The following is a 57,671-nucleotide window of genomic DNA, read 5'->3' on the forward strand; positions in this document are numbered from 1 at the left end:
CAGAATGCATTGCTCCTTCTAGAGAAGCTAATCGGTATGTATCCTCGCCGACCGGCCATGCTTGACGAGCTTACGAAACTAAAGAAAAAACTTGCCTAAGAAAATAGCTAGTTGAACGGAAAAAGGAGGAGAACTGTAACTTTACACAGCTACGATTCGCCTCCGTATTGTAAATCAGAAACTGCTGGATTCATTTATTTAAATTCGTATATATCTTATTCTGTTAAATGTGCGATGAAGGTGTAGAAAGCATGACCCAATTGTGCTTACTATCCCACTTGAGATCAAATCCGAACGTTTCTGTAATGAACCGAATAGGAACCATCGTATATCCATCTTCAATATAAGGTTCAGTATCAATTAATTGTTCTTTGCCATTTACGATGACCTTATTAGAATTAAGCGTAAGAATAACCTCTGATCCTTCATACTTTAACGTGACTTGTCTTGTTTTCCCATCCCATTTAAAATCAGCGCCTATCCATTCCAGTAACCCGCGAAGAGGAACGATGATTCTTCCCTTATTCTGAACAGGTCGAACGGGAAAGCTTTGTACCTCATCATTAATAAAAATTTTTGGTGCAGAGTATGTTTCACTACTAGATACAAAATGCTCTTTATTTGCTTTAAATTGCTGCATAAAAGCTTGTGAACGTTTGTCTAATGCGGACTCTTTTAAATAAATGACCTTCAGAGTGTTCATCTTTTCTATAGGAGACAGATCAGTAATCTCTGTATTAACTATTTCAAGCGCGTAAAGGTTTATTTGATGAACGGGCTTTAGATCATTTACTTTATTATTCGAAATATTAAGAGAGAATAGGGATTTTAAATTCATTAATGGAGATAAATCAGTGATCAGATTTCCGCTAACATTTAATGAATCGAGCTTGGATAGCTCTTCTACTCCTATTAGATCGGAAATAAAGTTATCATTCAGTTCCAGACGTTCCAGCAGATGCATATTTTTGAGCGGCTTGATATCAGATATTAAATTTGTCGCTAAATCTAATGTTTGCAGAGTTGTCATGGATTCAAGCGGCGACAAATCACTAATCCGATTACGGCTTAACGATAGCTGTACAACATTGTTTAATCCTTTAAGCGGGCTTATATCAGAAATGTAATTGTCAGTTAGATTAATCGATTTTAACTGGTGAAGTCCTGAAATGGGGCTTAGATCACTTATTTTACTGTTAACCATATATAGACTGGTCAGATTAACGGCATATTCTAATCCTTTTAAGCTCGTAATATGGTCATAGTTCGTAGAAATTTCCTTAAGGGAGGCCATATCTATAATGGTTATTTCTCCTTGAGGCTTGTGCAAGGCATTACGCACGACTTTTTCTAATATGCGATTCTCGAACTGAACTCCTGAGGGTGCAGCGTGTGTGCTTGCCTGATGAGATGCCAGAAAGCACAAACAAGTTACAAGCAATAATTTAACCGTCCAACTAAACCAATGATTTGATAACTTCATCATTTTTAAAAAACCTCCCATATATCTCCATATTGTATGGACGTTGGAATGGAGAAAAAGTTGCTTTAGATTTGATCTGTTAAATGGGTTGTGGAGAGCTTTTAAACAGAAGGACCTTCAGGCGCAATTCCTAAGTGGTTCTATTCACTGGCGTGAGAGAGTGCATGTATCGTAAAATTGATATATTGATATACTACAGAAAACAAAAGGAGAAAAATATGTGCCGAAATATAAAGACGTTATTTAACTTTGACCCACCGGCTACCGACGATGAAATCATGGCGGCCTCGCAGCAATTCGTGAGAAAGATCTCGGGCTATAACAAGCCGTCACAGGCGAATGAGGAGGCGTTTCATCGCGCTGTTGAGGAGGTGGCAATGGCCGCTCGGACTTTATTGAACACACTGGTAACCAACTCTGAATCTCGTAATCGCGAGGTGGAGATTGAACGTGCTCGCGCTAGAAATGCGAAAAGGTTTGGGGTTGAAGAGAATCAGAGTGTGACCGGTGCGCAATCTAACGGATAACGAGAAATCAATCATACAACCAATAGCAGGCTGCCGGCATTGAATCGGCAGCCTATTGCATCTCGTTAGTTTATTGAATTTTCAAAATATTTATTGAAGAAAGACAATATTACTGTTAATCTTAGTGGAAATATTTTCTGTTAGGAGCTGTTGAGATGAGTACTAATGCAAGTGATCCGATTCTATTTGAGATACCAGAGAGCTTTGAAAGTGAACGGTTGCTCATACGCGCTCCTTTATGGAATGATGGCGCGATCGTAAACAAGGCGGTAAAAGAAAGTCTAGAGCAATTGCGCCCGTGGATGCCGTGGGCTCAGGTGATTCCTACCGTTGAAGAGTCGGAAATTAGTATTCGACGGTCTAGATTGGAGTTTTTGAATCGCACGGATTTTAGGCTGCTACTTATTCAGAAGGAAACAGGGCAACTAGTAGGCAGCAGCGGTTTGCATCGACCGGATTGGCATTCGCGTAAATTTGAAATTGGTTATTGGGTGCGAACATCATTTGGCAATCAAGGTTATATTACGGAAGCTGCAGAGGCTATCACAAACTTCGCAATACATGAGCTGCAAGCTAATCGGATTGAAATTCGATGTGATGCCCGTAATGCAAGAAGTGCTCAGGTTGCCAAACGTCTAGGTTTCACTCTGGAAGGAACTTTTCGAAACGATACGTTAGATGTAGAGGGATCATTGAGAGATACGATGGTATTTTCCAAGGTTCGTGGTGTTGAGTTTTAAAGATCTATTGAGAAGTGCGAATTGGACTCAAATGGAGGGTTCACAAAAAAAGCCATAAGCCCGATAATCGAAATCGAGCTTACGGACCTCAAACTAGCTCCGAAATTAGCTGTATGTCTCGAATGATGCTCATAAGGTTCCAACCAATGAATTTCTAAGCTGATACAGAGCTGTAAGCTCAAAAATTAAGCTTACAGTCCTGAAACTAGCCTCGTAATTAGTTGTAAGCACCGAAATTCAGCTTACAGGGCGCCGTTCAAAGGAAATCTTGACAGAAACAGAGCTGTAAGCTCAAAAAACAAGCTTACAGCTCTAAAACTAACCAAAAAGCTACCTGTAAGCACCAAAATCGTGCTTAATCAGATAGTTGAGCACGAAAATGCCATCCTATGCGGTCTTCACCGCTCAAGCAGATCGAAAAACCATTTGGCGATTCTCATCCCCAGCTACTTCCAGCCCATAGCAACTAACTCAGGAGTAACCCACTCATAGCAGCTTCAATCCACCCAAGCTTGCTCCTTTGACAAATAATCGCTCGATGTTTTTCTCTACTTCTGGATCCGCTATTAATGGCGGAGCTTGATGTGGTTTGATGCGAGCGTCAATAATGACGTTGTCACAAGCCCAATGCTTGTTTTCATAATAACCATTCACTCCATAAATATCATGCGAAGGATTGCTGCGTGTAAATGTAGCCCAGAAGAAATTGTTCATTGTCGCACTCATGAATGTACTGTCGTCACATAGGATAATGATCGGGCAAGAGGAGATTGATCCATTCACTCCATTTGTTCCATCAAGTCCATTCGCTTCATTCGCTCCACTCGCTTGAATAGCATCACATAAACCTTGGATTTCTGTTTGAGCTTCAGCATAGCTTTTAAAAGCAGATCCCTGCAAAGCAACAATCCCCGGCATCACAACTCGAGCATTTTCAAAACCCCGCAACTCACTAAAAACGTTAGGTGCCTCTGTGCATAAATCTCTGATCTTATCCCCATAAGCCGCGAACACAACTTTACTGCCGCTGTTTAGTCCAGTGCCCGAATAGTCCAGCGTGTCGATGGTTGTATTCGTATAAAAATGAATGTCTCGTCTGAGATCGATTCGTTCCAATATATGAGTTAGAAATTCAACTTCATTATGAGTATCTAACTGTTTCTGTTTATTGTCTTCTGCTGTTATAAATAAATATTTAGCTAGGCTTAGTTGTCCTGTTCCTAAAATGCGATTGGCAATCGTGAGCAGCTCAGTCGGCTGTTTAACCTTTTGATAAGGCGTATACCGTTCACTACCGATTGCAAAAAGCAAAGGATGAACGCCTGCCGCATCGATAGCATGTACTTCTTTGACGCCAGGGATTTCTTGCTTAATCGCATCGCCTGTCAACTCATGAATAAGGGCACCGAATGCGGTATCTTCTTGCGGCGGGCGGCCAACAACAGTAAATGGCCAAATCGCATTTGGCTTGGCATATACTTTATGTACCTTCATGACTGGAAACGGATGCGTAAGACTGTAATAACCCAAGTGATCGCCAAAAGGACCCTCTGGTTTCGTTTCACCAGGATGAATTTCTCCCGTTATTACAAAATCAGCATCGTTGCTAATACAGAAGCCATCGATATAGCTGTGGCGAAATCTGCGTCCAGCAAGCAGGCCGGCAAAGGTCATCTCACTCATACCTTCAGGCAAAGGCATGACCGCTGACAAGGTATGTGCTGGAGGGCCGCCGACGAAACAACTGACTTTTAATGGGACACCTTGTTTATTCGCTTTATCTTGATGAATTCCGATGCCGCGGTGAATCTGATAATGCAAACCAATTTCGCTATTCATTTCATAATCATTGCCGCTCAATTGAACTCGGTACATACCGAGATTAGAGTTCATAATGCCTGGCTTTTCCGGATCCTCTGTATACACTTGTGGCAATGTAATAAAAGCACCACCATCCATAGGCCAGTGTTGTATGAGCGGCAGGTCAGATATGTTAATTTCCTGTGCAGTAACGGGGAGGCTCCTAGATGTTTTCAAAGGAAGTGCCTTCCATGCCGCTAATCCGGTTTTAATTTGTCCAAGCGGATTTTTTAATGCTTTCATCGGATCGTTCCGCAGCGCCATTACGTTCTGTACGCCATCCCATGTACTCCGGAAAATAAACTTACTGCGCTCAACTGTGCCGAATAGGTTGGATACCGCACGGAACTTCGAGCCTTTTACATTTTCAAATAGTAACGCTGGGCCGCCTGCCTCAAAAACTTTCATATGAATCGCGGCCATTTCAAGATAGGGATCCACTTCTTCTTTAATACGGATCAAATGTCCGTTTTTCTCTAAATCAATAATACAATCTTCTAAATTGCGATACATAATGGAGTGGCTCCAATCACTAGATATTTGGTATATACGTAAACGTGCTCATCAGCACGCCGTATCTATAGATGAATGATGTCTAAAATACTACAGCTTCGCAGGGTTGAATTCAACTAAATCGTTTTTTGAAAAGAAGTGCAACAAATTATTCGTTCCATCTCGTCGTGTAAGGAAGAGGCGGTGTTGTTATGAAAAAAATAGTTGGCCGAAACGTAAGGGATAACTGATCAGCCGAAATTATCATATAACTAACTATAGGAGCCTAAACAAAACAATTATCTTGTTTTGTTTAGGCTCAAGGTTTATCTTAAATACGTTATGTTGATTAAGAGAGGGTGAAGCTTCATGTTTATGGAAATTAGTGTAGATGAGTCCAATTTTACTGAAATCGTCCTTATAGAAGCTCAATACGAATGCGTGACAATAAGTAATCAACTTGGCATAGAGGTAGATGAACATGCTTTCATAGAGCATTGGAAAAATGTTGCTGGAGTTGAACACATTCGAATCCTTAAGATAGACTACAATTCCTCATTAAAAGATGTAAATGTATTAAGCGCATTTCCGAATGTGAAAAATTTAATACTTTCTGGACAACATATAACATCACTAGAGGGTATCGAATGGTTTAAACAAGGTGAATACATTTGCATTGATACCTACAATAATCGTCGCAGAAATATAGCGCAGATTTCTCAATCAAAAGTAGAGCATATTCTTCTTTATGTTGAACGAATAGAAGATTTATCAGCCATAGCTGAATGTAAGTATTTAACTAGTCTAGAGCTGTACCGCTCTATGCAGTTGGATTTAACAACATGGAGCAGCATACCTTTGAACTCGATGGTTTTTAAACGTGGAAAGTTTAAGGATTTAGGAGACACGGCGGCTATACCAAGTTTGAATTATGTAGATGTTATAGGCTGCAGAAAACTGGAACAATTTACAGGAGATAACAGCCGAATAACAAGATTGCTCATAGATGCTTGTAAGAAGCTCGATTTGCGTACGTTGAAAACCTTTGAGGGAATCGAAGCTTTAATTGTAAACAGCTGTCCATATGAAATGAATCTAACAGAGATCGGAGGGCTAAAGAAGGTCAAGCATATAGACTTTATTTTATGTAATGTACAGGTCGATCTAATCAATCTTAAGGAGTATTTTCCTAATATAGAATCACTACATATCTCAAACATGAAAAAAGAGTATGGCATGAAATTGAAGGAGCTCAACCCTGATGTCCTCATTACTAGTAGATCATTTAGCTTGGAGTAGTGTAAACAACTAGCTATTTTATTCAATAATCAACTGAACAGACAACCCGCTAATGCTAAATTTGTATAAGTTAATCAAACTTTTGTTGAATACTCCAAAGAAACGAATGCATACTATCGTGTATCTGGAGGAGATATACATATGACAAATATTCCACAACCCAAAACATTTGGTCCACTTGGCAACCTTCCTTTACTTGATTTGGAAGGCCCGGTCCAATCATTGGTCAAGCTGGCTGATGAATATGGACCTATCTTTCGCATGGATTTACCAGGAAGAAAAGATCTGTATATTTCCGGTTATGAGTTAGTATCCGATGCTTGTGATGAGTCACGGTTTGAAAAGAAAGTATGGGAGCCGCTACAGAAGGTTCGTGCCTTTGCGGGTGACGGTTTATTTACCAGTGAGACGAGTGAGCCGAATTGGCATAAGGCGCATAATATTTTGCTGCCAAGCTTTAGTCAAACGGCAATGCGCGGCTATCACGGAATGATGGTTGATATTGCCGTTCAACTCATTCAGAAATGGGCGCGCTTAAACCCCGATGAGAGTGTAGATGTTCCTGAAGATATGACTCGACTCACCCTTGATACGATCGGGTTATGCGGGTTCAATTATCGCTTCAACAGTTTTTACCGGGAACAATCGCATCCTTTCATTACAAGCATGATCCGGGCACTCAGTGAAGCTATGAATCAGCTGCAGCGCCTTGGCATTAAGGATAAGCTTATGGTTATTACGAAGCGGCAATTTAAGCACGATATTCAAGCTATGTTCTCTCTCGTTGATAACATCATTGCCGAACGTAAGGCTCACGGTAATCAAGGCGAGGACGATCTGCTCGGCCATATGTTAAGTGGCAAGGATCCGGACACTGGAGAAGCTTTGGACGATGAGAACATTCGATTTCAAATCATTACGTTCCTCATTGCAGGACATGAAACAACAAGCGGACTTCTATCGTTCGCGCTTTATTATTTGTTGAAAAATCCGGAGAAACTGCAGAAAGCGTATGAAGAAGTGGATCGTGTTCTCACTGATCCAATTCCAAGCTATACACAGGTTCGCGAGCTAAAATACACCCGAATGATTCTGAGTGAAGCATTAAGGCTGTGGCCAACCGCTCCAGCTTTCTCCTTATATGCGAAGGAGGATACGATTCTAGCTGGGAAATATCCGTTGAAAAAAGGGGATGGTGTTAACGTTCTAATCCCTAAGCTTCATCGGGATACCGAGGTATGGGGAGACGACGTGGAGCAATTTCGTCCAGAACGGTTCGAAGATCCGAGTAAAATTCCTTATGATGCTTATAAGCCGTTCGGAAATGGACAGCGGGCTTGTATCGGACAGCAATTTGCTCTACACGAAGCAACGCTTGTGCTAGGAATGGTGCTCAAGCAATTTGAAATTATAGACCATACCAATTACCAGCTAAAAGTAAAAGAATCGTTGACGCTTAAACCGGATGGGTTTACGATGCGGGTTCGTCCCCGCGGGGAGCAGGCTACCTATACTTTTACTGCTGTGGCGGGAACAGAGAAGCCTAATCAGAAACAGAATGAACAAGCTTCCGAACCTACAGTTGACTCTCACGACACGCCGCTGCTCGTGCTTTATGGTTCGAATATGGGCACGGCCGAGGGAATTGCTCGCGAGCTAGCGGATACTGCGCGTTATCAGGGCTTCAGCAGTGAGGTCGCATCGCTGAACACTCGTGTGGGCAAGCTGCCCAAAGAGGGCGTAGTCTTCATCATCTCGGCGTCTTACAATGGGAAGCCGCCGAGCAACGCTCGTGAATTTGTACAATGGTTGGAGAGAGTGGAGCCCGGTGAGCTTGAAGGAGTACGTTATGCCGTATTCGGCTGCGGAGACCATAACTGGGCTAGTACGTATCAAGATATTCCTCGATTTATAGATGAGCAGCTTGCGGCCAAAGGAGCTGAGAGGCTTGTTGTACGCGGTGAGGCGGATGCAAGCGGTGATTTCGAGAAGCAAGTCGTGGAGTGGAATGAAATGTTATGGCCGGATGTGCTTACTGCACTGGGTCTAAAGAGCCGAGGTATTTCACAGCAGGAGCGAAGTACGCTCAGTGTGCAGTTTGTCAGCGGGCTGGACGATACTCCGTTAGCAGCGAGCCACAATGCTCAGCTTACTACGATAACGGATAACCGCGAGCTGCAAGGACAAGGTAGTGAGCGAAGCACACGCCATATTGAAATTGCACTTCCTGAAGGCGTTACTTACCAGGAGGGGGATCATCTCGGAGTTATTCCTGAGAACGACTCTGTAATGGTGGAACGAGTGCTGCAACGATATGGTTTAAAAGGCAGTGACCATATGATCATTAGCGCCAGCGGACGCAGTGCCGCACATCTGCCGCTTGATCGTCCAATAAGCGTTCATCATTTGCTGAGTCTAAGTGTAGAGCTTCAAGAAGCGGCCACCCGTGCCCAGCTTCGGGAGCTGGCGTCATTTACTGTATGTCCACCGCATAAAAAAGAGCTGGAGGCTCTTCTGCAGGAAGAAGCTTATCTGGAAAATGTACTGAGCAAACGGCTAACCATGCTTGATCTGCTGGAGAAGTATCCGGCTTGTGAGCTGCCGTTTGAGCGGTTCGTGGAGCTGCTGCCGCCGCTTAAAGCGCGGTATTACTCCATCTCCAGCTCTCCTAAGGTGCTGCCTGATCAGGCTAGCATAACAGTAGCTGTTGTTCGTGGGCCGGCGAGGAGCGGTCACGGTGAATATCGAGGCGTTGCCTCGAATTATTTAGCTAACCGTCAACCAGGGGATGCCGTCGTTATGTTTATTAGTACGCCTGACTCTGACTTTGAGCTCCCGGAAAATTCAGAAACTCCAATCATTATGGTCGGTCCAGGAACAGGAATTGCACCGTTCAGAGGCTTTTTGCAGGGGCGACGAGCACTGAAAAGTGAGGGTAAAGTGCTCGGCGAGGCACAATTATATTTTGGCTGTCGCAATGATTCGGATCAAATTTACCATGAAGAGATGGAGCAATTCCAGCAGGAAGGTATCGTAAGCTTACACACAGCATTTTCTCGGGTAGAAGGGACGTCTAAAACTTACGTTCAAGATCTCATGAGGGAAAATTCGAAATCTATTATTGCTGTGCTTGATCAAGGTGGAAGGCTCTATATATGTGGAGACGGTAGCAAAATGGCGCCTGAAGTCGAGAACACATTAGTAGCAGCCTATCGTGAAATTCACAATGTAAATGAGCAAGATGCAACGAAATGGCTGAAAAGCCTCGAATCTGAGGGGCGTTACGCGAAGGATGTCTGGGCGGGCATCTAATTTAGATCAAATTTAGAAAAAATGATGATAAAACTGAAACGGCTGCCGTTAAGCAGCCGTTTTTTTGCATGAACACAATTGGACGTCATTGAATGTCATTGAATGTCATTGAATGTCATTTAACTTAATTGAAGTGATTGAAATAAAATGTTCTTAACCACATTATGTTTAAGTAAGCTGGCACAAACTCAAAATCAGCTGTGGACGGAAGTTGAGTAAAACCTGCTCTTCATTCACCCTATTTGACTGTATTTCATACAATCAACTCTACATCAAAAAAGATATCTTTGCCCCAGACTGTATTTCATACAATCAAATCGTCCGATTCGCAGACAAAGTGCTTCTAGCTAACTATTTGAATGGACGATATACATTCAAACACATACAACATGGAAATATCGGCAGTTTGATTGGATGATATACATTCAAACACGTAGCAAGATGGTAATATCAGCGGTTTGAAAGGATGGTTTAGATACAAACACGTAGCAACACGGTAATATCAGCTATTTGAAGCTGGATTGTAAATTTATTGTTAAAGTGTTGAATGGAGTGGAAACAACAGCTTACAATTAAGCCACCATCAGTAGATAAGGAGACGCAACAAATATGGAAACCAATCAGAATGAGCCGCCAATGGCCGGTCAGAGAGGAAAGCTCTCCGCGCTTGCAGAGGTATTATGCGTATCCGCAAAGCTTGGACTTACCTCCTTCGGAGGACCGATCGCCCACTTAGGATATTTCCACAATGAGTACATTCTCCGACGAAAATGGATGGACGAACGAAGCTACGCCGATCTTGTTGCACTGTGTCAGTTTCTTCCCGGTCCGGCCAGCAGTCAGGTTGGGATCGGAATCGGGGTTGTTAGGGCAGGGCTGCTAGGCGGCTTAGTTGCATGGTTAGGCTTCACGCTGCCGTCGGTCATTGCGCTAGTTGCTTTTGCCTTCCTGCTTCAAGGCTTTGATTTAAGTAACGCAGGCTGGATTCATGGACTGAAGATCGTAGCTGTAGCAATCGTAGCTCATGCCATTTTAGGAATGGGGCAGAAGCTTACTCCGGATCGGGATAGAGTTTCAATAGCGGTAATCGTTGCGGCGATTACTTTGTTCTGGCAAACGGCATATAGTCAGGTGCTTCTTATTGCAGCAGCCGGACTACTTGGATTATGGTTGTATCGAAGAAAAGCGACAGAGGGAACCCCTCAATTGCATATAGCGATAAGCCGACCCTTTGCTGTAGCATGCCTATCTTTATTTTTCGGTCTATTATTAGCCCTTCCTCTACTTAGACAGTGGGGAGAGATGCAATGGCTGGCGATGTTCGACAGCTTCTATCGCTCGGGCTCCTTGGTGTTCGGAGGAGGCCACGTTGTGCTGCCGCTTCTGGAAGCAGAAGTCATCCCTACTGGCTGGGTAAGACAGGAGGATTTTCTTGCAGGATATGGCGCGGCGCAAGCAGTTCCGGGGCCATTGTTTACATTTGCAGCTTATCTCGGAGCAATGGCTGGCGGATTACCCGGAGCGGTCATTGCAACGTTAGCCATATTTTTACCATCATTCCTGCTCGTTATCGGTGCACTCCCGTTCTGGAATGGTTTAAGAAATAACCCAAAGATCCAAGGTGTATTGGTCGGAGTCAATGCAGCTGTTGTTGGGATTTTGCTGGCGGCATGGTATGATCCCTTATGGACAACCGCAATCTTGAAGCCAATGGATTTTGCCTTGGCGGCCATATTGTTTATCATGCTTGTTTTTTGGAAGCTTCCGCCATGGGTGATTGTGCTCGCAGGAGCTGCAGGAGGAATGCTGTTCGGATTCATCTAACAACAAACATGATGAGCCTTCTTTTTGTTATGATAAGAAAAGGTTGTCATTATGTTGAAGAGGTGGATTTAATGTCGTACCGTTTATTGAAATTTTTAACCGTCCTTATTCCTACACTGATTATTGGTGGATTCGAATTTATTCGCCATGAATTTCTATTGCATTCATTTTCCATGGAGGCCGGCAATTGGCTGATAACTCTTTTTACAGTGGTCATCTCCTATCTGTTCTCCGTATGGATGTTTGGAACCATTGAGCGAAAAAACAAACAGTTAGCAGAAGAAAAGGCAAGAGGGGCAGTGTATGAGGAGCGAGAACGAATGGCTCGTGAGCTGCATGATAACATTGGGCAGGTTCTGTTTTTTCTAAATGTAAAAATGAAGCAGGGAAAATACGATGAAGCGAAATCCGCCATTTCAGAAATGGATACCCATCTTCGGCAAGCGATTTTTAATTTGCGTTCATCACCGGATGAAGGGATTTCGTTCACCGATCGTATAACCAAATGGCTGGATGAGTGGAATGCCATTTCAGGCATTGAAGTCTTCAGGGAAATTGAGATTCCAGAAAAATGGTTCTCTACTGGAGAAGAGGTTCAATTTTTCGCGATAATACAAGAAGCATTTACGAATATAAGAAAGCATTCACACGCAAACCGAGTAAATATTACGTTCCGTGCCTCGTCTGTAGGGTGGACACTTGAAATCGTTGATGATGGTATCGGACTTGAAAATCATCAGATGCACGTAAACAAATATGGATTATCGATAATGGAGAAGCGCGCCAAAGAACTAAATGCAAGTTTCGAAATAACGACAGACGCGGACAAGGGCATTACATTACGAATAACGTCGGGGAGTAGATTAGAAAAAATATGATGAAATATCGAGTGTTAATCGCGGATGATCATCCTATGGCGCGTAAGGCGATCCAAAGCTTATTAGAGGATGATTCATCATTTGACGTAATTGGAGAAGCGGTAGACGGCATAGAAGCTGTTCAGCTTTGTCGCCAGCTGCATCCAGATGTCATATTGATGGATATCAATATGCCGAAACTAAACGGACTTGAAGCTACTCGAAAAATAAAACATGAGTTCCCGGATATAAAAATTGTTATTTTGACGGTTTCAGATCATGTAGCTGATTTATTTACCGCTCTACAATTTGGCGCTCAAGGGTACTTACTGAAAAACATGGACCCGGATGATTGGAGCGCGTACCTGCATGCACTGCTTGATGAAAATTCAGATGTGTCGAGAAAAATCGCAGATAGACTTTTTCATCAATTTAGAACAGGTAAATCTTCTGAGAAATCACAGCCTAATGTGTTAACTGTGCGGGAGCAAGAGGTGGTTATCTATGTCGCGGCAGGTGAGAAAAACCGTCAGATTGCCGAACGCCTTGTCATTTCAGAAAATACGGTAAAAAATCATTTGAAAAATATATTAGAGAAGCTGTCACTGGAAAACAGAGTGCAGCTAACCTCCTATGCGATAAGAAATGGATTGACACACAACATTCAAAGCAACGATGAAAGATAGCCCAACCGGGTCATTATCATCGTTGCTTTTTTTTTCTATCTTATTAGAGGGAGAAAAATAAAGCTCCGGAGGTGACTTCCGTTTTTGTTGAAAAATATATTCGTTCTAATCATTGCCGCATTTCTGTTTTTACCGCAAAACGTATTCGCGCATGCTTCACTAACTGATGCGATCCCGGGGCCTGACGCTCAATTGGATAGGTCTCCTGATCAGGTGACACTAACATTTAATGAAAGGCTGGAAAATAAGCTTTTCTACATCAAGGTACTCGGTCAGGACGGGAAGCAAGTTAATAATGACCCTGCAACAATGAATGAAGAGCAGTTAAAAATAAGCGTTCAGCTGCCAGAAATGTCGGAAGGAAATTATACGGTCGCCTATAAAGTGATTTCAGCAGATGGCCACCCCATTTCTGAGTCCTATGTATTCACTGTTGGGCAAAAAGCAGTGTCTCAATCATCGCCCTCAGTAGATGCAGGCAGCAGTCACCATGAAAGTGAACTGACGAGCGGTGTAGACGTGAAGCAAATCATATTCTATTTATCCAGAATTGCTTATTTTATAGGTATGCTTTTATTAGCAGGCTGGATTTTTTGGGGGCTACTTATTCGTTTCGATAAGCCGGAGCTGCGAGCCTCCTATGATTTGTGGTCATTACGATTAAAAAGATTCTTTTTGATAGCCGTCCTAATTATGATTACGGTCCATCTGCAGGATTACTTAGAGGTTCTCGACAAGGAACAGCTTATCTCCTTATTATTTGGCACCGCAATTGGAATCTCGTGGATGAGCAGTTTGCTGTTAGCTTTATTAAGTTTTATAATGCTGAACCGTTCGAAGTGGATAGATGGCATTTGGATTTTACTTCTGCTAGCGGTGAAAAGCATCAGCGGGCACGCTATGGCATTTGAGCCTCCAATCCGAACAGTTGCGCTTGATTTCATTCACCTCTTTGCTGCCGCCATATGGGCTGGAGGATTGTTCTATATGATCGTACATTGGCGAAAATATAAGGAACAAATGCTGAGTTTCATGCCAAGGTTCTCTAATTTTGCGTTCGCAAGCATGATTGCTCTGGCCGTAACCGGAACTATTTCCACTCTTATTTTCATCCCAAGCTTAAAATATCTGCTGTACACGCAATGGGGGATCTTACTACTCACGAAGTGTGGTTTAGTTATTTTGGTTATAGCTGCCGGAGCCGTTCTTCGATATATGATGCGAAAAAAACAGAAGCAGCTTGGCATATTGCTTAAAGTGGATTTTAGTCTAATGATATTGATTGTTGCAATCGTCGGTGTCTTTACTTACTTAACTCCGCAACCTGTAAATGAACCATTGTATTGGCATAAAATGGGCGAAACCATCCATCTCACAGCAAAAATTTCACCGAAGGAGCCAGGTGACAATACATTTAAGGTTATCGTATGGCTGCCTGAGAAACCGAAAACGGTCCAGCTTTTCCTTAAATACAAAGATGATAAAGACATTGCGCCCATCGAAGTACCACTCACCATAGCACCTGGCGAAGAGGAGGAGAGCTTCTTAGGATTTAAGGAATTCGGCTATTTAAGCGAGGGGCCTTATATTCCCTTCCCTGGAAAATGGATCGCGGAAATAAGAGTGATGGACGAAAATGATGACGAGACCGTGAATCAAATAGAGATGATGGTCTATTAATTCAGAAAAATAGAAACCAAGGGGATGTGCCATATGAAAAAAACGATGAGTATAATGCTTACCTGTTTCTTATCTATGATGCTTTTTGCAGGAATCGCAAGTGCGCATGTGAGTGTCTATCCGAAAGAAACGACTCAGGGTTCTTATGAGAAATTTACTGTTCGTGTTCCTAATGAGAAAGACATTGCGACCGTAAAGGTTGAAGTGAAAATTTCCGATGATGTAACGATTTCACGTTTTGAACCGAAAGCAGATTGGAAATATGAGCTTACCAAAGACGCTACTGGGAAAATTACAAGTGTAGTGTGGACAACAACCGGAGCAGGACTTTCTGCAACTGAGTTTGGTGAGTTTAATATGCAAGGCAAGGTTGGTGACAATGCTGCTGAAATATTGTGGAAGGCATACCAAACGTATGAAGATGGAAGTGTTGTAGAGTGGATTGGTGCTGAAGGTGCGGATAAACCGGCATCAGTAACTACGGTGAAAGCAAAACCAACTGGCTCTGCTGCGGATAGCCATGGGCATACAGCCGCGGGGGAAGAAGCAACTGAGTCCAATACTGACCTATCTCTTTATTTCTCCATCGCAGCTTTGGTTCTAGGCTTGCTGGCTTTGATCATTTCTTTACGCAAAAAAGCAAAATAAAATAACTGTAAAACAATGAGCCGGACGAAACACAGGTAATTATACCTGACTTTCGTTCGGCTTCTTCCATTTAGAAGCTGCTCAGCAAATATCATCGCAAATCAGCCTTGCAGTTTGCTCTCCATTAACCCGGATTGCCTTATTTCCTCTAAGAAGACTTTGAATTCCTCGAAATTCAGCTGCTGCGCCGCGTCGGATAATGCTGTCGCGGGATCTGGATGCACCTCTAGCATGACACCGTCAGCGCCGGCTGCAAGAGCGGCTTTAGCACATGGGGCCAAAATATCTTTGCGGCCAGTCGAATGGGTAACATCGACAAGGACAGGAAGATGGCTTTCCAGTTTTAAAATAGGTACGGCCGATATATCAAGTGTATTGCGGGTAGCTTTTTCGTAAGTTCTAATTCCTCGTTCAATCAGCATGACTTGTGTATTACCTCTGGATACAATGTATTCAGCAGAATGGAGAAACTCATCGATCGTCGCTGCCAAGCCGCGTTTTAAGAGGATCGGTGTTTTCACGTCCCCAGCCGCTTTGAGCAACTCGAAGTTTTGCATATTTCTCGCGCCGATTTGAATAATGTCGATATAGTTCGCTGCCAGCTCGATATGCGCGGGATCTACGATTTCACTAATCGTTTTTAATCCGAATTCAGCACCTACCTCCTTCAAAATTCTCAATCCCTCGATTCCGAGCCCTTGGAAATCATACGGAGACGTTCTTGGTTTGAAGGCGCCACCGCGCATGACCGTGATTCCGGCTGCTTTGAGAACGGCCGCTACTTTACGCACTTGTTCATAGCTCTCAACCGAGCAAGGGCCGGCGATTAGCATAGGCTTTCCATTCCCGACGGAAGTTTCACCTACTGTAACGATCGTATTTTCCTTTTGTTTTTTGCGGCTTACAAGCAGAACTTTTTGGTGATCCGTTTCTTGAAGCTTTAATGATGCTTTAAAGATTTGTTTAAATAGATGACGGATGGTGTCATCATCGAAGGGGCCATTATTTTGGGCGGTTAGACCATCTAACATTTTCTTTTCTCGAACGGGATCGAATTTAGGGACCCCTTGCTTTTCCTTCTCCAGCCCGATCTCCTGAGCGACTCGTGCCCTTTGGGACATCGTTTCGAGAAGCTGAAGATTTATTGCATCCATTTCCTCACGTAATTTAGCTAGTTTTTTTTGGCTCATAGCAGTTCTCTCCTTTATGAAAATATATTTTTTGAAATACAAAAAAGACCTCTCGTCTGCAAGGGACGAGAAGTCGTGGTACATTGCTTTATTGCGGTAAAGGATGAAATTTAACAACATTTTCTAGACAGTAATGTTCTTTTGATATATTATAATGTTACAAACAAACATTTATTTATAAACATTATAATAAAGAGGAGCTGTCATTATCATGTCAACGAAACCTAGATTAAATCGAATGTTCAGTGCGCAAGGAAAATGCTTTGATGTTGCAATTGATCATGGATTTTTCAATGAATTTTCCTTCCTATCCGGCATTGAGAATATGAAAAGCGCAATTGAAACGGTTGTAAAAGCGGGGCCGGACTGCATTCAGCTTAGTGCAGGCCAAGCTAGACATTTGCAAGAAATATCAGGAAAGCAGAAGCCAGGGCTAGTGCTCCGAACAGATGCTGCTAACATTTATGGCAATGTATTGCCGCGGTTTCTGTTCAGTGAGCTGATCGACCGCGCGATCGAGCAGGCTGTTCGTTTGGATGCTGTAGCGGTATGCGTCAATTTATTGCTGCTGCCTGGTCAGCCGGAGCTGCATCATCAATGTGTGCGCAACGTAGCTATTCTTAAAACGGAATGTGAGAAGTATGGCATGCCTTTGATGGTTGAGCCACTTGTCATGCTGCCTAACGAAGATAAAGGCGGCTACATGGTAGATGGAGATATTCGCAAGATTATGCCACTTGTTCGTCAAGGTGTGGAGCTTGGAGCCGACGTGATTAAGGCAGACCCAAGTGATGACGTGACCGAATACCACAGAGTGATCGAGGTTGCTTCCGGCATACCGGTCTTGGTACGAGGGGGCGGACGCGCGAGTGATGAAGAAATCGTAAACCGCACGGTAGAACTTATGAATCAAGGGGCTTCTGGTATCGTATACGGCCGCAATGTAATTCAGCATCCAAATCCTGCGGGAATGACTTCTGCACTTATGAGCATTGTTCATGAGGGATCAACCGCTGAGCAGGCGCTTGCAATTCTGAAGGGGGATCAAATCTAATGACGAGAAAAATTATCTCTTTCGGCGTTATCGGCTGCGGGCTGATGGGCAAGGAATTCGCAAGCGCGGCAGCTCGCTGGTGCCATTTGACAGGCGTAGATTTCGAACCGCAAATCGTTGCAGTGTGTGATGCAAATCCAGCTGCGACACAGTGGTTTCAAGACAACATCCCAAGCGTGAAGCAAGCATACACCGACTATAAAGAGTTGCTTGCGGACCCGGCGGTTGAAGCAATCTACTGTGCGGTTCCTCATAACCTGCATGAGCAGATTTATATCGATATTATACGCGCAGGCAAGCATTTACTCGGAGAAAAGCCATTCGGTATTGATAGAATGGCGAACGAGAACATCGCGGCAGCGATTCAAGAAAATCCGCAGGTCATCGTGCGCAGCTCTTCTGAATTTCCATTTTTTCCTGGAGCACTGCAAATTGTACAGTGGGTGAATGAAGGCAAATTTGGAAAGATCATTGAGGTTGAGGCAGGCTTCTGGCACTCTAGCGATCTGGATCCGAACAAGCCGATCAACTGGAAGCGTCGAATTGCTATGAATGGTGAATATGGCTGCATGGGAGACCTTGGGCTGCATGTGCTCCACCTGCCGCTTCGTTTTGGTTGGAAACCTGCAAGCGTACGTGCGCTGCTATCCAAGATCGTCGATGAGCGCCCCGATGGCAAAGGTGGATCTGCGCCTTGCGAAACATGGGACAATGCTATTCTTGCATGCGATGTGAAGACGGATGACCAGCAATTTCCAATGATTCTATCCACGAAGCGAATAGCGCCTGGACATGCGAATACATGGTTTATCCGTATTCAAGGAACGGCGTTTTCCGCGGAGTTTACTACGAAAAATCCGAAGCAGGTCTCATCTCTTCCTTACACATCAGGCGGGCAGCAAGCTTGGCATGTTGTTGATGCGCCATATAAATCAGCTTATGGAACGATTACAGGAGGCTTCTTCGAATTCGGATTCTCCGACTCGATTTTGCAAATGTGGGCAGCCTTCTGCGATGAGATCGTTCACGGAACAGAGGGAATGAGCCAACCATTTACATGCGCTTTGCCAGAAGAGGCAGCTGGCAGTCATCGTTTGTTTACAGCTGCACTGGAATCGCAGCGTACAGGCGGAACTATCGCTGTCGATTGGGGGTCTTTGGCGTGATTGATAAGCCCGATACCACATCTCCCGAGATCGTGGTAGCCGGACATATTTGCCTCGATGTCATACCTGTCATATATGGCGGCAAGCAAAGCCAAGGTATCGGTGAGCTGCTTGCTCCAGGAAAGCTGGTTGACATCGGACCGGCGCATCTGTCCACAGGAGGAGCTGTCTCTAATACAGGGATTGCCCTTCATCGGCTTGGATTTCCGGTAAAGCTGATGGGCAAAGTAGGGGACGATTTGTTCGGCGACGCCATAGTGACTATTTTAAGAGGTTATGGAGATGCGCTCTCTGACGGTATGATCATAGCTCCGAATGAGCATAGCTCCTATACCGTAGTGATCAGTCCGCCGGGGGTCGATCGAATTTTCCTACATTGCACAGGAGCAAATGACACTTTCTCGGCAGACGATGTTTCTAGTGAATCCTTAAACGGAGCGAGGCTGTTCCATTTTGGTTATCCGCCGCTCATGCGCAGGATGTACGAGAATCAAGGGGAAGAGCTGGAACGTTTATTATCAGCTGTCAGGTCACAGGGTTTGACTGTATCGCTTGATTTGGCGCGGCCAGATCCAGACTCTCCCGCTGGAAGAGCGGATTGGGTAGCTATTCTGAAGCGGGTATTGCCATTTGTTGATGTGTTTCTTCCGAGCTTCGAAGAAATTTTATATATGCTGCGGCCTGAGAAGTACAAGGAGCTTTGTGAGCTTCACGGCACGACAGAGCTTTTGAACTTCGCAAATGGCCCGTTACTAAGCTCTCTATCTGAGGAATTGCTGGAGATGGGCGCGGCGTTAGTGGGATTAAAGTTAGGCGAGCACGGTTTATATTTACGTACAACTTCAAGCATGGAGCGCCTTCAAGACATGGGCTTATGCGCGCCGGAGCTCCAAGGCCTGGATTGTTGGATCGGCAAAGAGCTGCTTGCGCCTTGTTATCAAGTTGAAGCTGTCGGCACTACAGGAGCCGGAGATTGTACGATAGCCGGCTTTCTTGCGGGCCTGGCTAAAGGGCTGCCGGTAGAGGAGCTGCTGTTGGCGGCAGTAGGTGTTGGAGCTTGCAATGTGGAGCAGGCAGATGCGGTAAGCGGAATTCCTGGTTGGCATGATGTTCAGAAGCGAGTTGCGTCAGGCTGGAAGCAGCGTGAAGTGGCATTGTCACTGCCTGGCTGGTCTTATAATAAAAGCGGTGTATGGGAAAACAAACAAGCGTGAGAAGTATGAATTGAATGTAAGAAGTATGAATGAAGAAAGGGGGAGCAGAATGTCGATACTTCGAAGCGAAGTAAACCAGGCACAAGCACGTACATTAGAACTATTTGCCGGCGCGGGCATCTTTCTGACTGACGAGGAGAAAGAGAAAATTGAGGTGGCGGGCTTCGGTCTGGGCAATCTGGAATCGCAAGGCCTTGAATTGATTACGTACGTGAACACGGAGCGCTATTGCGCGAAGGATCTCGTTCTGTTTCCAAGGCAAACCTGCCCTGAGCATCTGCATCCCCAGGTAGGCGAGGATCCCGGTAAAATGGAAACCTTCCGCTGCCGCTATGGCAGTGTATTGCTGTATGTCGAAGGAGAGCGGACGCCGCACATTCAGGCTGTCCTTCCTGCTGGAAGCGAACCTTATTATACTGTGTTTCATGAAATCATCCTGCATCCGGGAGAGCAATATACCATTCCACCTGGAACGAAGCATTGGTTTCAGGGAGGGCAGGAAGGCGCGATTGTATCAGAGTTTTCGAGTACTAGCAGAGATGAACACGATATATTTACAGATCCTACGATCGAGAGAATGCCTGTCATTGTCGAGGATAAGTAGCCTTTGAGAGGATGGGTGAACTATGTTACTCTTACAGGTTAGAGTTGAATATAACTTGATAGACAGAGATAATAAAGGCACACCGAGCAAGACCATATTCGGGAGGCCATATTGAAATGAAAAATAACACCTATCATGGATTAAACGCAAGGCAGCAGCAAATGCTGGAGCATTTTTCCCGAGAAGGAGAGCTGCGGCTAGCCGTATTGAAAGAAACGTATCAGGTGACTGAGATGACGATACGTCGCGATCTGGAGAAATTGGAAGAGACAGGGGTGGTTAAACGAACGTTCGGCGGCGCTATTTTCGTAGGGAAGGATATCGCTCTGCAAGAGAGGGCAGGTATTCTGACGGAAGAGAAAACGAAAATCGGCCGTCATGCGGCAGCGCTTATTCGGCCTGGGGAATCCATCTTTATTGACGGCGGAACGACCACATATCAGATTTCGAGGTTTTTGACATCTGGAATGAATATAACGGTGGTGACGAACGCGTTGAATATCGCTATCGAGTTATCCGGCAAACAGATTCCAGTACTAATGACTGGAGGCATGCTGCTTGAAGCGACCAATTCGTTAGTTGGCCCCATTTCGGCGCAGAGCTTGTCGGGAATGGCATTTGATCGCGCTTTTCTAGGCGCAACCGGTCTTAATATCGAGCATGGATTCAGCAACTCGAACATCTATGAAGCAGAAATTAAGCAGATTGCGATACGTCAAGCATCTGAGACAAATATCGTGCTGGACCATACTAAATTCGGAGCGAAGGTGCTTATTTCATTCGCATCATTATCTGATGTGCAGCGTATCGTTACTGATCGCAAGCCGGATGGAGACTTGCAGCAGGCCTGTCAAGATGCTGGCGTACAACTAGAAGTGGCGAATGCGGTCTAACCTTCTAAAACAATAATTTATATATAAATAGCCATGCATGGTACCATGCATGGCTATTTCCAGTTAGAAGCCTTTATATTGAGGTTCTTCGCTTTCCAGCTGTTGAACGCGGCTTTCAACTTGATCCAGAATTTGCTGAGTTTGTTGCGCTGCGTTTGTAAAAAGGTCTTTCGCTTCTTGATTTTCGGTTTCCAATGCAAATTGTTCAAGACTCGCTTGCGCACCTTTTAATGATGCGACACATGTTTTGACTTGAGATGCTACTGTCATGTATTTCACCTCCTGACTTTCCACGAATGATAATTTAACTCCCTGCCCACGTAAATATGCATCGCTCGAAATCTTATTTAAATTCATATTAATGATGAATATTTTATCGTACAGAAACGAAGTAATTGCCTTTTCAAGAATGATCCAAAAAAACGTGATCATCCCTTTTGAGGGAAACGATTATTCGGTTTATCTGTCCCAATTAGACACATAATCTCCATGTGAGGATTTGATCGAGAACGTCTAGAAGGAGGTACCTTATTGTGCCGGAATGGATTGAGGTTATTTGGCGGACTTTGGTTTCTGTGGTCATTCTATTCGTATTGACAAAGGTATTGGGGAAAAGACAAATATCCCAGCTATCGCTATTCGAGTATATTACCGGAATTACAATCGGGAGCTTGGCCGCTTATATTTCGTTGGAATTAGACTCTACATGGTATTTAGGGATGATTTCACTAATCGTGTGGGTTGGGGTTTCGTTAGCTATTGAGCTTTTGCAATTAAAAAGTAAGAAATTTAGGGATTTCATTGATGGAACGCCAACGGTTTTAATTAAAGACGGTAAAATTTTGGAAGACAATTTGAAGAAAGAACGTTTAACGAATGAAGACCTCATGGAGCAGCTGCGCGGTAAAAATATATTCAGGACAGCTGACGTAGAATTCGCAGTAATTGAACCAAACGGTGGAGTGAATGTGCTGCTTACTAGGGAAAATCAACCGATAACACCCAATCATATTGGTGTCAAGGTAGGACCTGAGCAAGAGCCGCAAGCCGTTATTTTGGATGGGAAGATCATGGATGAGCCGCTGGCTACTATCGGATTAAACCGAGCATGGTTAAATGTAGAATTGGAAAAGATAGGTGTCGCGGTAGAAAATGTGTATTTTGGCCAAGTTGATTCCTACAAACAGTTATACGTTGATTTGTTTGATGATCAAATCGCTGTGCCGGCTCCTCAGAAGAAAGCGACCCTATACAATACATTGAGAAAATGCGAAGCGGACTTAGAGCTTTTTGGATTAACGACTAAAAACAAGCAGGCAAAACAAATGTACGAGCAATGCGCGAATAATTTGCAAAAGGTAATTAATGAAATGAAACCAATCTTACATCGCTAAGGGAGGACCATCGTTATGGCAAATAAGAAGAAGAAGCTCACCCCGGTTCAACAAGAATATCAGGAGCTCGCAAAAAAAAGGGAGCCGTCACGAGCTGTTTTGAAAAACTGTTCAAGAGCCTTTATTGCTGGTGGAGCTATTTGTTTTCTCGGTCAGCTAATTCAAGAGATGTTTGTCCATTGGGTCGGCTTCAGCGAAAAAAAAGCAAGCGATCCAACGGTAGCTGTTCTGATTATTATTTCCATTATTCTTACCAGTCTTGGTGTTTATGACAAAATAGCGCAGTGGGCGGGAGCGGGCTCTGCCGTTCCAGTAACAGGATTCGCAAATTCAATGGCCTCGGCAGCGCTAGAGCATCGAAGCGAAGGTTTAGTACTTGGAGTAGGCGGGCAAATGTTTAAAATAGCTGGACCCGTTATTGTATTCGGAACTGTCGCAGCGTTTATAGTTGGAATTTTGCATTGGATATTCAATCCGGCTGCAGTAGGAGGTTAACAAGCATGCTGAAAGGACATCAAAGCTGGATATTTGAAAACCGACCAACCATTCTTGGGGAAGCATCCGTAGTTGGCCCATTTGAGGGGCAAGGTCCGTTAGCCAATGATTTTGATATTATTCATGGCGATTTAAGGTTGGGACAGGATAGCTGGGAAAAATCGGAAAGAACCCTTCTGGAGGAAGCAACTAAGCTGGCAATAGAGAATGCTGGATTAACCAAAGAACATATTAACTTCTATCTCGGCGGTGATCTGATGAATCAGATCATAAGTACAAGCTTCGCAGCGAGAACTTTGTCCATCCCCTATATCGGGATGTTTGGAGCATGCTCTACTTCAATGGAAAGCTTGGCTTTAGCCGCCAATCTGGTGAACTCGGGCTCAGCAAAATTTGCTCTTTCCAGTGCTTCCAGTCACAACGCTTCTGTCGAGAAACAGTTTCGCTACCCAACGGAGTACGGTTCTCAAAAGCCTCCTACCGCTCAATTTACGGTAACAGGAGCTGGAGCTAGTGTCGTTTCAAAAAAAGGAAATGGTCCTTATGTAACCTCTGCAACAATCGGCCGAGTTATCGATATGGGTCTTACCGATCCTTTCAATATGGGTGCAGCGATGGCGCCTGCCGCAGTAGATACAATCGAGGCTCATTTTCGTGATTTGCAAATTCAGCCCGGTTATTACGATTTAATTGTGACGGGAGACTTATCCAAAATAGGCTATGAAATAGCTTGTGATTTATTTAAAAAACATAAGATTCCTATGCAGCAGACGGAATATAAGGACTGCGGCATGATGATCTACAATTACGAAGAGCAAATGGTTCAAGCAGGAGCAAGCGGCTGCGGCTGCTCGGCTGTCGTTACTTACGGCCATTTGTTAAAAAAAGTGCGTAACCATGAATTGAATCGGATTTTAGTAGTGGCTACAGGAGCGCTATTATCTCCGCTGACATTCCAGCAAAGTGAAAGCATTCCCTGTATCGCGCATGCGGTATCGATTGAAAGTGGAGGGAAGGAAGCATGATATTTTTATGGGCATTTTTGATTGGCGGAGCGATCTGTGTGTTTGGACAAATTTGTTTTGATGTTTTCAAACTTGATCCTGCTCATACAATGGTATTGCTTGTCGTTATTGGAGCCGTTGCTGACGGCTTGGGGCTCTACGATCCTTTTATTAAATTTGCGGGCGCGGGTGCATCTGTACCGATAACGAGCTTTGGCAATGCGCTCGTTCATGGAGCTCTGGAGGAATTGAAGAAGGATGGCGGGATCGGTATCATTACAGGCATTTTTAAAGTAACGAGTGCAGGTATTTCTGCCGCCATCATCTTTTCTTTCCTGGCATCGCTTGTGTTAAAGCCAAAAGGTTAAGCAATGAAAATGATGTGTAATAAGGCGGCCATACGGAGGCTGCCTTTTTTGCTGTAACATGCATAAATTCGAGGTGTTGTTGCAACAATATAATAACATTCTTAAGGGAGAGGGTCATGCAGGATGAGTTTATTGATGATAATCGGGGCTGCGGTTTTTGTGTTCGGAGGGATCATCAGCGTTAATATGATCCGGAAACAGCAGGAACAGCATCAAGAGCTGGATAAAGGAGCGAGTTCTACTACCGTAAAACACCCATGGACCGCAAATCCAATCTTTTTTGTCTACGTACTGTTTCCTTTGGTTGTTATTGTTGGGGCAATTATTTGGTATTTTATAAAATAATGATACATATGGGGAGGATATAGGGGTGGAAAAAAGAAGATATTATATTTCGGTGCAAGCCAAATCAATTTTGGAAAACCAAGGTGAAGCGGCCTATGAGCTGGAAATGGATGCAACGCCTGAAGAGGCTCAGAAGTTAAAAGTATTATTTGATGAGTTGGAGGATTTTGATTCCGCAACGTTCTTCCGAACACCTATTCCAGGAATCCCCTATCATCACGATAGTGAAAATGATGGTTATGATTATTCTCTAAAAGAGGTCTATAATCTTATTTACCATTTGGGTACAGAGGAAACAAAAGCACAAATACTATCTATGAATATTTTGAGCTAATAAAAGCCGTGGCCGTACAAAGACATTCGTCCTTGACTGCCACGGCTGAGCGTGTGTGTACTATTCTTTGTCTGTAACTAATTCCGCATTTGTATCTTTATCTTCATTAAACCACAAAGGATCCTCGCAATCGACTTCCCCGTTGTAGTTAATGAGTAACTCTTCTCCAGCTTTGATATCGGTGTATGCAAAGAAATCAACCGTATGATTATCAAAGTTAAGATCATAAAAGGCATTTGGCTCGTAGGAGTGGTTGAACAGCATGCCATATCCTAAGAGGATAGCCGAGTGATGTTCCCCGTAAGCAAATACATAATCTCCTAGTATGGTTTTCTCAATGTGAATATGTTCTTCTTTCGGATAAGGAATGACTGGCGCCTCATGGATAAGATCGCCTTTTGATATATTACGAGTGGCAAATACCCCTCTATTTAACTCCCCGTCGCTTAGTTCGGAAGTTTTTACCTCAATCATGTTAGCCACCTGCGCTATCTCTATTTTAGTACTGCAGTAAAAATTATATCACATAAGCAGTTCAAATCCATGATTATGCCATGAAGTGGCAATGAAAAGCTATGATACAAGCGGGAAGTTCATTATAATAGAAGGACAAACCATATATGGGCGAAATTTAAGCAAGGTAGGTTTAATAGAATGACATCTAATGAGCAAATGATATACCGCTTTAGTGAAGCGCCTATTTGGGAGCTGCAGCGCTCTTATTTCGAAGAGCAGGGAATGAAGGCATGGCAGAGCGACGAGGTTCCACAATACATAACGAGCAATCCGATGATAGCAGCTGCTTATGCGGAAATGATATTTGGGTTTCTTCAAGATAGAGCAAGATTAGGACATACATCAGAACCCATTACGATTGTGGAGCTCGGAGCGGGCTCGGGCCGATTAGCCTTCCATGTGCTTAAGGAGCTAGGTGAGCTAACGGACTATGCGGGTCTCCAACTGCCTCCGTTTCGTTATATAATGAGCGATTTACCAGTCAAAAATATCGCTTACTGGCAGCAGCACCGCAGCTTGCTGCCCTTTGTAGAGCGAGGTTTATTGGATTTTGCTCAATTTGATGCCGTTAAGGATACTGAGTTGAATTTGACGCAGTCGGGTAACACAATACGATCAGGTGATCTCAAGCAGCCGCTGCTCGTTATCGCGAATTACTTTTTTGACAGTATCCCGCAAGAGCTGCTTTATGTAGATGAGAGCAAGATTTATGAGTGCAAGGTTTCGATGGAATTTCATGGCGATGCTGACGGTCTTCGCGCGTCGGAGCTTCTGGAGCAGGTCAATACGGAGTACCATTACCGCAGAGCTGCCGAATATGAACAGGAAGCTTACCCCTACCGCGGCGTAATCGAGCTGTATAAGGAGAAGCTTGAAGATTCACATATTCTATTCCCGGAAATAGGTCTGTCCTGTTTGGAACGACTTGGTCAGTTATCGCAAGAAGGCTTTCTGCTGCTTACTGCAGACAAAGGCGACCACCGGATCGAGAACTGGGAATTTGCAGAGCCGCCCAAACTGATTCATCATGGCAGCTTCTCCTTGACGGCAAACTACCACGCTATTCAGCATGTTTTTGAGCAAAAGGGCGCGCAGGCCTTATTTACAAGCCATCATTACAAAAACTTAAATGTAGGTTGTATTCTCATGCTGTCTGAACCAACAAGCTATGCGAATACTCGATTAGCCTATCGACGGGCTGTAGAACGTTTCGGGCCGGATGACTTTTTCAGTATGAAAGTATGGTTTGACGAGCATCTAGATCAATTGGAGCTGGAGCAAATCCTATCCTTCTGGCGGCTTGGCGGATATGACGCGCAATTGTTTATTCAAAGCGTTAAGCGCATAACCGTGCTGCTTCCCTCAATCGGTGATGAAGAGATAGAGGATATTCGTAATGGAATAGATCGGATGTGGACGGGCTTTTACCCTATGGAAGAAAATGATGACTTGGCTCTAATGTGTGGAATGTTATTATTTCAAATGGAGCTGTTTGAGGATGCGCTGCTTTTCTTCCAACGTTCTATTACTGACTATAAAGGGAATGTCGAAGTACTCTACAGCTTGGCAATTTGCAGCTATGAGACGGGGGAAGAGGCAGCTGCCTTGGAGTATGCGCATAGAGCTTTAGTATTGGATCCGGACCATGAGGGAGCATTATCACTTCAGGAGAGCTTATGCTTGAGGTAACTGGAGAAAATGAATAGGGGATATGATAATGGGGAAAAGAGCAGGGGTCTTTGTTTGGGTAATTGTCCTGACACTGATGATTACAAGCTGTGCCACGAAGGAGAAAGAAAAAGCTCCTACGTCGAAAGCTGCGGGGAAAGATGAACTAATTGTAGCACTTGGCTCTGAACCGGATACGGGGTTTGATCCGACGACAGGATGGGGCAGATATGGTTCGCCGCTGTTCCAAAGCACTTTGTTGAAACGAGACGATGATTTACGTATTGTTAATGATTTGGCGACAAGCTACAAGGTAAGCGAGGACGGCAAGCAGTGGACAGTAAAGCTTAGAAATGACGCGAAATTTACTGACGGCAAGCCGCTGTCGGCAGAGGATGTAAAGTTTACATTCGAAACAGCTGCCAAAAGCGGTTCGGCTCTTGATTTGACTAACTTGTCCAGTATAGAAGTTGGACAAGACGAAGTAATCTTCACGCTTCATGGACCGCAGTCGACCTTTGTTTATTTACTGATCACTACCGGCATTATACCTAAGCATGTGTACGGCAGTGATTATGCAGAGCATCCGATTGGGTCTGGCCCATACAAGTTTGTTCAATGGGATCGAGGGCAGCAATTAATTGTAGAAGCCAATAAGGATTACTATGGTGATAAGCCTTATTTTAATAAACTGACATTTCTCTTCCTAAACGAGGATGCGGCTTTTGCCGCTGCCAAAACAGGAGAGGTAGATGTAGCCTATATTCCATCGACCTTCAGTAAGCAATCGGTTGCGGGTATGCGGATTGAAGCAGTGAAGTCGGTTGATAATCGGGGTATTGTATTCCCGTATGTCCCTTCCGGAGAGAAAACGGAAAAGGGATATCCGATTGGAAATGATGTTACGGCGGATGTGTCTATTCGTAAAGCGATAAATAGTGTTGTCGATCGACAAGCGTTAGTTGACGGAGTATTGGACGGACATGGATCTCCTGCGTATTCAGCTAATGACGGCCTCCCTTGGTGGAACGATGAGACGGTTATGAAGGATGGAGACAAGCAAGCGGCTCAACAGATTTTAGCCGATGGCGGTTGGATCGATAATAATAAAGATGGAATTGTGGAAAAGGGTTCAATGAAGGCAGAATTCACTCTCCTATATCCATCCGGTGACGTAACGCGCCAATCACTTGCACTGGCGGCTGCGGATATGGTTCAAGCCATTGGAATTAAAATCAATGTTGAGGGCAAAAGCTGGGATGAAATCGAGAAGTTTATGTATTCTAATGCGGTTATGTTCGGCTTTGGCAGCCATGATCCAATTGAAATGTATAATCTATATAGCAGTACTTATCGTGGGGTTGATTACTATAACACAGGTTATTATAGCAATGAAACCGTAGACCAGTATTTGGACAAAGCCTTACTCGCTCGAAGTGAAGAGGAGGCAATCCCATATTGGCAAAAAGCGCAGTGGGACGGTGAAACTGGGCTGAGCGCAAGAGGGGACGCGCCGTGGGCTTGGCTCGTTAACATCGATCACTTGTACCTTGTGAAGGATGGATTGGATATCGGCAAGCAGCGGATACAGCCGCATACGCACGGCTGGCCGCTAACTGACAATATACAGGCTTGGAGATGGAGTGAGTAAGAGGCAATGATTTCCGAAGTAAGTACATTCATTGGAAGGAAAGCCGTCCGTTTGGCTGTACTATTAGCTGCGGTCAGTGTCGTAACGTTTGTATTGATAAGCATGTCGCCCGTAGATCCGATACAAGCGTATATCGGCGCAGATGTCATGCGTGTTGGTCCGGAGCAGCGTCAGGAAATTACAGCTTATTGGGGGCTTGACCGTCCGCCTGTAGAACGCTTTGCAAAATGGGCGAATGCCTTGCTTCATGGCGACTTGGGGACATCCATGATTTTTCGCGAACCGGTATCGGAAGTTATAGCCGGTCGTTTTCTACATTCATGCCTCCTAATGGCAGCCGCCTGGCTGTTGTCCGGAATCATTGGTTTTACAGCCGGGGTGACCGCGGCAATGAAAAAGGATTCATGGGTAGACCGTTTAATTAAATGGTACTGCTATACGATAGCTTCTACACCTACCTTCTGGGTAGGGCTACTACTTATAATGATATTCGCAGTATGGCTGGGGTGGTTTCCTATTGGACTTGGGGTTCCTGCCGGCGTTTTATCTGAAAGTGTGACTATGGTGGACTATATTCGTCATATGACTCTTCCTGCCATAACGCTGAGCCTAGTTGCTATAGCGCCGATTGCCCTTCATACAAGGCAGAAGCTAATCGATGTGATGGCGAGTGACTATATCTTGTTTGCTAGAGCAAGAGGCGAGAAGGGGTTCGGTTTGCTTCGCAGACATGGGCTACGCAATATAGCCTTGCCCGCTATTACGCTTCAATTTGTTTCATTTGGCGAGCTGTTCGGAGGCGCCGTACTTGCGGAGCAGGTATTCTCATATCCGGGACTTGGACAAGCTACTGTAGAATCGGGTCTGCGGGGGGATGTGCCGCTGCTCATGGGGCTTGTTTTATGCAGCACACTGTTCGTTTTTACCGGCAATGCAATAGCAGATTTATTGTATAAATGGGTCGATCCCAGGATGAGACTTCGAAAGGGGATGAACGGATGAATAAGGTGGAGCATCTGTCCGTTATCAGACCTTGGAACGTATGGAATCATAGACGGCGTACGCTTCTTTCTGCTCTATTTGCGGCTTGTTTATTAATAGTTGTGGGCGTTGGGGGTAGGTTTCTTGGTTCTGATGGTCTTCAAACTCAGCTGGATCTCCGTAATTTAGCGCCATCATGGGCTCATCTATTTGGAACGGACTGGCTGGGTAGAGATATGTTTTCACGTACCATCAAGGGTCTTTCCTTAAGTATACAGGTTGGCTTGATGGGTGCAGCCAGCAGCGTGCTGATAGCAACAGCAATGGGCTTGATGGCTGCCACTATGGGGAAAACCGTTGACCGCATCATCTCCTGGCTGATCGATTTGTTTTTAAGCGTTCCGCATTTGGTGATGCTGATTCTTATAGCATTTGTGTGCGGAGGAGGACTTAAGGGAGTTGTCATCGGAATTATGCTGACGCATTGGCCGAGTCTAGCCCGCGTCTTGCGAGCGGAAGCTTTGCAGCTCATGTCCTCGGAGTATGTACTTATTTCCAAGCAATTGGGCAAATCCAGATGGTGGATCGCAACGCGGCACTTAAGCCCGCATCTGCTTCCGCAAATACTTGTAGGTTTTCTTCTTATGTTCCCTCATGCCATATTGCACGAGGCGGCGATCACATTTTTAGGCTTGGGCATGTCACCGCATCAGCCGGCTATAGGTATTATTCTTTCCGAATCGATGCGTTATTTATCGACAGGTATGTGGTGGCTTGCTGTATTTCCCGGGTTAGGACTATTAGCAACAGTGCGCGCATTTGATCGGTTGGGCGAATATCTACGCTTGTTAACGGACCCGAGAGGTGCGCATCTATAGATGAATCTTGGCTTTGGCCAAGAAGTGAGGGGGGAATCGGATGCCGCTCTTGGAAGTAAAGAAATTATCAATCTCTTTCAATCAATACGGAAGCGGTCTGCGACAGCATAGTGTTCAGATTATAGAAGATCTTGATCTCTCGATAGCTGAAGGAGAAATTGTAGCAATAGTCGGTGCAAGCGGGTCGGGAAAAAGTCTGCTGGCTCATGCGATTATGGGGATACTGCCGAGTAATGCTGTCGTTGCGGGCCATATTCGCTATGGAGGAGAGGAGCTTGATGCCTCTAGGCAAGCTCAGCTCCGTGGCAAAGAAATAGCACTTGTTCCGCAATCAGTCAATTTTCTCGATCCATTGATCCGAGTAGGCGCTCAGGTGAGATCGTCGTCTAGTGACAAAAGCGGTAAAGAACAGCTTGTTGAGCAGAGAAATTTATTTAAACGTTATCGGATAGCTGAGCATGTGGAGCGTCTCTTTCCTTTCCAGCTATCCGGCGGGATGGCTCGCAAGGTGCTTGTTTCTACGGCCACATTGGGCGGTACAAGGTTAATTATTGCGGATGAGCCTACACCTGGATTGCATTCAGAGGATGTAACAGAAGCGTTGATCCGCTTCAAAGAGCTGGCTGAAGCGGGCAGCGCGGTATTGCTTATTACTCATGATATCGGAGCTGCGATTCAAATTGCAGACAAGGTAGCTGTATTTTATGCGGGCACATGTGTGGAAATAGCTCCTGTAACTGATTTTGAAGGGAGAGGAGAGCGTCTCAGACATCCTTATAGTCAGGCCTTATGGCGCGCGCTGCCTCAAAACGGTTTTGAAATATACCCTGGCAGTCAACCAACGATGAGTTCATCGACTGGCGGCTGTTCCTTCGCGGAGCGCTGTCAATCAACCACATCCGAATGTACAATTGATCGGCCAACTATGGTTTCTGTACGGGGCGGTTCCGCGAGGTGCATTCATGCTTCTTGAAGGCAAAGATTTAGGCTGGCGTTACGGTAAAGATCCATGGCTTTTCAGAAACGTCAACATGACGGTTAAAGCCGGTGAGGTCGTTGGGCTGGTCGGTCCCAGCGGAAGTGGAAAGACAACGATCAGTCGCATTTTAGCGGGGTATTATAAGCCTCATGAGGGGAAAGTGTTGATTAATGGTGGTTATGAAGCCGCAAAAGGCATATATAATCCCGTGCAAATGGTTTTTCAGCATCCAGAGCGAGCTGTAAATCCACGCTTGAAATTATTAACCACATTGACCGAAAGCTGGACGCCTGATCTAGCTTTTCTTCATACGCTTGGTATTAAGGAAGAGTGGCTGCATCGTTGGCCAGGTGAGCTGTCTGGTGGAGAATTACAGCGAGTGTGCATCGCTAGAGCTTTGAACCCGTTAACGCAGGTTCTGATCGCGGATGAAATGACCACGATGCTGGACGCGATTACGCAAGCGCAAATTTGGCATGCTGTCCTTCACATTGTGAAAGAGCGCAATATTGGCCTTATGGTTATCAGTCACGATCATTCTTTAATGGATAAAATTTGCGATCGGGCCATAAATTTGGAATAGTTGAATTTAGGTAGAGGGAATAATAGTTGAATTCGCATTCTTTTTAATGTTTGCCGCAACTATTTAAGCAGATTAAACGTATTGAATAGGGGCTTGTCAAACAAATGTGTTAGGGGTTGAATCTTGAATTGATTCAGAAGAGAAAATGGACCATAGTATTTGCTATTTTACTTATTATCATTGCAAGTCTAGTTGCACTCTGGGTATTTATGAAACAGAATAAAACTAACAGTAATCAGCCGCCGAAGGAATTGATCATACCGGAGATAATAACGGATGTAAAAGAATCGTACGATGTGATTGTAGCTGGCACTGATCCGGAAGGTGTAGCTGCAGCTGTCTCTGCTGCCCGCAATGGGCTGAAGGTGCTGTTAGTTGACGGCAAGGATCGTGAAATATTAGGTGGATTAATTACATTGGGATGGTTAAATACACTAGATTTGAATTACTCACCGGTAAAATCGGATGTAGCGTGGAAACATAATTTTTTGAACAAAGGAATATTTCAAGAATGGTATGATCAGTTGGAGGGAACATCGGTAGATACGAATACAGCTGCGATAGTGTTCAATCAAATGGTGAAAAACGAACCTAACATTGAAGTTCTAATGAAGGTGAAGTCCATGAAACCAATCGTAGAGAATGTAAACGATTTGTCATCTATCACAGGCTTAACTATTGTGAAGGAAGATGGACAAGAAATCAATGTTCGAGCAAAGGCTGTCATCGACGCTACACAAGACGCTGATATAGCAGCTTTAGCAGGTGTGCCGTTTACAACTGGTCGACAAGATTTGGGCAATCCGGATGCTAAAATGGCGGTAACGCTAGTCTTTAAGCTTAGCGGTGTCACCCAAGAAATATGGGATACTTTTAACAAAAGAGACGATGGAACGGGTACTGACAAAATGAGCGCGTGGGGCTTTAAGGACGCCAAAGATTATGTATCCTCTAACCCGGATCGAGTCGGCCTTCGAGGGCTTAATATCGGAAGACAAAACGACGATACCATTCTAATTAATGCGATGCATATTTTTGGCATTGATCCATTGGATCCTGAATCAATTGAAGAAGCATTTGAGATCGGCGAGAAAGAAGCGAAGCTTATCACTGCTTTCCTTAAGGAAAACTTTCCTGAGCTCAAGGATCTTAAGTTTGAAGGTACTGCGCCTGAACTGTATATAAGGGAAACTAGACATATTGAAGGGGAATACCGATTAACAACGGCTGATCTATTAGAAAATCGTGATCAATGGGACGCAATTGCATACGGGTCTTATGCGGTCGATATACAAAGGTTAAATAATAACGATAATGGGGCTATCGTAATGGCGCCTGAACAATATGGTGTGCCTTTCCGCTCTATCGTCCCTCTAAAAGTGGACAACCTGCTTGTTGTCGGTCGCGCGGCAAGCTTTGATACGATACCGCACGGAAGTGCTCGTGTCATTCCGCTAGGCATGGCAACTGCTGAGGCAGCCGGTGCTGCGGCTAAGCTGAGCATTGACCAAAACATTAGTTTCCGGGAGTTGTCAAAGTCGAAAGAAAATATAGAAGCTTTACGTGCCATGCTTGTTAAGCAGGGTATGGATTTGACCATGAATAAGATAGAACCGACAGAGTACAGCAAGCATAAGGCTTACAATGGATTGCTTGCAGCAGTTAGCATGGGCGTAGCGTTTGGCGGGTATGATAATAGTAAATTTGATTTAGACCTTATTTCCAATCCTACACGTTTTGTGCGCAATATGAAGGGCGTTAGCCAAGTGCATGCATCATCTTTTCCAGGAAGCCTTGAGGATGTGTTAAAAGGAGTCGAAGATCCGCTTGGACCTTTATCCTTACAGCAAGCCGCACTTATCATTTGTACATCAGCTGGCATCAACACAACGCTTCAGAACGCGGTATCCGAATTGCAGACTAGAGGCTGGGTGAAGGATGCTGTTCTATCGATGATAGCAGATCCTGAAAACTTGACTGACGGTGATACGTATATGCTTATTCGAGACGTTGTGGAATATCATGCAGGAGTAGTCTATAATTAATGCGCTAGTTGGTAGTGTGAAATGTTCAATTACAATCAAATACGAGTCATAGGTTCATTAACCACAGTTAAGTTCCCTCAGCCTTCAAGATGGTACAATGATAACATCACTTATAATTTTAATCTTATGATGAAGGTGGCGGAAACGAAATGAATCTATCAAATATTGCAGCACAGTTATATACGCTGAGAGACTATTGCAAAAATGAAGAGGATTTCAAGCAAACGCTAATTAAAGTCAAAGAAATTGGCTATCAAGCGGTACAGGTTTCGGGAGTAGGACCAATCGCTGATGAGAAGATTAAAGAGATTGCTGATGAAGTTGGGCTTCAAATTTGCGCGACACATGTAAGCTATGATGAGCTAGTAAACAACCTCGACTTTTCCATTCAAAAGCATAAGCTATGGAACTGCAAGTATGTCGGATTAGGCGGCATACCTGTGGAGTATCGAAGCGCGGAGGGCTACTCAGACTTTGCGAAGAAGTTCTCGGAAATTGCGAAGCGTTTGAAGGAGCATGATCTTCAATTCATCTATCACAATCATCACTTTGAATACGAAAAGTTTAATGGAAGAACAGGAATGGATATACTAAGGGAAGAGAGTGACTTTGATTCCTTCGGGTTTGAGCTCGATACATACTGGGTGCAGGTTGGCGGCGTGAATCCCGCAGACATGATTCAGCAAGTGAAGGGCCGAATGGGTGTTGTGCATTTGAAGGACCTGGCGATCGTTGATAATAAGCAGGTGTTTGCGGAGATCGGTGAAGGCAACCTTAATTTCAATGAAATCATTGCGGCATGTCGTGAAATTGGCGTGGAATGGTATGTAGTTGAACAAGATGAATGTCTGCGCGATCCATTCGAAAGTCTCGCGATTAGCTTTCAAAATTTAAAGCAATTTATAGTTTAGACTTTTACTCGACTAACTAATCGTTAATAACAATAGAAGAAGGTCAGGACGCCGAGGCATCCTGACCTTCTTTGATTAGAAAGGTTTTTTTTATATTTCTTGTTTGGCGACGTTCGATTCCTTAGCTGTCATATGACTAGTGCCATAAAATACGCCTCCGGATTCAATAAGAAGATTATGTGCGGTTAAGTTGCCAATAAGTGTACCCGACGCGCGAATGATTAGTTTGCCTTTGACCTCTACATTGCCGTTTAACCGGCCTGCTAAAATGAGATCGCGCGAGATGATATTGGAGCTGGCTGAACCGTTTTCTCCAATGGTCACGTCTCCTGTTGATTCAATGTCTCCGACGACCTGTCCTTCGATGCGAATGCTAGCCTCGGATTTAATTTTGCCTTCAAATATCGTGCCCTCACCTATAAGCGTGTCCATTGTATCGGGATTTAACTTGGCGCCTTTGCTTTTAAACATATCACGGTTCCTTTCGATTGGCCTTAATATATGTCCATGGATCGACATCAACGCCGTTAACCGATACTTCATAATGTAAATGGGGTCCCGTACTTCGGCCTGTACTGCCCAGTTCTCCGATTATCTGGCCTTTTATGACCGTGTCTCCTACATCGACTAATCGTTTGTTTAGATGAAGATAGCGAGTTCGTAAGCCTCTTCCATGATCAATACTAATGTTGTTTCCATGTATGCGATCTCTCTCGGACAACGTAATTACACCATCAGCGGCTGCATAAATCGGATCGCCTCTATTTCCGCCAATATCGAGGCCGGAATGATAGGTTGATCTTCTAGTAAAGGGGTCTTTACGTGCTCCGAACAGCGAGGTTACTTTACGAGAATCAGTTGGCCAGATAGTTGGTGTAATGTCTAATATAGCTTGGTATTTAATAACTGCTTGCTTCGTCGCCTCTAAGTGAGGCTTTAGCTCATCCATTTGAAGTCGGATATCGGAATAGCTTTTCTTTGTTTCCGTCACGAGCGAGTGCGTCACTCCTTCCGGTATAAGAAACTCTTCACCGCCTTGCCCGCCTTCCTCCGTCTCAATACTCATGCGAGAAGCGGACATACCCTCTTCTATACCAACAAGCTGCTTGAGTTGAGCGTCCAGCTTATTTATTTCGACCAACTTTTGTTCCATCGTTTTCGCTTGCTCGGATAAATGGAACAAGTCCGTTTGCATATTAGCTATGTTAACTTCTTTATCGGATAGCTGCTGTTCATAGCGGGTTGTTGATGCTGTCAGCTCAGCCTTGAGCTGATCAGTAATGATTGTATGTTTGGTGAAGAGTGAGAAGAATATAAGCGCGCTTACAGAAAGGAGTGCGACAATAGTCGGAATTAATAATAGGATGAGTCCCGATATATGGTAGTGCCGAACGGATGAGTTTGCATCCGAAATGACTACGAAAGTGAACCTTTTAGACAACCATTTCATGACTTTCCTCCTATATTCAAAACAGCTTGTTGAAGGAGGTATTCGACATAGATATTCAAAAATCCTGTTTGTTTAATAAATATTGGAAGAAAAAGAAGCGATACAACCATATTGTGTCACAAATAGGTGGATGTGAGAACAGAATAAACCCCGAGAACGGCTGCTCTCGGGGTTATAGTGACAGATTATTACAGAAGTAATTCCAACCATTCTTCCAGTGTGACAGGCCCCAAGTAATAGGTTAGGTCTATTTTACCAAGCAGCTCCCTCAGTGCAGATGCTTCATACCGTGTGCCGATAAGCTGTGTGGCCACTTCATTGCTATCTCCTCTGCCGAAGAAGTCACCGAATATGACTGCGTTAGTAATGAGGCCTTCTTCAACCTGCAGACGAACGTCGAATGTCCCTGCTGCGGCAAGACGTTTCTTCTGCTGGACGTTGAAGGACGGCGAACGACCGTAGTTCCATTCCCAACTGCGGTAACGCTCGTCCGCCAGCTTATGTACATTTGCCCAATCCTCTTCCGTCAGCTCGTAGAAAGGAATTTCTGCTTCCTCCTCAAAGAGTGATTCCAATAGGCTCTGTCTAAATTGCTCAATAGAAAGGGGTTCAGTCAAAAACTCTGATATATTTGCTACTCTGCTGCGAATTGACTTTGTTGACTTGGAAACATATTTCTCAGGATTCACTTTCAGCGCGGATACGATGTTCTCCATTTCGGAATTGAATAGGAGCGTTCCATGACTGAACATTTTTCCTTTCGTCGAAAATTGCGCGTTGCCGGATATTTTTCGTTCACCGACTTGAAGGTCATTTCGTCCGGTCATTTCCGCATCTACTCCAAGCTTGCGAAGAGCTCGAACAACAGGCTCCGTAAACTTCTTGAAGTTGTGGAACGATTGACCATCATCCTTCATTATGAAGCTAAAGTTTAAATTGCCGAGATCATGATAAACAGCTCCGCCGCCGGATAGTCTGCGTACGACGTGAATGCCGTTTTGTTCCACGTATTCGGCATTAACCTCCTCAACGGTATTCTGGTTTTTGCCTATAATAATCGATGGCTCGTTTACGTAAAACAATAAGTAGTCTTCTGTATCAGGCAGTGAACGGAGGATGTATTCCTCTAATGCCAAATTCAATGAAGGATCGGTAATGTTTTTGTTGCTTACAAAACGCATGGTGTATTACCTCCAAATTTTTGTAGATCTAATTATCTTACTCCTAATGATATCCCATAGAAACCTACCTCTGTCAAATCGATCTGAAATATGTCTATGATTCTTTCTTTTATAAAGGCTGCAACTTCAGTATACTTATCTAGCAATCATGAATACAATCGTTTTAGTTTCGAATTATAGAATCGTGAACTAGCTATAAATTACCTATAGGGGTGACAAACATGGAAGTGAAATTTTGTATGAACTGCGGTCATGAACTGGCGATTCGCGAGGTTGACGGTACGGAGAGAATGGCATGCACGCAGTGCAGTTTTGTTCATTGGGGAAGCTATAGCATTGGTGTCGGAGCGCTTGTTCGCAAAGGAGACCAGATTCTTCTGGTACGGAGAGCACAAGAACCAGGTAAAGGCTATTGGACCAATCCTGGCGGCTATATTGAACAGCTGGAGCCGATTGAGGAGACGATACGAAGAGAAGTGCTTGAGGAAAGTGGCGTGGAGGCCATTGTGAGAAACGTTGTAGCACTCCGAGATCAGCCTAATAAAATCCATAACGTCTATATCGCATTCGACATGGAGTACGTTGGCGGTGAGCCTGTGCCAGATAACGTTGAGGTGGATGCTGCGGGATTTTTCAGTATGGAGGAGCTGGAGTCGATGAATGTAGCAGTCTTTACACGCTGGCTGGTTGACGTAGCTTTTCATGGCAAATCAGCAGGGTTAACCCGCGATGAAGACCCAGTTGTTCCACTAAAGGGCTATGGGCTGTTTAGGGTCTAATCGATACATTAGTTTAGTGTCACCATGAATAGCAAGGGTTGAATCGAAGTGAAGCACTAATGTCCATCAGGTTACTCTGTATCATCAGAGGATGATTCGACTCTTAATTTGACTGTTTGACTGTATTTCATCCAATCAAAGCCACATTTATTAAAGTTTATCTGAGCTTGACTGTATTTCATCCAATCAAAGCCACATTTATTAAGGTTTGTCTGAGCTTGACTGTATTTTATACAATCTAATTGTCCATTCCGCACGTAAACGGCCCTTTTTGGCGTTTTTGATTGTAGGTTTTCCATTCAGACACAAGGAAAACGTAATAAATAGATGTTTGGTTGTACAATATCCAATCAAATCGTAAATCAAACGCTAATAAAAAAGTAAATTTTGAACTAGGACACGATTTCGAGCACCCTTTCACGAAATCAAGTACAGATAGTAGGTAGAGCCTCCATAAACTAACGACATTCTTTCAGTGAATGCAAAAAAAAGGCTGTCGCGTCTAAAACGTCGGCAGCCTTCGCTTCGTATGTTTATTTGTTTGTTCTCCAAGCCAGTATGCCTGCGTTCATGCTCGTGCATGCCGCCAAAGCAGCTTCTGGTGTATTCAGCTCTTCACCCCATGCAACATAGTAACGGAATTCGTAGAATCCTCCTAATGTCGCTTTAAAGTTCGTCTCCCAATAATTATTCATTGGCCATGAGTAGAGATGGCCTGGATCATTTGCAAGCTCCGGATGTCCGCTTAGAAGACGATCCTCAAAGTCTAATGAACCGAGTTGCATTAGTGGTGTATCCGGCATTGCAATCGCAACACCTTGTGCTTCACTGACATACGCCACACCCTCATCAACACAGTAGAAGTCGGCAAGGGAGCCTGGCAGTTGATCGATACGCGGACGCAATGCTGCACCAGTTTTTTCAACCCAAAGCTGTTGCTGTTGGGAAGTAGGAGCACTTCCAAATGGAAGAGAAATGTATAGATTTTCTGGGTGCCATACACTTTCCTTATGCATGCGTACGGCAACATCGACACGGGCACGATCACTGTATGCAGTAACGAGCAAGGAATAATGATCGCAGCCATTTACGTTGTACGTCAAACGAACTTTAACGTTCAGTTCTCCCTTTTCAACAATATCAACATTAATAAGCGTTCCTACAGAAGTAATGGCGTCAGGGCCTCTGCGATTACGTCCCATCTTGCGTCGCACATCATACATACCAAATTCATTTGGTGCGAGTGTTACATTGTATACAGGAGAAAATGCCTGGTGACGACGGTCTGCGCGAAGCAGGTCCTTATTTGTAGCTTTGTCGATCCATTTCGTAATGCCGGCACCAATTTCCCATTCTATTCGAACGAAAGGCGAATCAATAAATTTCGGCGTAACGTGAAGCTTTGGCGCGACAGGTGGAATAATATCCATCATACGATCAGACCCAACATAATCTGTCTGATAGGCAGTTACAGCCTTGCGATTGGTAAGGGCTTTAATCGTCAATTGTACCTGTTGCTTAGGCTGAAGCGTTACCGGGATGGTAACGATGACACCGCGGGGCGCTGTAACCATTTGAGCCTCGTATTTGGTGCCAGTTGCTTCATCTATGACTTCAAAGCCATTCTTCAATTCCGAATTATACCACGGTTCCATAATGATCTGAGCATAATCCGTTTGTGCAAAGTCATATGGATTATTCAACTCGAACTTCATTGGACGATTAGGAGCTAGCAAGGCATCGCCACGTGCTTCAAGGATGTCGTATAAAGCCGTATGAGCGAGCGAGCTTGCATTGGCAGCATAGGCTTCTTTCCTACAGCCAAGCTCTTGGACGAACGGATTCCAAGGCTCTGTGACAGAGGAATGATAACCCCATGTATGCTCAGCGAATAGAGCAAGCTCATATTCAATCGCCTCGATACGTTCTTTGGAAATAATCTCATAAGCAGGATCTAATTGCTTTACCTTCTTGTACACACGTTGTGCTTCCCGGAAAATCTGTGCATGCATCGGTGTAGTTCCCGTGCCATCTGTCCACCAATCAGGCCAATCGCCACGGAAGGTTTCAATTTCAGTTGGATGTTCATCTGCATAAGCTCTTAAATCTGCAAAGAAATCTTCCAATGTCGCCGGTTGAATAAAGATGCGATCGCCATGCTTCTCATTCCAGCGATTTACAAAGTCCATCATTTCCGCATTTGGTGAGGCATTGTCGGTAGGTAGCCCGGACGCCATAACCGGTACAAACGGGAAAGTATAGTCATCAGCAATCAGTTGCTCTAAATAGCGATAGATTCGTTCTTCAGCTGCTTCAAAGGATACGCCGTTTCGGACATCTTGCTCATCACGAATCGTATAGGCTCCGCCAAGACCAGGGACCAGTCCGAGATCATTACCGAACACATAATGCTCGCCATTCCAAGTGAGAATACGATCTCCTTTGGGTGTTTCCCACCAGAATGGCATCTGCTTCTTCCACAGTGGGAACATCGAGTGATGGGTATGAATACATGTAATTAAATTGTCGATGCCTGCATCCGCCAGCACTTGACTGTAACCCCAGCCAAAGCCGGTAATGTCTGCCGTCATAGCAGAACGAATAGGGGACCCAATCGATTTTCCGTAATCGGTAACGCGTTGAATCATCACGGAGAGTAAATCTTTATCTATTTGCTCACTGAAATTGAGATAGGTACCGGAGAGACCGATATGGCCGTTCTTTACCGCTCGAGCGAATTCTTCTTTTTCTTCGTCAGTAGCTTTTAACAGGAACGATTCAATGGGCCAATATGTTTCGCATACCCATTTATAGCCTTTCCAGTCAGGTCTAGCGCCGCTCTCAATATCACGTACAATTTGCAGTGCCTGCCGAATATAGTTGACATGATATTGACGGATTTTTTCTTGACGCTCAGTATAACCGACATCGGTGTGGGAATGTTGTATTGCATAAATTTTCCAAGTTTTGTTCTGTGTCATAGTGAAACTCCTTTCGGGATTAGAGGAAATCAATATTGTAATGAAAAAGCTAGTTTTGAATCAGTTGATACAACTTGTGGAACCTTTATAGCTGGGATTGAACATGCAGCTTGAAGCGAAATAAAGCATCTTCATCGTACCACGCTTGGAAGTTTGTACCCCACACATTGTTATGCAAATTGATATGCATACCTCCAGTGAGTGAAGCGAATGTATGATCAAACTGGAGTAAGCGAGGCTCCCCAGGGCATACAAGTGCAGCATCCAAAGTATCAATACTGACCTTTCCGTCTGCAGCTGCATAGTACACGCCTTGCTGTACCGCATGCATATTGCGATTCCCGCCTTGAACGACGTCCAAAGGAGAGACAAGCTGTCCGATTTTGTCCAACTTCCATTGATTCGGGTTGTTAACGATCGGATTAAAGCTCATCCAAGCTGCCTCAGGAAGGCGGTATGCATCCTTGTCAAACCACTGCAGCTTGCATTCTACAGTATGAGTATTTTTCTTGAAAATATATTCGAGCGTTAAGTTTTTTGGAGCACCCATGCGCTCGCATGCAGCTCTTGGCATACGCAGGCTTGCAAGCACAACATCTTGTTCTTTGCCATAAACAACGTGCAAGGACTGGAGCTTCGGTGTCATGATTTCATGTGCAATCCAATCTTTCGTTAAGTCCATACCTGGCTTTCCGAAATCTCCGGTTGCCCACACATGAGTATTTCTCCATCTTACGTGGTATTCACGATACCAGCGGTCATAATCGGCCTGTGAATAGGTCTCGTAAGAGAATAATCCGATAAGATTGTTAGGGCCAGCCCACTCTCGACCACGAGCATCCTTCAATCCGACAATAGCACCGTTATCCTCAAACACAACTTCAAAATCTCCTAGTGCATAAGGCTGGTCACTAGATAGGACAGCTGCATCCGGCAGCGCGCAGCGAGAAGGCTTTAATGCGAGCAACGCAGCTTGTGCTTCAGCACGCCGTTCAGGGTGAAGGGCTTGTATCGCATTATCCAAGTATTCACGCTGCTCCTGCCAAGACTGCTCCATAAGACTAAAGGAACGTGCATTCAGTTTTTCTATGGCTTTATCACCAAACATTTCCATCATTTCGGCACGTGAATTCGTTTCGTAGAAACGATATTCCAGTGGATTCAAGCAAATATTGACCTTGTCACGCTTACGTGCCTGCCTGAAATGATCTTTATCATAATGAATATAATCCGCAAGATATCGTTTGATATCTAGTCCCCAGGTATGCTCAGGGACCATAATTAACTCATCGCAGAAATTGTGATACTCTTCGTCGCTCTCTGTAAGCACTCCTGCTTGCAGCCATTTACTCTTTAAGCGGAGCAATTCACGGTAGCTAGCTAATTTATAGGGATCTGTAGAAGCGCCATGAATCCAGCTGTCACCGATTTCTTCTTCCACGACAGGCAAGGCATCACGGAATTCCCATACTTTTTCGGCATACTGGTCTAATGTAGAAGCTTTAATCTCTGCATGTGGATAAACTTCTCGCAGCTGGGCAAACTCTGCTTCGATCTGCTCAACAGTGGAAGGTCCATGGTTATCATGAGTATGTGCAAAGTAGAGAACATCGTTCAATCCTTCAAGCTCAAATGTTGAGCCGTAATCTTTACTGTATTGGACAACAATTTCAGAGCCGTCCGTATTTCGCCATAAGAACATTTCAGGAACGTGGGGAACATGGCTAGAAGGATTTACACCTAAATGCAAATACTTTAATCCAGCCTTCGCCATATGCGTAATTAAAGAGCGTGTATGACCAGGAACATCGGTCATTTTGGCAGCGATCGTCCGCTTGCCAAATCGTTGGTCAAGGCGCATCGCCATTTGGATGCTATAATCAAGCAATTCGCTATCAAGTAATTCGGTATACGAAGTAAAAGGAAGACCATGCCATCTTAAATAGTCTTTTGCGATCGCTTCCTCGACTTGTTGTTTAACTTCGTCAGTGCCATGTTTTAATAGATAATGGATTAACCAGGAGCCCGTTGTCCAGATAAAGGAACCCTTCTCTGGATGCTCGACAAAATATTTAGCTGTTTGAATCGCATTGGGGAAGAACTGGTTCATATATCGGTCCGTAACATTCTTCGCGAGGTCTGTGTAGCCAATATCCAAGTGTGTCTTGAATACAACATGGATGTGTGCTGCGTTATGTTTCAAGCTCATCGCTCCTTCCTAGTGGTTACGGGTTTATTGTATAGCAATTTATCTTATTTGACGTTTCGATTTATTTCTAATAGGATCTGAAACATATTAGTAGGAGAGGTAGTGTATAAAGGCCGGCGTGGACATGGAGATGTCAGGTGAATCCTTCGGCAGATACCTGAAGCGAGCGTTGGGGGAGAAGCTGATAGAGTTGTCGAAACAGGATTAGATCGTACGCAGTAGAACTTGAGTAGAGTACAGCTGGAGCTTTTACACGGTTATCACAAGAGCATATTGATAAAGGAGCTGTTGTTATTGAACAGCAGCTCCTTTATCACATACAGGCCATTATGGAAACACGGTATATCTTAGAATCTATTTCATCTTTACACCGTTTAAGGAAATTACGAATTATGATGCTCTTGGCGCCATGCATCTAATTGTTTCTGCACCTCTACACGTACTTTCTCAAGTCCAGCTTTATGCAGTTCTTCATTAAATTTGGGCAGGAAGGTGTCGATATCGACACTGCCGGTCATGAGTAGAGGATAGTATTTAAGCCATACCATTTCGATTTTCTTAGATTCATCATTCATCATGGATAGGTCAGGGCTAAACCCTAGTACTTTAGATTTTGCGACTTTGGCGTTATACGTACGGAATTGCTCCCATTTATCCAGAGGATCAGGAAAATCACCACCTAGTGTATTTAAGATAAACCAATTTCCTTGTGTGTATTGAACCCCCGCATAATTGGGAGCTTGATTCGTTAATGGATTCCCCTGAGCATCCTTCGGTGGAATAAGAACAACCTGACCATTGTGATCCAAGTTGTAATGAATCCCTTCAATACCATAGTTAAATAGATTACGCAGCTCGGAATCGGTATTTAGTAAATTTAAAAATTCGATAGATTCTTCTGGATGCTTTGTGTTTGCGTTAACAGCCATCATCCCCCCAAGTACGGAATCATTCGTGGCGATTTCACGAGTGACAGGATTCGATACTACCTTGTACCCCAGATCTTTACTCCAGACGCTCTCGGATAGCGGTCCGCCGCTTGCGGATTTCCAGAACACCTTAGAATCTCGTTGAAGCGCTCCCGGTTCACGCAATGCAGCATCTTGATTAATGAATCCAAGCTGATAGTAATGTCTGAGTGTTTTTAATATTTGCTTGGCTTCAGTGGTTTCGAAGATATTGACGACGGATGCGGTTGGATCCAGCGATTGTATCATTAAAGGTATTTTATAATTTGTAATATATTCATATCCGTACATTGCGAAGAAATTGTGAGAGTCCTTGTTCAGCTCCATGGGAATGTAATCCGGTTCATTCTTTTGAATCATCTGTAATAGAGGCTCTAGCGACTCTAACGTGTTGTATTTTGAGATATCGATGTTATATTTTTTTATCAATGCTTCCGGATACATCCAATTTTCAAGCACGGCTAGTTCCTTGTTCGTAGGAATGCCATAAATACTTCCATCGTTAAGCTTCATGCCTTCCCAGAAGACGGGGTCGATCGCATCATACATCTCTTTGCCTTGATTCGTTAAATAATCATTAAGCTTCAACCAGGCACCGCGTTTTGCGTACGTATTAAAGTTAGGAGTAAAGGCGATATCAAAAGTGGTGTCCGATGAGATCATCGTATTCAAACGATTCTCGTATTCTTCCCAGCCAATCTTATTATATGTGATTGTAACTCCGATCTTCTGTAGAAGAAGCTCATTGATCTTGTTATTGACAAGCTGAAGATCTTTATCTGGATCACCAATCGTATAATAGATGAGATTGACAGGTGATTCGTTGCGGGAACCGGGAGCGGTCGTATTCTGATTCGTGCATCCGGTGAGCTGTGTAATGACTAATAGGGCAAGACCAACGATTAGGTAACTACATTTATTCATGACATGTATCTCCCCAACACCTTTATTGTTCAATTATAACAATTAATAAGTTTCACACTTATAATATGCTTATAATTCACCGCAAAACGAGCTTATGCCGCCAGAGAACGGCGTCAGCCGTTTACGCTTGAAATATAAGAATTTATAAGTTTCACTATTTATAATAGGCTTATATTTTGACGAGAAACCGTTCGTCCTTAGAAAAGGACGACGAAGTCGTTTCTTCTTAATTAAAGCCGCTTAATTTTTTTCGCGTAAATCAGATGGTGATTTTCCAAAGTAGTTATGAAAATGTGTGTAAAAATAATTTAAGTTATTGTATCCTACTGAACCAGCAATCGTTTGAATCTTCTCATTTGTAGATAAAATAAACTCTTTTGCACGCTGCATGCGATAAATCATCAAATACTCTGACAGCTTCATCTGTGTTTCTTTAATAAATAATTGCCCAAGGTAGGTGTTATTCATTTGTAAACGATCTGCGACAGATTTAAGTGTGATGTTCTGGGCATATTCTGTCTTAACCATCAGTAGAATACGTCGCACTAACTTGGACAGAGTGTCATAGGGGACACCGAGTACAGGATCCATTTGGAGTGAATTTTCATTTTGATTCCTTATTGTCCCATTGAGATCCTTAACAATAATATTCTCGACTACCTGTTGCAGCTTTTCACGTTCCACGGGCTTTAGTAAATAATCTTTGACTCCGCAACGAATGGTTTGCTGAGCGTAGTGGAAATCACTATAACCGCTCATAATGATATACTTTGTTGGAAGGTTTGCTTCATTGAGTATTTGAATCGCATCGTATCCACGGTTTTTTCCAATGCATACATCAAAAATGGCGATATCAGGTATTAGCTGTATTGCTCTGGATACCGCGGCTTCTGTGGAATTGCAAGTTTCGATGTGCTCGAACCCATAATGTTTCCAATCCAGAATAAGCTTCATTCCTTCTAGAATCTGTGGCTCATCATCAACAATTAACAGCTTGTACATCTTTAATCACCTCTTTAGAAATCTGAACAGAAATTTTAACGCCTGCTTCATCATTGTTATCGATGCTTATGGAAAGACCTTTCTCATAATAATATTTTAGCCGATTGTAGACATTATATAAGCCGATACTCTTCGTATTCGTGCCGTAGTTGCTCGATAAGGTATATCGAATATCAGCTAGCTTCTCTTCTTCAATGCTGATGCCGTTATCGATAAATTCCAATCTATAGAAATCTTTGTCTTCCCAACCTTTTACTATAAATAGATTAAATTCCTTTTCAATTGAAAAACCATGAACGAAGAAGTTCTCAGCTAAAGTTTGCATCCAAAATTTTATGGTAGGAAGCTCCAGAACAGAATGCTCTACATCGATTTGAGAAAAAAAATGATCAGGGTACTTAAATTCCATAATTTTAAGGTATTTTTGTAGCAGATCCAATTCGCTTCCAATAGATATAATATTGTCTTTCTGTACAATATCACGATATAACGCACCTAAAGTAGCAATGGCATCTGCCGTATGTGCATCCTGATTCACCAATGCTGTAGATCGAATAACCTCTAGTGTATTATAGAGGAAATGTGGATTAATCTGATGTTGCAGCGCTTTCATTTCTGCTTCCTGCTGTTTCAATTTGAGTACAAATTCATTGCGAATATGTCTGTCAAGCTGGTGGATCATATCGTCTACTTCACGCGCAATCATGCCGTATTCATTACGCCGATAGCGTGCAGGTTTATTCGGGGTAAAGTCGGCGGTTTTCACTCGTTTAATGGATTGAATGATACGATGCAGGAAGCGAGCGTCATCTCGAAGATTATAAACAACGAGCAGTAATACGCTGACCATAGCAGTTAATATGACAAAGAATAGCAATAATAGCACCGAGCTTTGCTGACGTATTAATGTACTCAACTCTACTGTACTTACAAACTTATAATTAAACTTAGATGATGAAAAAGTGACGTAGAAGGTCGGTGTCAGCGATTTATCAAATATAAGTCCATGTGTATCCTTATTGGCAATGGATAGTTGAACAATATTCTCTGTCTTCATATTGCCATTGCCGATGAGATATACATCCCCAGCAGCATTAACGGCTGCTGCTTCACCAAGCTGATAATTGCTAACACTGCTGAAAATTCGCTCGCTACTAACAAGAAAGCGAATTTCACCTGATCCCTCTGTGCTTTGAAATAATTTCTTTCGATATACGAAACCCTTTTTAATGCTTTCTTGGAATATTTCGTCATCGTTGGATCTACCGAATTGATAGCTAGGAATGCCGTTGTTATCAAAAAAAATAACATTGCCATTATGCTCCGAATGTACGCTGATTTGTATAATATCTCCCTGTGCCCAGTTATATAGGTAGGTTTTAACATCTTCCGGGAAAGATAGAAGCTCCTGTTGTGGGTAAGGGTTGTTCAACAGTCTATTAGTCAAATATTGATCGATGGTTGGACTCATAAAGTGTTGAGTATCCTTCATTAGAGCCTGATTGGAATAAATTCTCTGTAAATAAGCTTCTATGCGATCCGTATCATTTTGGAAGTTATTTTCAATGCGAGAAAAAGCATTGGCAGCTTCGATTCGAGCGTTGCCAAGCGATTGATTGATTACGATTGCACTTATCAACAGATGTAACGTTACTCCAATTAATAAAATGAAGATTAGATATGCCCAAAACTTGTTACGATAAATCATTATACGCCAAACAGTATTCATGCGGCACCTCAACACATCTAGGAAGTAAATAATGATAGTATTATATCAATTACTTGATTATATATTGGCTATTGGACGCAAAAAGTATACGGTACAGTTTATTAAACTAAACTATACCATATACTTTTTGTTTAGTGAGGCTTATTTGAAGTAATTATCAATTTGTTCTTGCGCTGCTTGCATAATTTTATCCAATCCAGCGTTTTTCAATTCAGCAATCATTTTAGGAATAACTTTTTCAGGGTCAGAAGCACCTGTAATCAATTCGTATTTGTACTTGTCATATACAGCAGCAGTGTTTGCAACTTCTGTTTGAAGATCGGCAACGTCAAAGGCGAAGCCAAGAATAGATGAAGCAGAAGCGGATTCATTCAATTTTTTAACTTGCTCCCACTGATCGATAGGTGCACCTTTTGTTACTGCCATGTTGAAGAATGTACCTTGTGAGTAAGCAGGCAAAACCCATGTATCCGTTGTACGCTCAATAACCTTGTCGCCATCAACGCTTTTGAAGTCTACATCTTTTTCACCAAATGCAAGCATGTTACGTAGCGTTGTATCTGTATTTACCAATTGTAGGTATTTCAATGCTTCTACTTTATATTTCGAGTTAGCAGAGATCGCGTTCAAAGAACCTTGAATTGTACTTGTTGTATAGATAGGACCCAATGTTTTTTCCATTACATATTTCTCTACGCCGGCATTGATTTGCATACTAACCTCAGCACCTGGGAAAGCTTGTGCTGCGAAGAATGGTCTGTATTTGTCGCCTTCAGCTTTAGTTGGAGCATCTGGGTTAATGATGCCGTCTTTATACCATACGTGGAACTGTTTTAACATTTCCATAACATCTGGCTGTTCGAAAACAGAAACAACCTTACGTGAAGCATCATCGGTTTTAACACCTACTGGTGTGAAGCCCAATGTCATATCATCATAGTTGTTGAACATGCCGTTTAGACCTTCAGATTGAACAAATTGCAAAGGATAGAAGCTCTTGCCTTCGCCAGCTTTCATATCGCGGAACGGCTTGTCTAAGTCTTTAATTGTCTTAATGTTCGCTACGTCGATGTTATACTTCTGTACTAGCTTATCATCGTAGACCCAGTACTGTGTTAGAGCAGAGTCTTTGTAAGTTGGTACCGAGTAAACCTTACCACCGATCTTAGTACCGTTCCATACTTGTTCTGGGATTAAGTTGTATAATTCAGGAGCTTCAGTTTGAACCAAATCAGTAATGTCAGCAAATGCTCCCATAGCTACCTGCTTGCTGTATTTTCCACTATTCGTGAACATGATGTCGAAAGGTTCGCCAGTGTTGACGATTGTGTTAATTTTTGAATCCCACTCGCCCCAGCTTGCAACTTTGATATCAATTTTTACACCGATTTTTTCAGCGGTATATTCATTCATCTTGTCGATAGCCTGTTTATAGTTTGCAGGAAGTGGAGTGCCACCGATTTGCCACCATACCAATGTTGGAACGTCTTTGTTAGCTGGTTTATCTGTGTTCGTTGTGTCTGGTGTCTTGCCAGTGTTCTTTGGCGAGTTGGAACCGCTGCAGGCTGCCATGACAGTCGCCAGTAATGCGATAATACAGATTGTTGATAAAAGCTTGAACGATCTTTTCATCTGAAATCCCCCTAAAAAAGTATGTTTTGTCGCCATTTCACAAGCTGTGTATGGCATATCATAAACCAGAATGGAACTGGCCTACTTCGTAATTAGCCTTTGACGGCACCAATCGTAAGTCCAGAAATGAAATATCTCTGGAAGAATGGGTAAGCACAAGCAACAGGCAAGACGATGAGAATACCAATTGCCATACGAGCCGATTCCTTAGGCATCGTTGCTACCAGCTCTGCTGCGCTGATACCTATGGTCGAAGCATTTCTCGCTAGTGCATCGATATTGGTCATTAAGTTGTTAAGCAATGCCTGCAGGGAGTACAAATTTGGGTTATAGATATATAGCATAGATTGGAACCAGTCATTCCAGTAGCCGAAGCAAAGGAATAAGCCAATTGTCGCAAGAACGGGTAATGAAATTGGCAGAATGATGGAGAAGAAGATTCGGAATTGACTCGCTCCATCAATTTCAGCTGATTCAATCAGACCATCAGGAATTGTACTTCTGAAAAAAGTTTTGCAAATGATGACGTTAAAGGATGAAACCGCAAGCGGTAAAATAAGTGCCCAAATGCTATCTTTTAATCCTAATAAATTAGTATTAATGAAGTAGCTGGAAACGAGACCGCCGTTGAAAATCATCGGAATAAAAACGAGCCAAGTCAGAAAGGTTTTAAACTTGTAAGATGGACGTGAGAGAACATAACCCATCGTAGTCGTTAGCAGTACACCGATGACTGTTCCGACAGCGGTTACAAATAAGGATACACCTAGTGCATTCAAAATGATCGTTCCTTGCTTAGCGATAAAAGCGTAAGCATCCAGTGATAAAACCATTGGAATGATGCTATAGCCCGTTTCCCGAATGTAGGATTCATGCGTCAGTGATATCGATAATACGACTAGCACGGGGATGACGCAGCCAAGTGCTACAAGAAAGAAGAACACGTTAAAAAGAATATTGACGCCTTTACTTATTCGATTGAATTTATCAAGTCCGGACTCATATGTTTTTGCTGCCATTCTTACACCTCCTATATCATTGCGCTATCAGAGTCAATTTTTTTGACAATCCAATTGGCCGTCAAAATCGTAATACAACCGAGTACGGATTGGACAAATGCAGCAGCAGACGCCATTCCTAATGTAGCAGTTTTCAACTGTTTGTATACTAATACGTCAATCGTTGTCGCGACCTCAAACAAGGAGTTTGAATCACGAGTGACCTGAAAAAATAGTCCGAAGTCGGTGTAGAATATTCGGCCAACTGAAAGGATGAACATCATGACGATTACAAGCTTAAGCAATGGGAGCGTAATGAAACGGGTTTGCTGCCAGATGGAAGCGCCATCAATTACAGCAGCTTCGTAGTAGGTACTGTCGATACCAGTAATCGTTGCCAAATAAATAATCATGCCATAACCGATACCCTTCCAAATATTCAAGAGAATAAGTATATAAGGCCAATATTGCGGTTCCATGTACCAGTTTATAGATTCTAATCCTAGATTACCTAAAAATTGATTGAGAATTCCTTTGTCAAAGCTGAAGAATGCCCAACCTACCGCGGAGACGATGACCCATGACAGGAAGTAAGGAAGGAACATCATCGTTTGGTATACTTTCCCAGCCTTGCTATTATGAAGAAGTCCAATCATAAGGGCGAACGCCACGGGCAGTACAATGCCGAGAATAATAAAGATTATGTTGTAGCCGATTGTATTGCGGATAATGATCCAAGCATCATTGGACTTGAATAGAAATTCAAAGTTTTTAAAACCAACCCAAGGGCTGTTGAACACATTACTAAGGAAGCCCCCGCTAATTTTAAAATTTTTAAAAGAGATAATAACACCGAACATGGGCAAGAAACAGAATAAGATGTACCAAATCGTTGTTGGTATGGCCAGGAGAGTTAACTCAAAATCTTGCTTTCTAAGTTGAAAGCGCTTTGATTTTTTGAGTGGCTCTGATTTTGCGCTCATAGTATTAACTCCTTTATTTAGTTATTTTATGGATTCCTTTTCTTGTAACCGCTTACTTAACTGTATTATATAAAAGAAAGTGAACTAACTTCTAGTTAACAAACATAACTTTTTAGTCAACAAACGTTAGATTTCAGATGAATTGTCGTTTATTGTCGTTTCATGTTGTGGGGGAGGCAACGACGAAGGACCAAGGATACCGTTAGGTTTCCTTGGTCCTTTGTCTGGATTTCTTGGATCAGATTCTTCAGTTCATCTTCTTAATTGCTGTAAATGGTTGTATTTGAAGCAACGGTTTAAATACATATGTCAGAAGGTGATTCTAACTTTAAGGATAGAACTTACGCTTAGATCCAACACTATAAATAAAGTCCTTTGGCGTAGACAGAAGTGATCGTCCTAGCGATCTCCTCGACAGAACTATGGTGTTCGTCCCGGACAATTTCCCATAGGTACATTTCGTTCGTAAAAAACCAACCTCGTGCCACAATCTCATGATTAACCTCGGATCTAGCTAACCCGTTTTGTTGTGCATATTCTACGTCTTTTGAAATACGCTGAATAAATTTTTCCCGTATGGCTTTCCATTTATCCGAAACTAAAGAAGAAACCCCAATTGCCTGTTCGAACACTTGCATCATATCCCGTTCGGCTTCAGCCATTTTTAAAAAAGCATTCGCTTGTTTGCGAATGATTTCCTCAGCTTCTTGATTCGATTTTGGCAGGAAGGAGATCTCGGCAATTTCAAAAAATCGCTCCATGACACCCTCCATCAATACGATTAAAAGATCTTCTTTTCCTCCAAAATGTACATATGCCGTTCCGTATCCGATACTCGCTTTGTTAATCATTTGCGAGATCGTTGCTTTTTGAAAACCTTCTTGCAGAAAAACTTCCCTTGCGGCTTCTAACAATTTTTTTCGTGTTTTCAGCGATCGTAAATGTCTTTTATCCTCTATATTATGATTATTCATTCCTATTCCCCCACTACTCATTATCTCTAGAATATATGAATTAATATGAAAAGGAAAGGGATATCACCAGGTGGGTGAGCATGTTAAAAATTGGATGAAGAATATTATTGACATCATGTCATATTTAAATAGATAATGTTATTGACACTATGTCATATTCATTGAAGAAAGCGCTTTATTATCATCTGTAAAGGGGAGAATCATGATGCTTTTGAAAAATTTTGATGTAACTTTACGATATGCGAAAGAATTGGATGAGGAAGATTTTCTTGCTCATTTTCGAAAAGAGTTTTATTTAAAGCCAGGATCTATTTATATGGATGGGAACTCATTGGGTCTTCTTTCGAAAAGAGCGGAAAGGACTCTCTTGGAATCTTTAGAGGATTGGAAGGAACATGGAATCGATGGCTGGACGCAGGGGAAACATCCATGGTTCTTTATGGCGGAAGAACTAGGAGAGAAACTTGCTCCGTTAGTAGGAGGTTCACCTGAAGAAGTCATTGTGACCGGTTCTACGACAGTAAATCTGCATCAGCTTGTATCTACGTTTTATAAGCCAGAAGGAAAACGCACAAAAATTTTAGCGGATGAACTAACATTTCCATCCGATATTTATGCTCTTCAAAGCCAGATACGGATTCATGGATATGATCCCGATACACAACTTATTCGCGTGAAAAGCCGAGATGGCCGCTTTTTAGAAGAAGACGACATTATCGAAGCAATGGACGAAACAGTCGCTTTAATCGTCTTGCCCACCGTACTTTATCGTAGTGGTCAAATATTGGATATCAAACGATTAACCGATGAAGCACACCGTAGAGGTATTGTAATTGGCTTTGACGCTTGCCACTCAGTAGGTTCGATTCCGCATTCCTTCAGCGAATGGGATGTTGATTTTTCCTTTTGGTGTAATTATAAACATTTGAACGGCGGACCTGGCGGCGTTGGAGGCTTGTTTGTGAATCGTAAGCATTTTGGAAGGATGCCTGGACTCGCCGGATGGTTTAGTTCTGCTAAAGAGAAACAATTCGACATGGAGCATACATTAACTCCCGCTCTTTCCGCAGGAGCCTTCCAAATAGGAACTCCTCACTTGCTTAGCGTTGCCCCTTTGATTGGGTCTTTGGAAATATTTACAGAAGCAGGTATTGGGAATATTCGCCAAAAATCACTTAAAATCAATCGATATTTAATGAATTTAATTGACATTGAATTAGCGGATATGGGATTCGTCATCGGAACGCCAAGAGAGGATGTACGACGCGGCGGGCATGTGAGCCTTGAGCATATTGAAGCAGCGCGAATTTGTAAATCATTGAAGGAAAACGGGATCATTCCGGATTTTCGAGCACCTAACATCATTCGTCTTGCACCTGTTGCCCTTTATTCTTCCTTCGAGGAAGTTTGGGAAGTGGTTCAAATTCTTAAAAAGATCATGGCAGAGAAACAGTATGAGAAATTTAAAAATGAACGCGAAGTAGTTGCATAATGTAAAACGCTAAAATGGCCGGACAAAGCCTGAAGGGGATGAAATAGATGGAGAATAAACAAAGCGGTGAGGGTTTGAAACGGGAGTTAACTACAGGTCAGCTCTCGATGATCGCAATGGGGATGGCAATTGGGACGGGGTTATTCCTTGGAAGCGGACTAGCCATTCGTACTGCCGGACCTGGTGTATTGCTCAGCTATACAATAGGTGCTTTTATCGTTTTATTATTAATGGGTTGTTTGGCAGAAATGACGGTTGCCCATCCAACTTCAGGAGCTTTTGGAACAATTGCCGATAAATATCTTCATCCCATGGTAGGCTTTCTTGTCCGGTACTCTTATTGGATTGCCCAGGTTCTTGCCATTGGGGTTGAAATAAGTGCAATCGCGGTCTATATGAAATACTGGTTTCCAGGAGTCCCTGGTGTCATTTGGATCATCGTATTTACAGCAGTTCTTATTTATGTAAACGCTACCAGTGTGAATGCATTTGCAACATTCGAATATTGGTTTTCCATGATCAAGGTGAGTGCAATTGTTGCGTTTATTCTTCTAGGAGCGTACGTTCTTTTTGGAACTTCAGGTTATGAAAATGTGGGTGCTAATAACCTGGTAGATCATGGAGGTTTCCTGCCATTCGGTTTTAAAGGGATGTGGATTGCCGTCTTTATATCTCTTTTTAGCTTTTTAGGCACAGAATTGATTGCGGTTACTGCAGGTGAAGCAAAAGAGCCAGATATAGCCGTACCGAAAGCATTGAAAGCAACTGTTTTCCGATTGTCTATTTTCTATGTGCTTACTTTGACGATCATGTTGATGATTGTTCCATGGCAATCTGCAGGAATTGAAGAAAGTCCATTTGTGAAAGTAATGGAAATCTTAAACATACCTGGCGCCTCTGGAATAATGAACTTTATCGTTTTAACAGCCGCTTTATCTTCCATGAACGGACAGTTGTATGCTTCTTCACGAACGATGTTTTCTTTATCAAAAGAAAAACTTGCGCCAGCCGTACTTGGCAAGCTTAATAAGAAAGGTGTTCCAACGACTGCACTAACAGTTTCCACAATGGGAATTATTCTTGCTGCGGTTGTAAGTGCGCTGCTGCCGGGATCATCCTATGCATTTATGATGGGGATTTCTATGTTCGGTTCACTTTTTACCTGGTTGATTATTTTCATCTCTCATTTATCTTTCCGTAAGAAATGGGATAAAATGGGTGGACGGAAATTACCGGTAAGAATGATTGGCTTTCCTTATTTGACGATATTAGGGGGACTTCTCCTACTAAGTTTAATGATCACAGCATGGTTTACTGATTTCAAAATTATGCTCCAATTCGGTATCCCTTGGCTGCTGTTTTTATCCATTGCTTATTTTATTATGAAAAAAAAGAGTCCAAAGTGAGATTTATTCAAAAAGCTGACTGGAAAAATTAGAGCTTAATAACGAAGGGGAGATCTTCTCATGATAATTGGTATTCCTAAGGAAATTAAAAATAACGAAAACCGTGTAGCTTTAACTCCAGCTGGAGTCGTTTCATTCGTAAATGCCGGGCATAAAGTATTAGTTGAGAAAAACGCTGGTGTAGGTAGTGGTTTTACGAATGAGGATTACTCTGATACCGGTGCGGAAATTGTTGAAAATGTGGAAAATTTATGGGGAAAGTCCGATATGATTATGAAAGTGAAAGAGCCACTTCCAAGTGAATATAACTATTTTCGTAAAGGCTTGATCTTATTCACTTATTTGCATTTGGCCGCTGAACCGGCTTTAGCCCAGGCACTGAAAGAAAAAGGAGTTCTTGCCATTGCCTATGAAACCGTTTCGGTGAATCGCACTTTACCATTGCTTACGCCGATGAGTGAAGTTGCTGGCCGGATGGCTACACAAATTGGTGCCCAATTTCTACAAAAATCGAACGGAGGCAAAGGAATTCTCCTTGCAGGCGTACCTGGTGTGAACCGTGGGAAAGTGACCATTATTGGCGGCGGTATCGTAGGTACGAACGCGGCAAAAATGGCAATTGGAATAGGCGCTGATGTAACGATTATCGACTTAAGCGCTGACCGTTTACGTCAATTGGATGATATTTTCGGAAATCAAATTACAACACTAATGTCCAACACATTAAATATCGCACAGGCAGTAGCTGAAGCTGATCTTTTAGTTGGTGCCGTATTGATTCCTGGAGCAAAAGCTCCAAAACTGGTATCGGAAGAAATGGTGAAGGCAATGAAGCCTGGTTCTGTTGTCGTAGATGTTGCCATCGACCAAGGTGGAATCGTTGAAACGATCGATCAAATTACAACACATGACAATCCAACCTATGTCAAGCATGGCGTCGTTCATTACGCTGTAGCCAACATGCCTGGTGCGGTTCCGCGGACCTCTACCATCGCTTTAACGAACGTTACTCTTCCATATGCATTGCAGATGGCAAACAAAGGTGTATATAGAGCAATTGCTGAGAACGAAGCATTAAAACTTGGAGTAAATTTAGCAAATGGTGAAATTACTTTTGAAGCAGTTGCCAAAGATCTTGGTTACGACTATGTAAAGTTAGAAGATGCTTTAGAAAAAAAGGATTTACTTGAGGGGACCTTCAATTAACTTAAAGAAGGTAGGAAAATCATATCTCGTCAGAAAAGCCACCCTATGGTGGCTTTTTTGGCGATGCATAATCTTA

General features: G+C 43.2%; 50 protein-coding genes (1 of these 50 only partly in view). 33 read left to right on the plus strand and 17 right to left on the minus strand.

The window, feature by feature from the left end:
- Positions 1–99 carry the 3' end of a hypothetical protein gene (locus AC0YN7_RS11735; protein WP_475810182.1) on the plus strand. It extends 1,128 nt beyond the left edge of the window, so 99 of the gene's 1,227 nt are visible here — the last part of the coding sequence; its start codon lies off the left edge, out of view; it ends in the stop codon at positions 97–99.
- A gap of 124 nt (positions 100–223) precedes the next feature.
- Here the strand turns inward: AC0YN7_RS11735 and AC0YN7_RS11740 are convergent, their stop codons facing one another.
- Positions 224–1,486 (minus strand): stalk domain-containing protein, encoded by a 1,263-nt coding sequence (locus AC0YN7_RS11740; RefSeq protein ID WP_475810183.1) that lies wholly within the window; start codon positions 1,484–1,486, stop codon positions 224–226.
- Positions 1,487–1,701: 215 nt separating this feature from the next.
- On the opposite strand from AC0YN7_RS11740, the gene AC0YN7_RS11745 reads away from it, so the two are divergent.
- Both AC0YN7_RS11745 and AC0YN7_RS11750 read left to right on the plus strand, forming a co-directional pair.
- Complete coding sequence (locus tag AC0YN7_RS11745) at positions 1,702–2,010, plus strand: DUF2277 domain-containing protein (protein WP_475810184.1); 309 nt, start codon at positions 1,702–1,704, stop codon at positions 2,008–2,010.
- Between the two features lie 155 nt (positions 2,011–2,165).
- Positions 2,166–2,750 carry a GNAT family N-acetyltransferase gene (locus tag AC0YN7_RS11750; RefSeq protein WP_475810185.1) on the plus strand — a complete coding sequence of 195 codons (585 nt, stop codon included), beginning with the start codon at positions 2,166–2,168 and terminating at the stop codon, positions 2,748–2,750.
- Positions 2,751–3,236: 486 nt separating this feature from the next.
- Here AC0YN7_RS11750 and AC0YN7_RS11755 read toward each other — a convergent pair whose 3' ends face one another.
- A complete protein-coding gene (locus tag AC0YN7_RS11755; RefSeq protein WP_475810186.1) occupies positions 3,237–5,123 on the minus strand; it encodes a UbiD family decarboxylase in 1,887 nt (628 codons plus the stop codon).
- A 348-nt stretch (positions 5,124–5,471) separates the two neighbouring features.
- Here AC0YN7_RS11755 and AC0YN7_RS11760 point away from each other — a divergent pair, with 348 nt between their 5' ends.
- The 7 genes from AC0YN7_RS11760 to AC0YN7_RS11790 all read left to right on the plus strand — a co-directional run bounded on the left by AC0YN7_RS11760 (position 5,472) and on the right by AC0YN7_RS11790 (position 15,408).
- Positions 5,472–6,401 carry a hypothetical protein gene (locus AC0YN7_RS11760; protein ID WP_475810187.1) on the plus strand — a complete coding sequence of 310 codons (930 nt, stop codon included), beginning with the start codon at positions 5,472–5,474 and terminating at the stop codon, positions 6,399–6,401.
- 141 nt (positions 6,402–6,542) lie between these two features.
- On the plus strand, positions 6,543–9,713 hold the full coding sequence (locus AC0YN7_RS11765) for a bifunctional cytochrome P450/NADPH--P450 reductase (protein ID WP_475810188.1): 3,171 nt from the start codon (positions 6,543–6,545) through the stop codon (positions 9,711–9,713).
- Positions 9,714–10,322: 609 nt separating this feature from the next.
- Positions 10,323–11,537 carry a chromate transporter gene (locus AC0YN7_RS11770; protein WP_475810189.1) on the plus strand — a complete coding sequence of 405 codons (1,215 nt, stop codon included), beginning with the start codon at positions 10,323–10,325 and terminating at the stop codon, positions 11,535–11,537.
- Positions 11,538–11,608: 71 nt separating this feature from the next.
- Entirely contained in the window at positions 11,609–12,415 is an 807-nt protein-coding gene (locus tag AC0YN7_RS11775; protein ID WP_475810190.1) for a sensor histidine kinase, read from the plus strand.
- The gene (locus AC0YN7_RS11780; protein ID WP_475810191.1) at positions 12,412–13,080 is read left to right on the plus strand and encodes a response regulator; all 669 of its coding nucleotides are present in this window, start codon (positions 12,412–12,414) and stop codon (positions 13,078–13,080) included. The genes AC0YN7_RS11775 and AC0YN7_RS11780 overlap by 4 nt, the downstream gene beginning before the upstream one ends.
- 84 nt (positions 13,081–13,164) lie before the next feature.
- Positions 13,165–14,760, plus strand: coding sequence for a copper resistance CopC/CopD family protein (locus AC0YN7_RS11785; protein ID WP_475810192.1), 1,596 nt, complete (start codon positions 13,165–13,167; stop codon positions 14,758–14,760).
- 33 nt (positions 14,761–14,793) lie between these two features.
- Entirely contained in the window at positions 14,794–15,408 is a 615-nt protein-coding gene (locus AC0YN7_RS11790) for a YcnI family copper-binding membrane protein (protein ID WP_475810193.1), read from the plus strand.
- 101 nt (positions 15,409–15,509) lie between these two features.
- Here AC0YN7_RS11790 and AC0YN7_RS11795 read toward each other — a convergent pair whose 3' ends face one another.
- Entirely contained in the window at positions 15,510–16,598 is a 1,089-nt protein-coding gene (locus AC0YN7_RS11795) for a bifunctional 3-deoxy-7-phosphoheptulonate synthase/chorismate mutase (protein WP_475810194.1), read from the minus strand.
- Between the two features lie 211 nt (positions 16,599–16,809).
- Between AC0YN7_RS11795 and AC0YN7_RS11800 the strand changes: the two genes are divergently transcribed.
- The 5 genes from AC0YN7_RS11800 (at position 16,810) to AC0YN7_RS11820 (ending at position 21,529) form a co-directional block, all read left to right on the plus strand.
- A complete protein-coding gene (locus AC0YN7_RS11800) occupies positions 16,810–17,652 on the plus strand; it encodes a class I fructose-bisphosphate aldolase (protein WP_475810195.1) in 843 nt (280 codons plus the stop codon).
- The gene (locus AC0YN7_RS11805) at positions 17,652–18,818 is read left to right on the plus strand and encodes a Gfo/Idh/MocA family protein (RefSeq protein ID WP_475810196.1); all 1,167 of its coding nucleotides are present in this window, start codon (positions 17,652–17,654) and stop codon (positions 18,816–18,818) included. The genes AC0YN7_RS11800 and AC0YN7_RS11805 overlap by 1 nt, the downstream gene beginning before the upstream one ends.
- Positions 18,815–20,032, plus strand: coding sequence for a carbohydrate kinase family protein (locus tag AC0YN7_RS11810; RefSeq protein ID WP_475810197.1), 1,218 nt, complete (start codon positions 18,815–18,817; stop codon positions 20,030–20,032). Before AC0YN7_RS11805 ends, AC0YN7_RS11810 begins: the two co-directional genes overlap by 4 nt.
- A 49-nt stretch (positions 20,033–20,081) precedes the next feature.
- On the plus strand, positions 20,082–20,636 hold the full coding sequence (locus AC0YN7_RS11815; protein WP_475810198.1) for a D-lyxose/D-mannose family sugar isomerase: 555 nt from the start codon (positions 20,082–20,084) through the stop codon (positions 20,634–20,636).
- 116 nt (positions 20,637–20,752) lie between these two features.
- Positions 20,753–21,529, plus strand: coding sequence for a DeoR/GlpR family DNA-binding transcription regulator (locus AC0YN7_RS11820; protein ID WP_475810199.1), 777 nt, complete (start codon positions 20,753–20,755; stop codon positions 21,527–21,529).
- A gap of 63 nt (positions 21,530–21,592) precedes the next feature.
- Here the strand turns inward: AC0YN7_RS11820 and AC0YN7_RS11825 are convergent, their stop codons facing one another.
- On the minus strand, positions 21,593–21,799 hold the full coding sequence (locus tag AC0YN7_RS11825) for a DUF1657 domain-containing protein (protein ID WP_475810200.1): 207 nt from the start codon (positions 21,797–21,799) through the stop codon (positions 21,593–21,595).
- Positions 21,800–22,062: 263 nt separating this feature from the next.
- On the opposite strand from AC0YN7_RS11825, the gene AC0YN7_RS11830 reads away from it, so the two are divergent.
- The 6 genes from AC0YN7_RS11830 (at position 22,063) to AC0YN7_RS11855 (ending at position 25,469) form a co-directional block, all read left to right on the plus strand.
- Positions 22,063–22,923: a DUF421 domain-containing protein gene (locus AC0YN7_RS11830; protein WP_475810201.1), complete on the plus strand. Its 861-nt coding sequence runs from the start codon at positions 22,063–22,065 to the stop codon at positions 22,921–22,923.
- Positions 22,924–22,938: 15 nt separating this feature from the next.
- Positions 22,939–23,418 carry a stage V sporulation protein AC gene (gene spoVAC, locus AC0YN7_RS11835; RefSeq protein ID WP_475810202.1) on the plus strand — a complete coding sequence of 160 codons (480 nt, stop codon included), beginning with the start codon at positions 22,939–22,941 and terminating at the stop codon, positions 23,416–23,418.
- A gap of 5 nt (positions 23,419–23,423) precedes the next feature.
- Positions 23,424–24,443, plus strand: coding sequence for a stage V sporulation protein AD (gene spoVAD, locus AC0YN7_RS11840; protein WP_475810203.1), 1,020 nt, complete (start codon positions 23,424–23,426; stop codon positions 24,441–24,443).
- Complete coding sequence (gene spoVAE / locus AC0YN7_RS11845; protein ID WP_475810204.1) at positions 24,440–24,790, plus strand: stage V sporulation protein AE; 351 nt, start codon at positions 24,440–24,442, stop codon at positions 24,788–24,790. Before spoVAD ends, spoVAE begins: the two co-directional genes overlap by 4 nt.
- A 123-nt stretch (positions 24,791–24,913) precedes the next feature.
- Positions 24,914–25,135, plus strand: a complete 222-nt coding sequence (locus AC0YN7_RS11850; protein WP_475810205.1) for a hypothetical protein — start codon at positions 24,914–24,916, stop codon at positions 25,133–25,135.
- A gap of 25 nt (positions 25,136–25,160) precedes the next feature.
- Entirely contained in the window at positions 25,161–25,469 is a 309-nt protein-coding gene (locus AC0YN7_RS11855; RefSeq protein ID WP_475810206.1) for a hypothetical protein, read from the plus strand.
- 60 nt (positions 25,470–25,529) lie between these two features.
- Here AC0YN7_RS11855 and AC0YN7_RS11860 read toward each other — a convergent pair whose 3' ends face one another.
- Entirely contained in the window at positions 25,530–25,943 is a 414-nt protein-coding gene (locus AC0YN7_RS11860; protein ID WP_475810207.1) for an SET domain-containing protein, read from the minus strand.
- A 180-nt stretch (positions 25,944–26,123) separates the two neighbouring features.
- Here AC0YN7_RS11860 and AC0YN7_RS11865 point away from each other — a divergent pair, with 180 nt between their 5' ends.
- The 8 genes from AC0YN7_RS11865 to AC0YN7_RS11900 all read left to right on the plus strand — a co-directional run bounded on the left by AC0YN7_RS11865 (position 26,124) and on the right by AC0YN7_RS11900 (position 35,681).
- Complete coding sequence (locus tag AC0YN7_RS11865; protein ID WP_475810208.1) at positions 26,124–27,674, plus strand: SAM-dependent methyltransferase; 1,551 nt, start codon at positions 26,124–26,126, stop codon at positions 27,672–27,674.
- A gap of 28 nt (positions 27,675–27,702) precedes the next feature.
- Positions 27,703–29,304 (plus strand): ABC transporter substrate-binding protein, encoded by a 1,602-nt coding sequence (locus AC0YN7_RS11870; protein WP_475810209.1) that lies wholly within the window; start codon positions 27,703–27,705, stop codon positions 29,302–29,304.
- Between the two features lie 6 nt (positions 29,305–29,310).
- On the plus strand, positions 29,311–30,306 hold the full coding sequence (locus tag AC0YN7_RS11875) for an ABC transporter permease (RefSeq protein ID WP_475810210.1): 996 nt from the start codon (positions 29,311–29,313) through the stop codon (positions 30,304–30,306).
- Complete coding sequence (locus tag AC0YN7_RS11880; RefSeq protein ID WP_475810211.1) at positions 30,303–31,163, plus strand: ABC transporter permease; 861 nt, start codon at positions 30,303–30,305, stop codon at positions 31,161–31,163. Before AC0YN7_RS11875 ends, AC0YN7_RS11880 begins: the two co-directional genes overlap by 4 nt.
- A 40-nt stretch (positions 31,164–31,203) precedes the next feature.
- Complete coding sequence (locus AC0YN7_RS11885; RefSeq protein WP_475810212.1) at positions 31,204–32,136, plus strand: oligopeptide/dipeptide ABC transporter ATP-binding protein; 933 nt, start codon at positions 31,204–31,206, stop codon at positions 32,134–32,136.
- Positions 32,126–32,725: an ABC transporter ATP-binding protein gene (locus AC0YN7_RS11890; protein ID WP_475810213.1), complete on the plus strand. Its 600-nt coding sequence runs from the start codon at positions 32,126–32,128 to the stop codon at positions 32,723–32,725. The genes AC0YN7_RS11885 and AC0YN7_RS11890 overlap by 11 nt, the downstream gene beginning before the upstream one ends.
- Before the next feature lie 128 nt (positions 32,726–32,853).
- Positions 32,854–34,770 (plus strand): FAD-dependent oxidoreductase, encoded by a 1,917-nt coding sequence (locus AC0YN7_RS11895; protein ID WP_475810214.1) that lies wholly within the window; start codon positions 32,854–32,856, stop codon positions 34,768–34,770.
- 149 nt (positions 34,771–34,919) lie between these two features.
- A complete protein-coding gene (locus AC0YN7_RS11900; RefSeq protein ID WP_475810215.1) occupies positions 34,920–35,681 on the plus strand; it encodes a sugar phosphate isomerase/epimerase family protein in 762 nt (253 codons plus the stop codon).
- A 90-nt stretch (positions 35,682–35,771) separates the two neighbouring features.
- On the opposite strand, the gene AC0YN7_RS11905 is transcribed toward AC0YN7_RS11900, so the two are convergent.
- From AC0YN7_RS11905 to AC0YN7_RS11915, 3 genes are all read right to left on the minus strand, one after another.
- Positions 35,772–36,152: a bactofilin family protein gene (locus tag AC0YN7_RS11905; protein WP_475810216.1), complete on the minus strand. Its 381-nt coding sequence runs from the start codon at positions 36,150–36,152 to the stop codon at positions 35,772–35,774.
- A gap of 1 nt (position 36,153) precedes the next feature.
- On the minus strand, positions 36,154–37,131 hold the full coding sequence (locus AC0YN7_RS11910) for a M23 family metallopeptidase (RefSeq protein WP_475810217.1): 978 nt from the start codon (positions 37,129–37,131) through the stop codon (positions 36,154–36,156).
- Positions 37,132–37,319: 188 nt separating this feature from the next.
- Entirely contained in the window at positions 37,320–38,312 is a 993-nt protein-coding gene (locus AC0YN7_RS11915) for a lipoate--protein ligase (protein ID WP_475810218.1), read from the minus strand.
- A 221-nt stretch (positions 38,313–38,533) separates the two neighbouring features.
- On the opposite strand from AC0YN7_RS11915, the gene AC0YN7_RS11920 reads away from it, so the two are divergent.
- On the plus strand, positions 38,534–39,091 hold the full coding sequence (locus AC0YN7_RS11920) for an NUDIX domain-containing protein (protein WP_475810219.1): 558 nt from the start codon (positions 38,534–38,536) through the stop codon (positions 39,089–39,091).
- A 533-nt stretch (positions 39,092–39,624) separates the two neighbouring features.
- Here AC0YN7_RS11920 and AC0YN7_RS11925 read toward each other — a convergent pair.
- The 9 genes from AC0YN7_RS11925 to AC0YN7_RS11965 all read right to left on the minus strand — a co-directional run bounded on the left by AC0YN7_RS11925 (position 39,625) and on the right by AC0YN7_RS11965 (position 53,491).
- Entirely contained in the window at positions 39,625–42,072 is a 2,448-nt protein-coding gene (locus AC0YN7_RS11925; protein WP_475810220.1) for a glycoside hydrolase family 38 N-terminal domain-containing protein, read from the minus strand.
- An 85-nt stretch (positions 42,073–42,157) separates the two neighbouring features.
- A complete protein-coding gene (locus AC0YN7_RS11930; RefSeq protein WP_475810221.1) occupies positions 42,158–44,275 on the minus strand; it encodes a DUF5054 domain-containing protein in 2,118 nt (705 codons plus the stop codon).
- Positions 44,276–44,664: 389 nt separating this feature from the next.
- A complete protein-coding gene (locus tag AC0YN7_RS11935) occupies positions 44,665–46,173 on the minus strand; it encodes an ABC transporter substrate-binding protein (RefSeq protein ID WP_475810222.1) in 1,509 nt (502 codons plus the stop codon).
- A gap of 240 nt (positions 46,174–46,413) precedes the next feature.
- On the minus strand, positions 46,414–47,175 hold the full coding sequence (locus AC0YN7_RS11940) for a response regulator transcription factor (RefSeq protein WP_475810223.1): 762 nt from the start codon (positions 47,173–47,175) through the stop codon (positions 46,414–46,416).
- Positions 47,153–48,904 (minus strand): sensor histidine kinase, encoded by a 1,752-nt coding sequence (locus tag AC0YN7_RS11945; RefSeq protein ID WP_475810224.1) that lies wholly within the window; start codon positions 48,902–48,904, stop codon positions 47,153–47,155. Before AC0YN7_RS11945 ends, AC0YN7_RS11940 begins: the two co-directional genes overlap by 23 nt.
- Positions 48,905–49,045: 141 nt before the next feature.
- Positions 49,046–50,536, minus strand: a complete 1,491-nt coding sequence (locus AC0YN7_RS11950; protein WP_475810225.1) for an ABC transporter substrate-binding protein — start codon at positions 50,534–50,536, stop codon at positions 49,046–49,048.
- 92 nt (positions 50,537–50,628) lie between these two features.
- Complete coding sequence (locus AC0YN7_RS11955) at positions 50,629–51,555, minus strand: carbohydrate ABC transporter permease (RefSeq protein ID WP_475810226.1); 927 nt, start codon at positions 51,553–51,555, stop codon at positions 50,629–50,631.
- Positions 51,556–51,566: 11 nt separating this feature from the next.
- Positions 51,567–52,517: an ABC transporter permease gene (locus tag AC0YN7_RS11960; RefSeq protein WP_475810227.1), complete on the minus strand. Its 951-nt coding sequence runs from the start codon at positions 52,515–52,517 to the stop codon at positions 51,567–51,569.
- Between the two features lie 359 nt (positions 52,518–52,876).
- Positions 52,877–53,491 carry a TetR/AcrR family transcriptional regulator gene (locus tag AC0YN7_RS11965; protein ID WP_475810228.1) on the minus strand — a complete coding sequence of 205 codons (615 nt, stop codon included), beginning with the start codon at positions 53,489–53,491 and terminating at the stop codon, positions 52,877–52,879.
- A gap of 205 nt (positions 53,492–53,696) precedes the next feature.
- On the opposite strand from AC0YN7_RS11965, the gene kynU reads away from it, so the two are divergent.
- Genes kynU through ald form a run of 3 tightly spaced genes read left to right on the plus strand, consistent with a single transcriptional unit; the run spans position 53,697 to position 57,595 of the window.
- Entirely contained in the window at positions 53,697–54,983 is a 1,287-nt protein-coding gene (gene kynU, locus AC0YN7_RS11970; protein WP_475810379.1) for a kynureninase, read from the plus strand.
- Between the two features lie 47 nt (positions 54,984–55,030).
- The gene (locus tag AC0YN7_RS11975; RefSeq protein WP_475810229.1) at positions 55,031–56,389 is read left to right on the plus strand and encodes an amino acid permease; all 1,359 of its coding nucleotides are present in this window, start codon (positions 55,031–55,033) and stop codon (positions 56,387–56,389) included.
- 60 nt (positions 56,390–56,449) lie between these two features.
- Entirely contained in the window at positions 56,450–57,595 is a 1,146-nt protein-coding gene (gene ald / locus AC0YN7_RS11980; protein ID WP_475810230.1) for an alanine dehydrogenase, read from the plus strand.
- The last annotated feature ends 76 nt before the right edge of the window (positions 57,596–57,671 follow it).

It is taken from the genome of Paenibacillus sp. J31R122, from assembly GCF_056269185.1.

Bases quoted from the DNA above. Each gene is read 5' to 3' on its own strand.
- AC0YN7_RS11740 (WP_475810183.1), bottom strand. From the start codon at position 1,486: ATGATGAAGTTATCAAATCATTGGTTTAGTTGGACGGTTAAATTATTG.
- AC0YN7_RS11745 (WP_475810184.1), top strand. From the start codon at position 1,702: ATGTGCCGAAATATAAAGACGTTATTTAACTTTGACCCACCGGCTACC.
- AC0YN7_RS11750 (WP_475810185.1), top strand. From the start codon at position 2,166: ATGAGTACTAATGCAAGTGATCCGATTCTATTTGAGATACCAGAGAGC.
- AC0YN7_RS11755 (WP_475810186.1), bottom strand. From the start codon at position 5,123: ATGTATCGCAATTTAGAAGATTGTATTATTGATTTAGAGAAAAACGGA.
- AC0YN7_RS11760 (WP_475810187.1), top strand. From the start codon at position 5,472: ATGTTTATGGAAATTAGTGTAGATGAGTCCAATTTTACTGAAATCGTC.
- AC0YN7_RS11765 (WP_475810188.1), top strand. From the start codon at position 6,543: ATGACAAATATTCCACAACCCAAAACATTTGGTCCACTTGGCAACCTT.
- AC0YN7_RS11770 (WP_475810189.1), top strand. From the start codon at position 10,323: ATGGAAACCAATCAGAATGAGCCGCCAATGGCCGGTCAGAGAGGAAAG.
- AC0YN7_RS11775 (WP_475810190.1), top strand. From the start codon at position 11,609: ATGTCGTACCGTTTATTGAAATTTTTAACCGTCCTTATTCCTACACTG.
- AC0YN7_RS11780 (WP_475810191.1), top strand. From the start codon at position 12,412: ATGATGAAATATCGAGTGTTAATCGCGGATGATCATCCTATGGCGCGT.
- AC0YN7_RS11790 (WP_475810193.1), top strand. From the start codon at position 14,794: ATGAAAAAAACGATGAGTATAATGCTTACCTGTTTCTTATCTATGATG.
- AC0YN7_RS11795 (WP_475810194.1), bottom strand. From the start codon at position 16,598: ATGAGCCAAAAAAAACTAGCTAAATTACGTGAGGAAATGGATGCAATA.
- AC0YN7_RS11800 (WP_475810195.1), top strand. From the start codon at position 16,810: ATGTCAACGAAACCTAGATTAAATCGAATGTTCAGTGCGCAAGGAAAA.
- AC0YN7_RS11805 (WP_475810196.1), top strand. From the start codon at position 17,652: ATGACGAGAAAAATTATCTCTTTCGGCGTTATCGGCTGCGGGCTGATG.
- AC0YN7_RS11815 (WP_475810198.1), top strand. From the start codon at position 20,082: ATGTCGATACTTCGAAGCGAAGTAAACCAGGCACAAGCACGTACATTA.
- AC0YN7_RS11820 (WP_475810199.1), top strand. From the start codon at position 20,753: ATGAAAAATAACACCTATCATGGATTAAACGCAAGGCAGCAGCAAATG.
- AC0YN7_RS11825 (WP_475810200.1), bottom strand. From the start codon at position 21,799: ATGACAGTAGCATCTCAAGTCAAAACATGTGTCGCATCATTAAAAGGT.
- spoVAC (WP_475810202.1), top strand. From the start codon at position 22,939: ATGGCAAATAAGAAGAAGAAGCTCACCCCGGTTCAACAAGAATATCAG.
- spoVAD (WP_475810203.1), top strand. From the start codon at position 23,424: ATGCTGAAAGGACATCAAAGCTGGATATTTGAAAACCGACCAACCATT.
- spoVAE (WP_475810204.1), top strand. From the start codon at position 24,440: ATGATATTTTTATGGGCATTTTTGATTGGCGGAGCGATCTGTGTGTTT.
- AC0YN7_RS11850 (WP_475810205.1), top strand. From the start codon at position 24,914: ATGAGTTTATTGATGATAATCGGGGCTGCGGTTTTTGTGTTCGGAGGG.
- AC0YN7_RS11860 (WP_475810207.1), bottom strand. From the start codon at position 25,943: ATGATTGAGGTAAAAACTTCCGAACTAAGCGACGGGGAGTTAAATAGA.
- AC0YN7_RS11865 (WP_475810208.1), top strand. From the start codon at position 26,124: ATGACATCTAATGAGCAAATGATATACCGCTTTAGTGAAGCGCCTATT.
- AC0YN7_RS11870 (WP_475810209.1), top strand. From the start codon at position 27,703: ATGGGGAAAAGAGCAGGGGTCTTTGTTTGGGTAATTGTCCTGACACTG.
- AC0YN7_RS11875 (WP_475810210.1), top strand. From the start codon at position 29,311: ATGATTTCCGAAGTAAGTACATTCATTGGAAGGAAAGCCGTCCGTTTG.
- AC0YN7_RS11880 (WP_475810211.1), top strand. From the start codon at position 30,303: ATGAATAAGGTGGAGCATCTGTCCGTTATCAGACCTTGGAACGTATGG.
- AC0YN7_RS11885 (WP_475810212.1), top strand. From the start codon at position 31,204: ATGCCGCTCTTGGAAGTAAAGAAATTATCAATCTCTTTCAATCAATAC.
- AC0YN7_RS11890 (WP_475810213.1), top strand. From the start codon at position 32,126: ATGCTTCTTGAAGGCAAAGATTTAGGCTGGCGTTACGGTAAAGATCCA.
- AC0YN7_RS11900 (WP_475810215.1), top strand. From the start codon at position 34,920: ATGAATCTATCAAATATTGCAGCACAGTTATATACGCTGAGAGACTAT.
- AC0YN7_RS11905 (WP_475810216.1), bottom strand. From the start codon at position 36,152: ATGTTTAAAAGCAAAGGCGCCAAGTTAAATCCCGATACAATGGACACG.
- AC0YN7_RS11910 (WP_475810217.1), bottom strand. From the start codon at position 37,131: ATGAAATGGTTGTCTAAAAGGTTCACTTTCGTAGTCATTTCGGATGCA.
- AC0YN7_RS11915 (WP_475810218.1), bottom strand. From the start codon at position 38,312: ATGCGTTTTGTAAGCAACAAAAACATTACCGATCCTTCATTGAATTTG.
- AC0YN7_RS11920 (WP_475810219.1), top strand. From the start codon at position 38,534: ATGGAAGTGAAATTTTGTATGAACTGCGGTCATGAACTGGCGATTCGC.
- AC0YN7_RS11925 (WP_475810220.1), bottom strand. From the start codon at position 42,072: ATGACACAGAACAAAACTTGGAAAATTTATGCAATACAACATTCCCAC.
- AC0YN7_RS11935 (WP_475810222.1), bottom strand. From the start codon at position 46,173: ATGAATAAATGTAGTTACCTAATCGTTGGTCTTGCCCTATTAGTCATT.
- AC0YN7_RS11940 (WP_475810223.1), bottom strand. From the start codon at position 47,175: ATGTACAAGCTGTTAATTGTTGATGATGAGCCACAGATTCTAGAAGGA.
- AC0YN7_RS11945 (WP_475810224.1), bottom strand. From the start codon at position 48,904: ATGAATACTGTTTGGCGTATAATGATTTATCGTAACAAGTTTTGGGCA.
- AC0YN7_RS11950 (WP_475810225.1), bottom strand. From the start codon at position 50,536: ATGAAAAGATCGTTCAAGCTTTTATCAACAATCTGTATTATCGCATTA.
- AC0YN7_RS11955 (WP_475810226.1), bottom strand. From the start codon at position 51,555: ATGGCAGCAAAAACATATGAGTCCGGACTTGATAAATTCAATCGAATA.
- AC0YN7_RS11960 (WP_475810227.1), bottom strand. From the start codon at position 52,517: ATGAGCGCAAAATCAGAGCCACTCAAAAAATCAAAGCGCTTTCAACTT.
- AC0YN7_RS11965 (WP_475810228.1), bottom strand. From the start codon at position 53,491: ATGAATAATCATAATATAGAGGATAAAAGACATTTACGATCGCTGAAA.
- kynU (WP_475810379.1), top strand. From the start codon at position 53,697: ATGCTTTTGAAAAATTTTGATGTAACTTTACGATATGCGAAAGAATTG.
- AC0YN7_RS11975 (WP_475810229.1), top strand. From the start codon at position 55,031: ATGGAGAATAAACAAAGCGGTGAGGGTTTGAAACGGGAGTTAACTACA.
- ald (WP_475810230.1), top strand. From the start codon at position 56,450: ATGATAATTGGTATTCCTAAGGAAATTAAAAATAACGAAAACCGTGTA.